This window comes from Leifsonia stereocauli (genome assembly GCF_038432415.1).
GTDB lineage: Bacteria > Actinomycetota > Actinomycetes > Actinomycetales > Microbacteriaceae > Orlajensenia > Orlajensenia stereocauli.
On record NZ_JBCAUN010000003.1, the window covers coordinates 54,874 to 112,544 of the forward strand.

General features: G+C 69.8%; 45 protein-coding genes and 1 pseudogene (1 of these 46 running past the window's edge). 30 read left to right on the plus strand and 16 right to left on the minus strand.

Going from position 1 to position 57,671, the window contains the following annotated elements:
* On the plus strand, positions 1-165 hold the final stretch of the coding sequence (locus AADV74_RS14470) for a SixA phosphatase family protein (RefSeq protein ID WP_342115330.1). 363 nt of this gene lie to the left of the window's left edge; only the last 165 of its 528 coding nucleotides appear in the window; its start codon lies beyond the left edge, outside the window; the stop codon is at positions 163-165.
* 155 nt (positions 166-320) lie between these two features.
* Here the strand turns inward: AADV74_RS14470 and AADV74_RS14475 are convergent, their stop codons facing one another.
* A complete protein-coding gene (locus AADV74_RS14475; RefSeq protein ID WP_342115332.1) occupies positions 321-1,550 on the minus strand; it encodes an ROK family protein in 1,230 nt (409 codons plus the stop codon).
* Positions 1,551-1,749: 199 nt separating this feature from the next.
* Here AADV74_RS14475 and AADV74_RS14480 point away from each other — a divergent pair, with 199 nt between their 5' ends.
* From AADV74_RS14480 to AADV74_RS14495, 4 genes are read left to right on the plus strand one after another with little or no spacing between them, the layout of a single operon-like run.
* Complete coding sequence (locus AADV74_RS14480) at positions 1,750-2,961, plus strand: ABC transporter substrate-binding protein (protein WP_342115334.1); 1,212 nt, start codon at positions 1,750-1,752, stop codon at positions 2,959-2,961.
* 24 nt (positions 2,962-2,985) lie between these two features.
* Positions 2,986-3,954 (plus strand): carbohydrate ABC transporter permease, encoded by a 969-nt coding sequence (locus AADV74_RS14485; RefSeq protein ID WP_425287309.1) that lies wholly within the window; start codon positions 2,986-2,988, stop codon positions 3,952-3,954.
* Complete coding sequence (locus AADV74_RS14490; protein ID WP_342115336.1) at positions 3,951-4,868, plus strand: carbohydrate ABC transporter permease; 918 nt, start codon at positions 3,951-3,953, stop codon at positions 4,866-4,868. Before AADV74_RS14485 ends, AADV74_RS14490 begins: the two co-directional genes overlap by 4 nt.
* A 55-nt stretch (positions 4,869-4,923) precedes the next feature.
* Complete coding sequence (locus tag AADV74_RS14495) at positions 4,924-6,591, plus strand: glycoside hydrolase family 13 protein (RefSeq protein WP_342115338.1); 1,668 nt, start codon at positions 4,924-4,926, stop codon at positions 6,589-6,591.
* 89 nt (positions 6,592-6,680) lie between these two features.
* Here AADV74_RS14495 and hutI read toward each other — a convergent pair whose 3' ends face one another.
* The 4 genes from hutI to hutH form a co-directional block, all read right to left on the minus strand.
* Positions 6,681-7,892, minus strand: a complete 1,212-nt coding sequence (gene hutI / locus AADV74_RS14500) for an imidazolonepropionase (protein ID WP_342115340.1) — start codon at positions 7,890-7,892, stop codon at positions 6,681-6,683.
* Positions 7,893-8,004: 112 nt separating this feature from the next.
* The gene (gene hutU / locus AADV74_RS14505) at positions 8,005-9,696 is read right to left on the minus strand and encodes a urocanate hydratase (RefSeq protein ID WP_342115342.1); all 1,692 of its coding nucleotides are present in this window, start codon (positions 9,694-9,696) and stop codon (positions 8,005-8,007) included.
* A gap of 78 nt (positions 9,697-9,774) precedes the next feature.
* The gene (locus AADV74_RS14510) at positions 9,775-11,277 is read right to left on the minus strand and encodes a M23 family metallopeptidase (protein WP_342115344.1); all 1,503 of its coding nucleotides are present in this window, start codon (positions 11,275-11,277) and stop codon (positions 9,775-9,777) included.
* Positions 11,278-11,442: 165 nt separating this feature from the next.
* Positions 11,443-13,032 carry a histidine ammonia-lyase gene (gene hutH, locus AADV74_RS14515; protein ID WP_342115346.1) on the minus strand — a complete coding sequence of 530 codons (1,590 nt, stop codon included), beginning with the start codon at positions 13,030-13,032 and terminating at the stop codon, positions 11,443-11,445.
* Between the two features lie 231 nt (positions 13,033-13,263).
* On the opposite strand from hutH, the gene AADV74_RS14520 reads away from it, so the two are divergent.
* From AADV74_RS14520 to AADV74_RS14580, 13 genes are all read left to right on the plus strand, one after another.
* Positions 13,264-13,770, plus strand: coding sequence for a hypothetical protein (locus AADV74_RS14520; RefSeq protein ID WP_342115348.1), 507 nt, complete (start codon positions 13,264-13,266; stop codon positions 13,768-13,770).
* Positions 13,771-13,782: 12 nt separating this feature from the next.
* On the plus strand, positions 13,783-15,519 hold the full coding sequence (locus AADV74_RS14525) for a protein kinase domain-containing protein (RefSeq protein ID WP_342115350.1): 1,737 nt from the start codon (positions 13,783-13,785) through the stop codon (positions 15,517-15,519).
* 92 nt (positions 15,520-15,611) lie between these two features.
* Entirely contained in the window at positions 15,612-16,601 is a 990-nt protein-coding gene (pstC, locus tag AADV74_RS14530; RefSeq protein ID WP_342115352.1) for a phosphate ABC transporter permease subunit PstC, read from the plus strand.
* Between the two features lie 13 nt (positions 16,602-16,614).
* Positions 16,615-17,946: a phosphate ABC transporter permease PstA gene (gene pstA / locus AADV74_RS14535; protein ID WP_342115353.1), complete on the plus strand. Its 1,332-nt coding sequence runs from the start codon at positions 16,615-16,617 to the stop codon at positions 17,944-17,946.
* A complete protein-coding gene (pstS, locus tag AADV74_RS14540) occupies positions 17,943-19,547 on the plus strand; it encodes a phosphate ABC transporter substrate-binding protein PstS (RefSeq protein ID WP_342115356.1) in 1,605 nt (534 codons plus the stop codon). The genes pstA and pstS overlap by 4 nt, the downstream gene beginning before the upstream one ends.
* A 198-nt stretch (positions 19,548-19,745) precedes the next feature.
* Positions 19,746-22,289, plus strand: coding sequence for a hypothetical protein (locus AADV74_RS14545; RefSeq protein ID WP_342115358.1), 2,544 nt, complete (start codon positions 19,746-19,748; stop codon positions 22,287-22,289).
* A 125-nt stretch (positions 22,290-22,414) separates the two neighbouring features.
* Positions 22,415-23,530 (plus strand): hypothetical protein, encoded by a 1,116-nt coding sequence (locus AADV74_RS14550; RefSeq protein ID WP_342115360.1) that lies wholly within the window; start codon positions 22,415-22,417, stop codon positions 23,528-23,530.
* A gap of 32 nt (positions 23,531-23,562) precedes the next feature.
* Complete coding sequence (locus AADV74_RS14555; protein WP_342115362.1) at positions 23,563-24,630, plus strand: hypothetical protein; 1,068 nt, start codon at positions 23,563-23,565, stop codon at positions 24,628-24,630.
* A 129-nt stretch (positions 24,631-24,759) separates the two neighbouring features.
* Entirely contained in the window at positions 24,760-25,896 is a 1,137-nt protein-coding gene (locus AADV74_RS14560; protein WP_342115364.1) for a COG1361 family protein, read from the plus strand.
* Between the two features lie 3 nt (positions 25,897-25,899).
* Positions 25,900-26,619 carry a hypothetical protein gene (locus AADV74_RS14565; protein ID WP_342115366.1) on the plus strand — a complete coding sequence of 240 codons (720 nt, stop codon included), beginning with the start codon at positions 25,900-25,902 and terminating at the stop codon, positions 26,617-26,619.
* The gene (locus AADV74_RS14570) at positions 26,616-27,620 is read left to right on the plus strand and encodes a sortase (protein ID WP_342115369.1); all 1,005 of its coding nucleotides are present in this window, start codon (positions 26,616-26,618) and stop codon (positions 27,618-27,620) included. Before AADV74_RS14565 ends, AADV74_RS14570 begins: the two co-directional genes overlap by 4 nt.
* Positions 27,621-27,662: 42 nt before the next feature.
* Positions 27,663-28,700: a phosphate ABC transporter ATP-binding protein gene (locus AADV74_RS14575; protein WP_425287310.1), complete on the plus strand. Its 1,038-nt coding sequence runs from the start codon at positions 27,663-27,665 to the stop codon at positions 28,698-28,700.
* A 79-nt stretch (positions 28,701-28,779) separates the two neighbouring features.
* Complete coding sequence (locus AADV74_RS14580) at positions 28,780-29,577, plus strand: IclR family transcriptional regulator (RefSeq protein WP_342115371.1); 798 nt, start codon at positions 28,780-28,782, stop codon at positions 29,575-29,577.
* Between the two features lie 37 nt (positions 29,578-29,614).
* Here AADV74_RS14580 and AADV74_RS14585 read toward each other — a convergent pair whose 3' ends face one another.
* Together AADV74_RS14585 and AADV74_RS14590 are read right to left on the minus strand one after the other, a co-directional pair.
* Positions 29,615-30,673, minus strand: a complete 1,059-nt coding sequence (locus tag AADV74_RS14585) for an alpha/beta hydrolase fold domain-containing protein (protein ID WP_342115373.1) — start codon at positions 30,671-30,673, stop codon at positions 29,615-29,617.
* Positions 30,674-30,766: 93 nt separating this feature from the next.
* Positions 30,767-31,264 carry a GNAT family N-acetyltransferase gene (locus AADV74_RS14590; RefSeq protein ID WP_342115375.1) on the minus strand — a complete coding sequence of 166 codons (498 nt, stop codon included), beginning with the start codon at positions 31,262-31,264 and terminating at the stop codon, positions 30,767-30,769.
* A 262-nt stretch (positions 31,265-31,526) separates the two neighbouring features.
* Between AADV74_RS14590 and AADV74_RS14595 the strand changes: the two genes are divergently transcribed.
* From AADV74_RS14595 to AADV74_RS14605, 3 genes are all read left to right on the plus strand, one after another.
* Entirely contained in the window at positions 31,527-33,776 is a 2,250-nt protein-coding gene (locus tag AADV74_RS14595; RefSeq protein ID WP_342115377.1) for a DEAD/DEAH box helicase, read from the plus strand.
* A 327-nt stretch (positions 33,777-34,103) separates the two neighbouring features.
* A complete protein-coding gene (locus AADV74_RS14600; RefSeq protein WP_342115379.1) occupies positions 34,104-34,844 on the plus strand; it encodes a sulfite exporter TauE/SafE family protein in 741 nt (246 codons plus the stop codon).
* A gap of 241 nt (positions 34,845-35,085) precedes the next feature.
* Positions 35,086-36,540, plus strand: coding sequence for an FAD-binding oxidoreductase (locus AADV74_RS14605; protein ID WP_342115381.1), 1,455 nt, complete (start codon positions 35,086-35,088; stop codon positions 36,538-36,540).
* Between the two features lie 223 nt (positions 36,541-36,763).
* Here the strand turns inward: AADV74_RS14605 and AADV74_RS14610 are convergent, their stop codons facing one another.
* Positions 36,764-37,810 carry an LLM class flavin-dependent oxidoreductase gene (locus tag AADV74_RS14610; protein WP_342115383.1) on the minus strand — a complete coding sequence of 349 codons (1,047 nt, stop codon included), beginning with the start codon at positions 37,808-37,810 and terminating at the stop codon, positions 36,764-36,766.
* A 171-nt stretch (positions 37,811-37,981) separates the two neighbouring features.
* Between AADV74_RS14610 and AADV74_RS14615 the strand changes: the two genes are divergently transcribed.
* From AADV74_RS14615 to AADV74_RS14635, 5 genes are all read left to right on the plus strand, one after another.
* Positions 37,982-38,230, plus strand: coding sequence for a glycine zipper domain-containing protein (locus tag AADV74_RS14615; protein WP_342115385.1), 249 nt, complete (start codon positions 37,982-37,984; stop codon positions 38,228-38,230).
* A gap of 18 nt (positions 38,231-38,248) precedes the next feature.
* Positions 38,249-38,683, plus strand: a complete 435-nt coding sequence (locus AADV74_RS14620; RefSeq protein ID WP_342115387.1) for a YdeI/OmpD-associated family protein — start codon at positions 38,249-38,251, stop codon at positions 38,681-38,683.
* A complete protein-coding gene (locus AADV74_RS14625; protein WP_342115389.1) occupies positions 38,680-39,075 on the plus strand; it encodes a gamma-glutamylcyclotransferase family protein in 396 nt (131 codons plus the stop codon). Before AADV74_RS14620 ends, AADV74_RS14625 begins: the two co-directional genes overlap by 4 nt.
* A gap of 128 nt (positions 39,076-39,203) precedes the next feature.
* Positions 39,204-40,070: a DUF222 domain-containing protein gene (locus tag AADV74_RS14630; RefSeq protein ID WP_342115391.1), complete on the plus strand. Its 867-nt coding sequence runs from the start codon at positions 39,204-39,206 to the stop codon at positions 40,068-40,070.
* Positions 40,045-40,665: a DUF222 domain-containing protein gene (locus tag AADV74_RS14635; RefSeq protein WP_342115393.1), complete on the plus strand. Its 621-nt coding sequence runs from the start codon at positions 40,045-40,047 to the stop codon at positions 40,663-40,665. Before AADV74_RS14630 ends, AADV74_RS14635 begins: the two co-directional genes overlap by 26 nt.
* A 136-nt stretch (positions 40,666-40,801) precedes the next feature.
* Here the strand turns inward: AADV74_RS14635 and AADV74_RS14640 are convergent, their stop codons facing one another.
* Both AADV74_RS14640 and AADV74_RS14645 read right to left on the minus strand, forming a co-directional pair.
* Positions 40,802-41,062, minus strand: a complete 261-nt coding sequence (locus tag AADV74_RS14640; protein WP_342115395.1) for a glutaredoxin family protein — start codon at positions 41,060-41,062, stop codon at positions 40,802-40,804.
* 128 nt (positions 41,063-41,190) lie between these two features.
* Positions 41,191-41,853, minus strand: coding sequence for a TetR/AcrR family transcriptional regulator (locus AADV74_RS14645; RefSeq protein ID WP_342115397.1), 663 nt, complete (start codon positions 41,851-41,853; stop codon positions 41,191-41,193).
* Between the two features lie 108 nt (positions 41,854-41,961).
* Between AADV74_RS14645 and AADV74_RS14650 the strand changes: the two genes are divergently transcribed.
* The 3 genes and pseudogenes from AADV74_RS14650 to AADV74_RS14660 form a co-directional block, all read left to right on the plus strand.
* On the plus strand, positions 41,962-43,539 hold the full coding sequence (locus AADV74_RS14650) for a purine-cytosine permease family protein (protein WP_342115400.1): 1,578 nt from the start codon (positions 41,962-41,964) through the stop codon (positions 43,537-43,539).
* Positions 43,536-44,567: an agmatine deiminase family protein gene (locus AADV74_RS14655; RefSeq protein WP_342115402.1), complete on the plus strand. Its 1,032-nt coding sequence runs from the start codon at positions 43,536-43,538 to the stop codon at positions 44,565-44,567. Before AADV74_RS14650 ends, AADV74_RS14655 begins: the two co-directional genes overlap by 4 nt.
* Positions 44,564-46,318 (plus strand): annotated as a pseudogene (locus tag AADV74_RS14660) (amidase); the annotation flags it as partial. The gene AADV74_RS14655 and the pseudogene AADV74_RS14660, both read left to right, overlap by 4 nt.
* 522 nt (positions 46,319-46,840) lie before the next feature.
* Here the strand turns inward: AADV74_RS14660 and AADV74_RS14665 are convergent.
* From AADV74_RS14665 to AADV74_RS14680, 4 genes are all read right to left on the minus strand, one after another.
* Positions 46,841-48,691: a carbohydrate-binding domain-containing protein gene (locus AADV74_RS14665; protein ID WP_342115404.1), complete on the minus strand. Its 1,851-nt coding sequence runs from the start codon at positions 48,689-48,691 to the stop codon at positions 46,841-46,843.
* A gap of 15 nt (positions 48,692-48,706) precedes the next feature.
* Complete coding sequence (locus AADV74_RS14670) at positions 48,707-49,621, minus strand: polyphosphate polymerase domain-containing protein (protein ID WP_342115406.1); 915 nt, start codon at positions 49,619-49,621, stop codon at positions 48,707-48,709.
* Positions 49,618-50,238, minus strand: a complete 621-nt coding sequence (locus tag AADV74_RS14675) for a DUF4956 domain-containing protein (protein WP_342115408.1) — start codon at positions 50,236-50,238, stop codon at positions 49,618-49,620. Before AADV74_RS14675 ends, AADV74_RS14670 begins: the two co-directional genes overlap by 4 nt.
* 109 nt (positions 50,239-50,347) lie before the next feature.
* On the minus strand, positions 50,348-53,872 hold the full coding sequence (locus AADV74_RS14680; protein WP_342115410.1) for a TM0106 family RecB-like putative nuclease: 3,525 nt from the start codon (positions 53,870-53,872) through the stop codon (positions 50,348-50,350).
* 172 nt (positions 53,873-54,044) lie between these two features.
* On the opposite strand from AADV74_RS14680, the gene AADV74_RS14685 reads away from it, so the two are divergent.
* Positions 54,045-54,653 (plus strand): asparagine synthase, encoded by a 609-nt coding sequence (locus AADV74_RS14685; protein WP_342115412.1) that lies wholly within the window; start codon positions 54,045-54,047, stop codon positions 54,651-54,653.
* Between the two features lie 64 nt (positions 54,654-54,717).
* Here the strand turns inward: AADV74_RS14685 and AADV74_RS14690 are convergent, their stop codons facing one another.
* Positions 54,718-56,175: an MFS transporter gene (locus AADV74_RS14690; protein WP_342115414.1), complete on the minus strand. Its 1,458-nt coding sequence runs from the start codon at positions 56,173-56,175 to the stop codon at positions 54,718-54,720.
* 68 nt (positions 56,176-56,243) lie between these two features.
* Positions 56,244-57,614: a M20/M25/M40 family metallo-hydrolase gene (locus AADV74_RS14695; protein WP_342115416.1), complete on the minus strand. Its 1,371-nt coding sequence runs from the start codon at positions 57,612-57,614 to the stop codon at positions 56,244-56,246.
* Positions 57,615-57,671 lie beyond the last annotated feature (57 nt).

Genomic DNA, 57,671 nt, shown 5'->3' on the forward strand with positions numbered 1-57,671 from the left:
AGCGACCTGGCCGCCCACTTCACGATGGACCGCGGACCCGAGGCCATCGCGGCCATGCCGACTTGCGCCGTCGCGGAGTTCACCTTCGACGCCGATCAGTGGACAGGGCTCGCGGAACGTCGGCCGACGGCAGTGCGGTTCGACTCGCCGGCGCACGCCAACTGAGCCTGCCTCGCTCGCTGAGGCCCGGACGACGTCCGCGGTCGAAGCGCACGGGGCGCTGAGCACAGAGGGGCGTCAGGGCGTCTGGGCGCTTCGGGCGGTCGCTGCGCTCGGCCCTCAGCGAGCGGATCGTGAGCGAGCGGTAGGGACCGACGGGCTCAGCGGGTCGCGGCGGCGGGGGAGGCGAGCGCCAGGTCGAGCGCGCTCTCCCGCACCGCGGTGATGGCGCGGTGCACGGCGCCGAGGCTCACGACGCCGGCACCGAGCCGCGAGCCCACCAACTCGGGCGACGTCGGGTCGTCGTAGCCGTCGATGGCGTCGCGCGCGGCGTCGAGCACGGACTCGAGAGGCTCGGCCATCGCGCCGGCGATGATGATGCGCTGCACGTCGAGCAGTTCACCGAGCACGACGCAGATGCGCGCGAACCTGTCGGCCAGGCGCCGCGTGATCTCGATGGCACCAGCGTCGCCGGTGCCGGCGGCATCGAGCACGTCCCGGGCGTCGAACTCGGGCAGCTCGGCGTGCCGCAGCACGCTCGCCTTCGGCACCGAACCGGCCGCAACGGCCTCCCGCGACCACTCGCGGATCAGTGCGGCGGCACCGTCGGCAGAGCCTACGCCGTCGACGTGGTCAAGCATGCGCATTTCCCCCGCCCCGCCGCGCACGCCACGCAGCAGATGGCCGTCGAGGACGATCCCACCACCGAAGCGCTCGCCCGAGAGCAGGGTGATGAACGAGGCTATGCCGACGCCGTGACCCGCGGGTTCCGCGCTCTCGGCGATCGCGGCCAGGTTGGCGTCGTTGTCGACGACGACGAGACGCCGATCGTCGGCGAGCAGCCCCGCGAAGTCGGGGTTGGAGAGCGACCAGAAGCCGTCAGCGCCGGGTGATGCGCCCGCGGCATCCGCCGGTGCTGGAACCCCGACGCAGATCGCGCGCACACCGTCGCCGTGCACACCCGCGGCAGTGACGGCGTCGTCGATCACGGCCGTCACCATGGCTCGCCGCTCCTCGCCGCTGGCGTCGTCGTCGATGGCCCGCTCGGCAGTTCCGACCACGGCTCCCCGCAGGTCGGCCACGGAGGCCGTGACCCTGTGGCGTCCGGCGTCGACGCCCACGACAGTCGCGGCATCCGCGCGCAGTGAATAGCGACGTGCCGGCCGGCCCTTGCTGTACTCGCCGACACTGCGGGCATCGTCGAGCTCGTGGAGCCAGCCGCGGTCGACCAACTCGTCGCAGACGCCGATGACGGTCGAGCGCGTGAGGCCGGTGTGAGCGATCAGGTCGCTCGCCGTGAAGGCCCGCCCGGTCCATGCGAACCGCAGCACCACGTCGGCATTGCGGCGACGGAGCATGGTGGGGGAGTTCGCCGCTACCGATTCCAGCAAGCCCTTGACCTTTCCTCGAGGATGCTTCAGTATTTCCTACACCAAGTAAATCTACACTCTAAATTTATGCTGGAACGGATTCGGCACGCTGGCGTGCCGTCGACGGACACAGGGAGACAGCGACGTGCCCCACGAAACAGAACGGCAGATGGAACGGCGCCGGTGGCGCCCACGAACGGCGATCACTCTCGCTGTGGCGATGGGTCTCACGCTCGGCCTCGGCGGGTGTGCGGCTGATTCCGGGGGGCCGGCCGACATCACCTTCCACATGAGCAAGCCCGAGGCGATCCCCTACTTCCGGGAGCTGACGAAGAAGTTCAATGCCGAGCAGTCAGACGTGCACGTGACCCTCGACACGGCGTCGAACCTGTCGGCCGGATTCCTCCGCGGCAACCCGCCCGACGTCGGCCTGCTGAACTACAACGAGGAGATGGCGCGCTTCATGGAGCGCGGTGCCCTCTCCGACCTCTCCGACCTTCCGGTGGCGGAGCGCATCCGCCCCGAGGTGCAGGAGCTCGTCGACCAGTACTCCACGTATCCCGGCCGCACGAGCGTGCTCCCGTACTCGGTGGCTGCGGCATCCGTCATCTACAACGTGAAGCTGTTCGAGGAGAACGGCGTCGAGGTGCCGACCACGTGGGATGAGCTCATCGCCGCCTGCGACACCTTCGAGGCGGCGGGGATCACGCCGATCTACAGCACCTTCAAGGAGCCGTGGTCGGTCGGGCAGGGTCTGTTCGACTACACGGTCGGCGGATCGGTCGACGTGGCCGGGTTCTACGAGGAGATGGACGAATTGGGCACAGAGGTCGGACCCGACTCCGAGGTCTCGTTCGAGAAGACCCTGAAGGACCCCGTCGAACGGATGGTCGAGCTCGCCGGGTACTCCAACGACAACGCGGCGAGCCGGAGCTACGGCGACGGGAACGTGGCGATGGCGAAGGGGGAGGCGGCGATGTACATGCAGGGCCCGTGGGCCCTGGGCGAGATCGCGAAGACCGACCCCGACCTGGAGCTCGGAACATTCCCGCTGCCGGTGACCGACGACCCCGACGACCTCAAGGTGCGGGTGAATCTCGATCTCGCCCTGTGGGTTCCCGAGGCGAGCACCGAGAAGGAGGCGGCCAAGACCTTCGTGTCGTACCTGATGGAGCAGGACACCCTCGACGAGTACAACGCCGAGTTCCTGGGCTTCGGAACGACTGTCGACGCGGCGCCGGCCACCGACGAGCGCATCCTCGGGATGCAGGAGTACTACGACGACGGCCGCTTCTACCAGGGCGCGTCGAAGTTCGTACCGCTCAGCATCCCGACGGACAACTACATCCAGTCCATCGCCACGGGCGCAGACATCGACGCGACGCTGCGCCGGCTCGACGCCGACTGGGCGCGACTCGCGCTGCGTGGCTGAGACGACCCGAGAGGACAGCAGACAATGACTACCACCGCATCTCCAGCCGCTTCGACGGGTCGGACGGCCGCATCCGCCGATCGCGCTCCGACGACGACGGCTCCGCCGACATCGGGCCGGAACCCGCGCCGCAGGCAGAGCGTCGACGGGATGTACTACCTGTTCCTCGTTCCGTCGCTCGTGCTGTTCACCCTGGCCATCACGGTTCCGGCGCTGCTCGGCATCTTCTACAGCTTCACCAACTTCATCGGCTTCGGCGATTGGGAGTTCATCGGCATCACCAACTACATCGCCGTGTTCTCCGACCCGGCCATCCTCTCCAGCTACCTCTTCACCTTCGGCTTCGCCATCGTGACGGTGCTGCTGGTGAACGTGGTCGCGTTCCTGCTGGCCGTCGGCCTCACCTCGCAGATCAAGGCGAAGACCGCACTGCGGGCGGTGTTCGTGATTCCGATGGTCATCTCGGGCATCGTCATCGCCTACGTCTTCAACTTCCTGTTCTCGAATTCGCTGCCTGCCTTCGCGACCGCCGTCGGCATCGGACCGCTGGAAGAGTCGATCCTCGCCAACCCCGACCTCGCCTGGGTCTCGATCGTCATCGTCACGGCGTGGCAGTCGATCCCGGGCACACTGCTCATCTACATCGCGGGCCTGCTGTCCATCCCGGGCGAGGTCTACGAGGCTGCGGCGATCGACGGAGCCAAGCCGTTCCGGCAGCTCTGGTCGGTCACCCTGCCCCTCGTGGCCGGCTACGTGGTGATCAACGTGATCCTCGGCTTCAAGAACTACCTGAACGCCTACGAGGTCATCGTCGGCCTCACGAACGGCGGCCCGGGCACATCGACCCGCAGCATCGCGATGACGATCTTCACGGGATTCACCGGCGGTGACTACGCCTATCAGATGGCGAACGCCACCATCTTCTTCGTGATCGCCATCGTCATCTCGCTCCTCCAACTCCGGATCACCCGCGGAAAGGCGGCCATCGCATGACTCAGGCAGCAGCGAGCATCCCACTCGGCGACACGAAGAGGACTGCCCGCGACACGACGGCGACGACCCGCCCGACCCGCGGCCGGGTCGGCCAGGAGCGCACGAACTGGTCGGTGATGATCATCCTCATCCTGTGCGCGGTCACGGTGCTGGTCCCGCTCTACGTGACGGTGTCCATGGCGCTCAAGACCGGCGCCCAGGCCGTGGACGGGAACGCCTTCTCCCTCCCGTCGCCGGTCGACTTCTCGGGCTTCGCGAAGGCGTGGGAGCTGACGAACTTCCCCGTGTCGTTCACGATCTCGGTGCTGATCACGGCGGGGACTGTCATCGGCACGGTGCTGCTCAGCGCCCTCGCCTCGTACGCGATCGCCCGCAACTGGGACCGCCGGTTCTTCCGCTGGTCGTTCTACTACCTGCTCGCGGCTCTGTTCCTGCCGTTCACTGTCGTCGCGCTCCCGCAGATCCAGTTGACCGGACTGCTGGGCCTCGCCAATCCCGTGGGCGTGACGATCCTCCACATCATGTTCCAGCTCTCGTTCAGCATCCTGCTGTTCACGGCCTTCCTCAGGTCGATTCCCCTCGAGCTGGAGGAGAGCGCGCGCATCGACGGCGCCACCACCTGGCAGACCTTCTGGAGGCTGATCTTCCCGCTGCTCGCGCCGATGAGCGCCACGGTCGCGATCTTCGCGTTCCTGGCGTCGTGGAACGACTTCATGATGCCGTCGCTCATCATCGCCGACTCCTCGCAGCAGACTCTGCCGGTGATCCAGAACATCTTCCAGACGCAGTTCAGCACGAACTACAACGTCTCCTTCGCGTCGTACCTCATGGCCATGGCGCCAGCCATCATCGTCTACCTGTTCACCCAGCGCTGGGTGATGGAAGGCGTCACGCAGGGGGCCGTGAAAGGATGACCGCTCCTCTCGCCCAGCTCACGCACCACCCAACCGGAAGGAACCCCACCCGCCCATGACCGACGTGCTCGAGACCACTGTCACGACCCCTCTCGCCGATGACGCCACCTGGTGGCGCCAGGCCGCCGTCTATCAGATCTACCCCCGCAGTTTCGCCGACGCGAACGCCGACGGCATCGGCGACCTGCCCGGGATCACGGCGCGCGTTCCGTACCTGCGCGATCTCGGCATCGATGCGGTCTGGCTGAGCCCGTTCTACCCGTCGGCGCTGGCCGACGGCGGCTACGACGTCGACGACTACCGAGACGTCGACCCGAGGCTCGGTACGCTGGCCGACTTCGACGCGATGGTGGATGCACTGCACGGGGCCGGCATCCGGATCATCGTCGACATCGTTCCGAATCACACCTCGGATCGGCACGAGTGGTTCGTCGAGGCTCTCGCCTCGCCAGCCGGATCGGCGGCGCGGGCGCGCTACATCTTCCGCGACGGCCTCGGCCCGAACGGCTCTATGCCCCCTGCCGACTGGACCAGCGCCTTCGGCGGACCGGCGTGGGAGCCCGTCGGCGACGGCCAGTGGTACCTGCACTACTTCGCCACGGAGCAGCCCGACCTCAACTGGGACAACCCCGAGGTGCACGAGGACTTCGTGAAGACGCTGAGGTTCTGGTCGGACCGCGGGGTCGACGGCTTCCGCATCGACGTGGCGCACGGCCTCGCCAAGAGGCTGGACGCCGAGCTGCCGACGCAGGCCGAGATGGACGCCATGCCCAAGGACGGCGGTCACCCGCTCTGGGACCGCGACGAGGTGCACGAGATCTACGCCGAGTGGCGCCGGGTGTTCGACAGCTACACGCCTCCCCGCACCGCCGTCGCCGAGGCCTGGGTGGATTCGTCGCGGCGTCCCCGCTACGCCAGCCCCGACGGGCTCGGCCAGGCCTTCAACTTCGACCTGCTCGAGTCGGAGTTCGACGCGGCCGAGTTCCGCTCGATCGTGACGGCGAACCTGGCCCTGGCCGCGGCATCCGGATCATCGACGACGTGGGTGCTCTCGAACCACGACGTCGTGCGCCACGCGACACGCTACGGCCTGCCGCCGCGCTCCGGAATCGACGAGAAACATGGCTCGCAGTGGCTGCTCTCCGGCGGAAAGACCCCTGTGCTCGATCGGGCGCAGGGCCTGCGACGGGCACGGGCGGCCTCGCTGTTCATGCTCGCGCTGCCAGGCTCCGCCTACGTCTATCAGGGCGAGGAGCTCGGCCTGCACGAGGTCGCCGACATTCCGGCGGCCGAGCGCCAGGACCCGGCGTTCTTCCGCAACCCGGGCATCGACATCGGGCGTGACGGATGCCGCGTGCCACTGCCGTGGACCCGCGACGGCGACTCCTTCGGGTTCGGAGACCAGTCGGCGCACCTGCCCCAGCCCTCCTGGTTCGGCGACTCGTCGGTCGAGGCCGAAGCTGCAGACCCGGCATCGACGCTCTCGCTGTATCGCGACGCCTTGGCCCTGCGCCACGCGTTGCAGGGAGCCGAGGAGCTCGAGTGGGTCTCCACGGATCGTGCCGACGTTCTGCACTTCCGCCGCCCGAACGGCTGGGAGATCGTGCTGAACTTCGGTACCGAGCCGGTCGCGCTGCCCGCGGGCGAGGTGCTCATCGCGAGCGCCCCACTCGTCGGAGGCCGACTGGCCGGTGAGTCGGCGGTGTGGTTGCGCGCGGCGTGACCACCCGCTGACTTCCCGCTCGCTGAGGACCGGACGAAGTCCGCGTTCGAAACGCCCCCCGGGTGCTTCGGGCGCGGCTTCGCCGGGCCTCAGCGAGCGAGCACTCCGTCCTTCCAGACGGCTGCGATCTGCGGAACGCCCGGGCGGTACGCGAGGTGCACGTGGCTCGGCGCGCTCAGCTGCACGAGGTCTGCGCGCGCGCCGGGCCTGAGGACCCCCACGTCGTCGCGGCGGAGTGCCGCAGCACCGCCGGCCGTCGCCGCCCACAGGGCCTCGCCAGGCGTCATGCCCATGTCGCGCACGGCCACGGCGATGCAGAACGGCAGCGAGCTCGTGAAGCTCGATCCCGGGTTGCAGTCGCTCGCGAGTGCCACCGTCACGCCGGCATCGAGGAGGCGGCGCGCGTCTGGATAGGGCTGGCGCGTCGAGAACTCCACGCCCGGCAGCAACGTCGCGACCGTTCCCGATCCGGCGGCGCCCGATTCCGCCAGAGCCGCGATGTCGCCGTCGGTGAGGTAGGTGCAGTGGTCGACGGATGCTGCTCCCAGCTCCACGGCGAGCTTCACGCCGTCGCCCTCGCCCAGCTGGCTGGCGTGCACCCGGGGGAGCAGGCCGGCCGCGATGCCGGCCTCGAGCACTCGCCGTGACTCGGCGATGGTGAAGGCCCCGGTCTCGCAGAACACGTCGATCCAGCGGGAGTGCGGCGCGCAGGCCGTGAGCATGTCGCCCACCACGAGGTCGACGTAGGCCCCGCGATCGTCGGCATACTCGGCCGGAACCACGTGCGCCCCGAGGAAGGTGACCTCCCCGGTCACCTCACGGGCGAGGCGCACAGCCCGCTCCTCGTCGGCGACGCTCAGCCCGTAGCCGCTCTTGATCTCGACCGTCGTGGTGCCTTGGGCCCGCATCTCGTCGAGGAAGCCGGCCAGCCGCATCCGCAGTTCGTCGTCCGTTGCGGCACGAGTGGCTGCGACGGTGGAACGGATGCCGCCGGCCTCGTAGCGCCTGCCGGCCATGCGCGCCTCGAATTCGACGGCGCGATCGCCGCCGAACACGAGGTGGGCGTGCGAGTCGACGAACCCCGGAATGACGGCGAGCCCGCCGGCGTCGACGACCTGGGCGCTGCTGACGCTGCTCTCGGCAGCTCGATCTGGCAATTCGGCAGCGCGTCCCACCCAAGCCACGCGGCCGTCCTCGATCAGCACCGCGGCGTCCCGGATGATGCCGAGCTTTCCGCCATCGCGCCCCGGGGCCGGGTCGTTCGTGACGAGCTCGCCGATGTTTCCGATCGTCGTCCCCACGCTCAGCCCCTCCCGTCGAGTCGCCCGAATCCGTCGCCACGACGGGGTTCGGACGGCGGCATGGCGACGAAGACGGGCGACTCGTGGAGTGGGCCGGGTGGGCGAGGGGTCATCACTCCTCCATCGGGATGCGCAGGCCACGCTCGTGCGCGACCTCGCGGGCGCGGTCGTAGCCGGCGTCGACGTGGCGCATCACTCCGGTGCCGGGGTCGTTCACCAGCACGCGCTCGATCTTCTCGGCGGCGAGAGGCGTGCCGTCGGCGACGATCGCCTGGCCGGCGTGGATGGAGCGGCCGATGCCGACTCCCCCGCCGTGGTGGATCGAGACCCAGGTCGCGCCCGACGCGGTGTTCAGCAGGGCGTTCAGCAGTGGCCAGTCGGCGATGGCGTCCGAGCCGTCGGCCATCGCCTCGGTCTCGCGGTACGGCGATGCCACCGAGCCCGAGTCGAGGTGGTCGCGGCCGATGACGACAGGTGCCGACAGTTCGCCCGACGCCACCATCTCGTTGAACTTCAATCCGGCGAGGTGGCGCTCCTTGTAGCCGAGCCAGCAGATGCGGGCGGGCAACCCCTCGAAGTGCACCTTCTCGCCGGCCTTCGTGATCCAGCGTCGCAGGTGCTCGTCTTCGGGGAACAGCTCGAGGATGGCGCGGTCGGTGGCGGCGATGTCGGCCGGGTCTCCCGAGAGCGCGGCCCAGCGGAACGGCCCCTTGCCCTCGGCGAACAGCGGGCGGATGTAGGCGGGCACGAAGCCCGGGAACTCGAACGCCCGCTCGTAGCCGCCCAGTTCAGCCTCGCGACGGATCGAGTTGCCGTAGTCGAAGACCTCGGCTCCGGCATCCTGGAATCCGACCATGGCGGCGACCTGCTTCGCCATCGACGCCCGCGAGCGTTCGGTGAAGGCCTCGGGGTCGGATGCCGCGAGCTCATGCCACTCCTCGACGGTGACGCCTTCCGGGAGGTAGTGCAGCGGGTCGTGTGCGCTCGTCTGGTCCGTCACGATGTCGATCGGCACGCCGCGCTCGAGCAGTTCGGTGAACACCGTCGCCGCGTTGCCGACGACGCCGACGGACAGCGGCGTGCGAGAGGCCTTCGCGGCGAGCACTCTCTCGACGGCTGCATCGAGGTCTGCCGTGTACTCGTCGAGGTAGCCGTGCTCGACGCGGCGGGCGAGGCGCGACTCGTCGACGTCGACGATGAGCACGACGCCGTCGTTCATCGTCACGGCGAGGGGCTGCGCTCCGCCCATACCGCCGCATCCGCCGGTCAGGGTCAGCGTGCCGGCGAGGGTCCCGTCGCCGTGCTCGCACGTCGCACCCGTGGCGGCGAACTTGCGCGCCACGGCCCCGAAGGTCTCGTAGGTGCCCTGCAGGATGCCCTGGGTGCCGATGTAGATCCAGGATCCCGCGGTCATCTGGCCGTACATCGTGAGGCCGAGCGCCTCGAGCCTGCGGAACTCCGGCCACGTCGCCCAGTCGCCGACGAGGTTCGAGTTGGCGATGAGCACCCGCGGCGCCCACTCGTGAGTGCGGAACACCCCGACGGGCTTGCCCGACTGCACGAGCAGAGTCTCGTCGCTCTCGAGGCCCTCGAGGGTGCGCACGATCGCGTCGTAGGCCTCCCACGAGCGGGCGGCCTTGCCGGTTCCGCCGTAGACGATGAGGTCTTCCGGGCGCTCAGCCACCTCGGGGTCGAGGTTGTTCATGAGCATGCGCAGCGGCGCCTCGGTCTGCCAGCTCTTCGCGGTGAGGGTGGTGCCGCGCGACGCTCGGACTGTGCGCGCGACTGTGGGTGCATCGGTCATGCATCGATCACACAGCACTCGGATGCTGTGGGCAACGGATGCCGGGGCCTCGGTGTCCGGGATCCCAGACGCGGGGCGTCAGCCGCCGAGCGAGACTCCGCGCGCCGCGAAGAAGGGCATCGGGTCTGCGCGCACGCCGTCGAGGCGCACCTCCACGTGCAGGTGGCAGCCCGTCGACGCTCCAGTGCTGCCGACCAGGCCGACGGGATCACCGGCCCCCAGCTTCTCGCCGACCGTCACCACCGTGCCGCCGGTGGCGAGGTGCGCATAGGCTGTTTCGACGCCGCTGCCGTGATCGATGAGCACCCAGTTGCCCAGGGTGCCGAACCAACCGGCGTCGACGACGGTTCCGGCTGTAGCGGCACCGATCCAGGTGCCGCAGGCGGCGGCGACGTCGACTCCGTAGTGGAAGGGCCCGGCTCCGGCGGGCTGCTCGGGGCGTGGCCCGTAGCCGTCGGTGATCGTGCCGATCACGGGGCTGGTCCAGCCGGCCTCGCTCAACTGTCCGCGGTCGACCGCGCTCGGAACGCTGAGGGCCTGGCCTGCCGTCGCCACCTGGAGCTGCACTGTGGCCAGGGCCGCTGTGGCTGTGCCCACGGTGCTGTCGGCGGCGTTCATGGCGAGCTGCATCTCGGTGAGGGGAACGGCTGCGGCCTTCTGAGCGGCATCCGAGGCCTTCTGGCGCAGTTCGTCGGCGCGGGCGGCATCGGCCTTCATGCTGAGGCCGAGTTCAGCAGGGTTCGCCGAGATCCGGTCGAGTTGCTTCACCGCGCCGAGGGAGGCGAGGAGATCGCCGTCGGGAGCGTCGAACAGGGCGTCGAGCGAGCTCGGTCCGCCGCGCGTCCCCGCGGAGTGCGCAACCTGGAGGAGGGCGCGTGCCGAGGTCTCGGCCTGCAGATCGGCGGCATCCGCGAGCGACTCGAGCTTGTCGGCGACACTGCGCGCAGCGTCGACCTCTGCCTGGGCAGACTCGTACGCTCGCGTCGCCTTCGTGTAGCTGGCACGTGCGGCCGCGAGCTTCGTCTTGGCGGCGAGCATGCCAGCCGTTCGAGCCTTGGCCAGCGTCGAGAGCGTCGTCGAGACGGGCGGGCGTCGCACCGGGATCTGCGCGGCGGCATCGTCGGGTGCCGGTGGCACAGTCGGTGACGCCGTGGGTGGTGTCGCGGGCGTGGGAGTCGACGTCGGGGTCGGCGTGGGCGTGGGCGTCGGCGTCGCTGTGGGATCCGGCGTCTCCGTCGGCTTCGGCGTCGCGGTGGGACTCGGCGTCGGCGTGGGGGTCGGTGTCGGCTCGGTCGTCGGATCCGGCGTGGGCGTCGGCGTCGGCGTCGGTTCAGGGGACGGTGTCGGCTCCGGGGTGGGCGTCGGCGTCGTCACGGTCTCGCACCCGGCATCCGCCGTCGCCTCGGGCGTCGGGGTGGCCGTCGCCTCGGTGATCGTCGAGGGTTCGCATCCATCTGCGAGCGCGGATGCCGGAACGCCGAGGACACCGAGAGTGAAGACGAGAGTGGCAGCGGAGAGCAGGGCGATTCGGCGGACGACCCCCTGCCGTACCGCCGGTCGTGCTTCCGTGTACGTCTGCATATGCTCTGGTTTTCCATCTTCGGGTGATGGATGTCCGGTCGTTCGACCGGAGCAGTTTTCAGTCTGTCACTCGGTCAGCCTGCTGACAATGGATTCCGGGGCCGATCGGGCCGTGGATCGGTGAATTCTGCCCGAACGGGCGCCGAGCTGGAACCGAACGCGCGATCAGCGCGCCTCCACGACGTCGCCGACGGCATCGGCTACCGCTCCAGATGCCACGAGGCCCACGATCGCCTCGATCTCGGGCGAGAGGAAGCGGTCCTGGCCGGGCCCCTCGGCCACCGTGCGCACCAGCTCGACGACGGCCCCGGTTGCAGCCCCGGGACGCAGCGGAGCGCGCAGGTCGAGGCCACGCGCCGCAGTCATGACCTCGATGGCCAGCACGCGCGTGAGGCCGTCGATCGAGCGACGCAGCTTGCGCGCAGCCGCCCAGCCCATCGACACGTGGTCCTCCTGCATCGCCGATGACGGGATCGAGTCGACGGATGCCGGAACGGCGAGCCGCTTCAGCTCGCTCACGATGCCCGCTGCCGTGTACTGCGCGATCATGAGGCCGGAGTCCACGCCGACCTCGTGCGCGAGGAAGGGGGGCAGGCCGTGGCTGCGGGCCTGGTCGAGGAATCTGTCGGTGCGGCGCTCCGACATGCTCGCGACATCCGCCACGGCGATGGCGAGGAAGTCGAGCACGTAGGCGACGGGAGCGCCGTGGAAGTTGCCGTTCGACTCGATGCGTCCATCGAGGGTCAGCACGGGATTGTCGACGGCGCTGGCCAGTTCGCAGTCGGCGACGGATGCCGCGTGGCCGAGGGTGTCTCGCGCCGCGCCGTGTACCTGCGGGGCGCAGCGCAGCGAGTAGGCGTCCTGCACGCGGGTGCACTCCGGCCCCTTGTGGCTGGCGACGATGGGGGAGCCTGCGAGCAGGGCGCGCATGTTCGCGGCCGACACGGCCTGGCCGACCTGCGGGCGCAGGCGGTGGAGTTCGGGGGCGAAGACGGCATCGGTGCCGAGCAGCCCCTCGACGCTCATCGCAGCGCTGATGTCGGCCGTCGTGAGCAGCATCCGCAGGTCGTGGATGGCGAGGGCGAGCATGCCGAGCATGCCGTCGGTGCCATTGATGAGGGCGAGCCCCTCCTTCTCGCCGAGCTGCAGGGGAGTGATGCCGGCCGCGGCGAGGGCGTCGGCTGCCGGATGCAGCTCGCCATCGGTCGTGCGGACCTCGCCCTCGCCCATGGCGACGAGAGCACAGTGCGACAGCGGAGCCAGGTCGCCGGAACAGCCGAGCGAGCCGTACTCGCGCACTATCGGCGTGATGCCGGCATTGAGGATGGCGGCGTAGGTCTCCACGGTGACGCGGCGCACGCCAGTGCGGCCGGTCATCAGGGTCGAGAGGCGCAGCAGCATGAGCGCGCGCACCACCTCGCGCTCCACCTCGGAGCCCGATCCGGCGGCGTGCGAGCGCACGAGGCTGGCCTGCAGCTGGGCGCGGCGGTCGGCGGCGATGAAGGTGGTGGCGAGGGCGCCGAAGCCGGTCGAGATGCCGTAGTGCGGCTCTGGATCCTCGGCGAGGGCGTCGATGATGGCCCGGCTGGTCTCGACCTCGACGAGGGCGCTCTCGTCGAGCACGACGACGGCCTCGCGGCGTGCGACGGCCACGACCTCATCGATGCTCAGGGGTCCGATGCCGACGGCGACGGATGCCGCGCCGGCCCCCGCGGAGGCTGCGCCGGATGCTGGGAGGGAGGTGCTCGTGCTCATGCTCTCGATCCCACTCCAGGCCGGACCCCGAGGCCACAGCGGCAGCGGCATCCGTGTCCGGGATCCCAGACGCATGCGCGCACGACGGCAGTTGATCATCGGAACTTCACCTGACCTTCAGCGGGCTGACGCCCCCACGTCACCTCGTGAAACCACGGTTGCCTCAACGGATGCGTAGCCGCCCGATCCGGGCAGCACGGGAACCGATGACGATCTCGCTCACTTAGGACCATGGCCACCAGTCCCCGCATCGTGTTCTCCACGTTCCGCTCGAGCTCGGACCCCATGCTCGCCGCGTGGGCGCGCTTCAGGGACTCCGTCGCGGCTGCGGCTCCCGATCAGGCGATAGGCACGGGCTCGCTGCGTCGTGCCCCGGGCACCTGGGGCGTCTGGCGCGTGCTCGCCTCGAACAACCGCGAGCTGGCCCGCAGCGCCATGGCCTACTCGAGCTTCGAGAGCGCGCGAGCCCACGCCATCAGCATCCGGGAGCGGGTGAACGAGCTCGACATCGTGCTCGTCACCGGCGCGAGGGCGGGCAACCACGGCTGGTACTTCGCCCTCGACGGGACGGCCGTGCTCACCTGCGGTCGCTGGTACGGCGGATCTGCCGTCGGTCTCGAGGCCGCCCTCGCCACCCTCGACGCGATGCGTTCGGGGATGGTCGGCGATTCTCCGCACGAGCTGAGCGCCAGTCGCCGCACGCTCCGGGTGCCGCTCCGGTCGGAGTCGTCCCCGTGACAGGTTCCGCCGGTGACGGGCGGCGCTGAGCTCCCCGTCGCCGATCGCTTCGACATCGTCGAGCTGCTCGGCTCGGGCGGGTCCGCCGCCGTCTACGCGGCGGTGGATCGTTCGACTGGCGCCAGGGTGGCGCTCAAGGTGCTGCACGGGCACATTGCGACTGACGACGAGGCCAGGGTCGCCTTCCTGGGTGCCGCCGAGAGGACGCTGGGCCTGCGGCATCCCAACGTGGCGGCCGTGATCGATGCCGGGACGGACGAGAGCGGCGACGAACCCGTGGTCTGGATCGCGATGGAGCACGCGGAGGGCGAGACCCTGAACGCTCTCGCAGCGGGTGGTACTCGGCTCACCATCGCCGACGCCCTCTCGGTCGCGAGCGGCCTGCTCGCCGCCCTCGAGGCCGTGCACGCTCACGGCATCGTGCATCGGGACATCACCCCGTCGAACATCATGGTCCGCCTCGACGCGCGTGGACGGGTGCAGCCGGATGCCGTGCGGCTGATCGACTTCGGCCTGGCCGACGTCATCGGCTCTCACGCCCTCGCGGCGACGGATGCCTCCGGCTCGCTGACCGTGCGGGGGAGCGCGGCCTACGTCTCACCCGAGCAGGCCCTGGGGCGCGCCATCGACGAACGGGGCGACCTCTACCAGGTGGGGGCTGTGGTCTACTTCGCTCTCATCGGGAGGCCGCCGTTCCGCCGGCCGACGGTGGACGCCATCGTGCGGGCGCATCTCAGCGCACCGCCCCCGCTGCCCTCGGTGGCGGACCCGGCGATCCCGGCGGAGATCGACCGCCTGGTCGTGCGCGCCCTGCTCAAGAACCCTGCTGCCCGCTACTCCTCGGCGCGCGACATGCTCGAGGACGTGCTCGCCGTCACCGGCCGCGACGACGGCGATAGTGACGACGTCGGACGCACCCGCGTGCTGCCGGCCGGACGAATGCCAGGGGCATCCGACGACGCGACGGCCGTCATCCGGCTCCCCGTCACGACAGACCACGCCGGTACAGCCGAGGTGCGCAGCCCAACGCGGCGCGCACCGTCGCGCCGATCGAAGAAGGCCCGCACCAGCGCCCTGGCACCCTGGACCGTCGCGGCCGCCGTCGCCGTCGGCCTCACGGTGAGCTGGGTCGTCGCGTCGAACGCCGAGCCGGCATCACCCCCTGCCGCGTCGCCGGCCGCTACCTCGGCGGCGCCGTCGGCAACTCCCGTGCCGCCCGATGCAGCGGTGCAGCAGGTGAGCGCCGTGACGGTCCCGGCCCTGGTCGGACTCTCCCTCGGCGAGGCCAGGCAGGCCCTCGTTGATGCGGGACTGCTGCTCGGTGCCGTGACGCCGGCCGATGCGGCGAGCGCCGCCGAGACCGTGCTCGCCGCCTCGACCGGCGAGGGTGCATCCATCGAACGCGACTCTGTGATCGATCTCACCGTCGCGTCGGGGTCGAACGTGGTTCCGGATGTCGCCGGCCGGTCGACCGCCGACGCGACGGCGGCACTGCAGGCGGCGGGATTCGCGCCTGCACCAGGGTCGGATTCCAGTGCCGTGGCGGACGGGACGACACCGGCCGCCGGAGAGAGGCTGCCGCTCGGGACACCCGTCACGATCGTGCCGAGAGAATCGGCTGCACCCTCTCCGACTCCGACAGAGCCCGTCTCCCCGCCCGCGCCTCCGGAGCCGACGAGCTCTCCATCACCGTCCGCAGGGCCGTCGACCCCTCCGATCGCGACACCGGAGCCGACGCCGGCACCCTGACTCATCGGGTGATTCCCGCCGTGCAGCGGCGCGACCCTCCTGCTTCAGCCCGCCGACCCCATCCGTTCACCGATGCCCAGCACAGTGCGGGAATGACCGCAGAACTCCCGCGCATCAGTGCGCGCACAGTGCGGTCGCGCGACTCTTTCTCCGACCGCATCTTCCGCACGGGCAGCTATGCAGCCGGCGGCACGACAGTCGCCATCATGCTCGCCGTCGGCCTCTTCCTCGCGCTTCGCGCCGGCGATGCCCTGCGTGTGGCCGGGCCGTCGTTCCTCGTCGAGCAGCAGTGGTCGCCCGAGACCCAGACCTTCGGAATCGCGGCCGTGCTGTTCGGCACCATCACCATCGCCCTGGTCGCGATGTGCGTCTCGGTGCCGCTCGCGCTCGGCACCGCACTGCTCATCTCCGAGATCGTCTCGCCGAAGGTGCGATCGACCCTGGTCACCCTGGTCGACCTCATGGCGGCGGTGCCGAGCGTGGTCTTCGGCCTCTGGGGAGTCTTCTTCCTGCAGGCCAACGTCATCCCGGTCGCGCAGTGGATCTCGACCTACTTCTCCTGGATCCCGATCTTCGCCGTGACGGATGCCGACGGCAACGCCCTGACCGACGCCAGCGCCTTCACCTCGTCGGCGTTCATCGCAGGCATGGTCGTCGCCCTCATGGTGGTGCCCACGCAGACCTCCGTGATGCGCGAGGCGTTCTCGCAGGCTCCCGCAGGAGAGCGCGAGGGTGCCTATGCCCTCGGCTCGACGCGCTGGGGCATGATCCGCACAGTCGTGCTGCCGTTCGGACGTGGCGGCATCATCGGCGGCACCATGCTCGGCCTCGGCCGGGCCCTGGGCGAGACCATCGCCGTCTACATGATCATCTCGCCCATCTTCACGATCAACACCGAGGTGCTGAAGACGGGCTCGAACTCGGTGTCGGCGCTCATTGCGCTGCGCTACGGCGAGGCATCGAGCTTCGGCCTCTCGGCACTCATGGCGGCGGGCCTCGTGCTCTTCCTCATCACCCTCGCCGTCAACTTCACGGCATCCTCCATCGTCGCCCGCTCGCGCTCCGGCGCGCAGACGGGCTGAGTCGAACGCAGCCATGACCGACACCACAGCGACCCCCACCATCGCAGCGCCGAGCACGGCGGAGCTCGAGCAGGCCTTCGGGCTCGAGGCCGGTCGCCCGCTTCGCCCACGCACCCGCCGCCGCACTGAGATCCCCGACCGCGAGGCCATCACGACGGGGCCGCGTCGCCGCATCCGCGAATCGACTCTCGACGACAGGTTCAACCTGTGGGGTGCCGCCGTCGCCGCGATCGCGATGGCCGCACTGCTGTTCGGCTGGTTCACCCCGCTCACGGGTCAGGTGGGCTGGGCCGTCGTGGCCTTCGTGCTGTTCATCGTGTTCTACGCCCTGCTCGTCAGCCTGCGCTCGAGCGGTCAGGCCGTCGCCGACCGCGTGGTGACGACGTTGCTCTACAGCGCCGGGGTGCTGCTCTTCGGAGCGCTGGTGTTCGTCGTGGTCTACACGATCGTGCGCGGGTGGGAGGCGTTGCCCCACCTCAACTTCTTCACGCAGACGATGGAGTTCGCCGGCCCCCTCGATCCGCTCGACGTCGGCGGCATCGCGCACGCCATCGTCGGCACTCTCATCCAGATCTCCATGGCGCTCGCCATCACGGTGCCGCTCGGCGTCGCGACCGCAGTGTTCCTCAACGAGATCGGCGGACCATTCGCGCGTTTCGTGCGCACCATCGCCGACGCCATGACGGCGTTGCCGTCCATCGTCGCCGGACTGTTCGTCTACGCCGCGATCATCACGATCATCACCCACCAGCGCTCGGGGTTCGCCGCAGCGATGGCGATCACGGTGATGATGCTGCCGATCATCATCAGGGCATCGGATGTCGTCCTCCGCCTGGTCGCCGGCAACCTGCGCGAGGCCTCATACGCCCTCGGCGCCACGAAATGGCGCACGGTGTGGCACGTCGTGCTGCCGACTGCGCGCTCGGGCCTCGTGACGGCGGTCATCCTCGGTACGGCACGCGGCATCGGGGAGACCTCACCTGTGCTGCTGACCTCGGGCGTGACGGCGGTCATGAACACCAACCCGTTCTCCGGGCCGATGATCTCGCTCCCGCTGCAGGTCTTCGACTTCGTGAAGTCCCCCGAGCCCAACATGATCGCCCGCGGGTTCGGGGCCGCCGCCGTGCTGATCCTCGTCGTGCTCACCCTGTTCTTCGTGGCACGCCTGATCGGCGGGCGCGGACCTGGGGAGCTCTCACCGCGGCGGCGACGTGCGCTCGCCGCAGCGTCGCTTCGTGACTCGCAACGCATGCACGCCCGAGCGTCTGCGGCCTTCCTGGTGGCCAACCCCGTCGCCGCATCCGACTCGCCCCAGACCACAGCCACCGAGGAGCCAGCACAGTGAAGATCCAGTCGACGGGGCGTCGCCGCTTCGCAGCAGCTGCCGCAGCCGTGGTCGCCGTGGTGATGCTGCAGCTGGCCGGCGCCGGTGCCTCCGGCGCGAGCGCCGAGTCGTACATCCCGATCACGGGAACCGGTTCCACGTGGTCGCAGAATGCCCTCGACCAGTGGCGCCGCAACGTGGCCACGAACTATGGAATGACGGTCAACTACTCCGGTGTCGGGTCATCGGCCGGCCGACGGGACTTCATCGGGGGCAAGGTCGACTTCGCGGTCAGTGAGATCCCGTTCCAGGCTGCTCCGCCGGACAACGAGGTCGCGACCAACTTCGCCTACATGCCGATCGTGGCCGGCGGCACCTCGTTCATGTACAACCTGAAGATCGGCGGCAAGCGGGTCACCAACCTGCGGCTGTCCGGATCCGTCATCACCAAGATCTTCACCGGCGCCATAGCCAACTGGAACGACGCCGCCATCCAGTCGGACAATCCCGGTCTCAAGATGCCGGACAAGGCGATTGTGCCCGTCGTCAGGTCGGACGGATCGGGCTCGTCGGCGCAGTTCACGCTCTGGATGTCGAAGCAGCACGGCGATCTCTGGACCGCCGGCATGACCTCCCAGTTCCCGACCCCACCCAACGGCAAGGCCCAGAGCGGCTCGCTCGGCGTCGCCGGCTACGTGGGCCAGGACTACGGCGAGGGTGCGATCACGTACGTCGAGTACTCCTACGCGCTCAAGTCGGGGTTCCCCGTGGCCAAGGTGCTGAATGCGAAGGGCTACTACGTGGAGCCGACGGCATCGTCGGTCGCCGTCGCCCTCATGCAGGCGCAGATCGCGCCGGACCTCACGCAGATCCTCGACGGCGTCTACAACAACGGCGACCCGCGCACGTATCCGCTCTCGAGCTACTCGTACATGATCATTCCGACGGCGGTGGGAGGGATCTTCACCACCGACAAGGGCAAGACCCTCGGCACCTTCGCCAACTACATGCTCTGCGAAGGGCAGCAGCAGGCGGCGCAGCTCGGCTACTCTCCCCTGCCGATGAACCTGGTCCTGGCCGGCTTCGACCAGATCAAGCGGATCCCCGGTGCCGACGTCTCCGGCGTCGACATCAATGCGTGCAACAACCCGACCTTCAAGCCCGGCGACTCCCCGAGCAGCAACCAGCTCGCCGTGACGGCGCCGCAGCCGGCCGAGTGCGACAAACAGGGGCCCGACCAGTGCACGACGGGCACAGCCGGCGCCCCGGCCGAGACGCCGATCACCGGCACAGGCGGCGGCGGCTCGGCCTCAGGCGGTCCTGCTGCAGCAGGGGGCGGGACTGCCGCCGCCGGGGCCGGCGCAGGCAGCGGGACGGCATCAGCCACCGACGCCACCTACGACGCCAATGGCGATCTGGTCTCCGGATCGGCGAGCGTGGCGGGGGCTGCGGTGTCAGCACCCTTCACCGTCGACGACAGCGGATGGGGTACCCCGCAGATCCTCATGAGCGTCGCCGCAGCGCTGCTGCTCGCCGCCACCCTGCTGCCTCCCCTGCTGTCACGGCGACTTCGTCGCAGCGGGCCGCAGAACGCGCCCGAAACGACTGCGTCCCCTCGCTGACGAAACGGGGGACAACGGCGTGGGCACCATTGCCGCTCCGCAACTCGATGGCGCCTAAAATCCCGGTCAGTCGACGTTTCCATCGGGCGCGACATTCCGCCATTGCCGAGGTGGGCGTCGTTGTCTGAGCGTTCATCCGGGCGTCACAGAGCACTCATAACTTGAGCGCCGTCGGCAGGGGAACTGCCGAGAATCCGCTTGGAGAAGTCTGTGCCCGAGGCCCGCCGCCGCCCCCGATCGACGTGGATCACATCCGGTTCAACCGGGCTGATCACGGGTCTCATCGTCTTCGGCGTCGTCGCCCTCTCGGGCATCGTCGTCGCTCCCTCGGCCCAGGCCGACGACAGCACGGCCGTGACGGTGTCTGCGGCCGATCAGGACCCCGACGTCGCGAACGCGCCGTTCCCGAAACTGAAACTGACGGTGTCGCAGACCACGGGACTGCAGTCGCAGGGCATCGAGCTCAGCTGGACCGGCGGCAAGCTCTCCACTGTGCCCAGCCAGCAGACCGGCGGCACGAACTTCCTCCAGTTCGCCCAGTGCTGGGGCGACGACCCCGAGAACCCGGGACAGCCCGACCGCACCACCTGCCAGTACGGCGCCTACGTCAGCCCCGGCGCGACCCGCGACGGCAACAGGGCCGAGGGCAGCATCGCCGATGAGGACTTGACCTACACGGCTCCGGCGGCGGGGTTCGCCACGCCGCCTTACACGTCGATCCCGTTCCGCTCCGCGACCGGCGAGACCGTGGCATCCGTCGTCGACTCGGTCAAGGTTCCCAACGCCCCCGACGTCAACACCAACCAGTTCTTCACCCAGCTCACCTCGAACGAGGTGAGCTGGGCCGGCTCCGCGGCCAACGGGAAGGGCAGTACCAAGTTCGAGGTGCAGACCGTCGTGCAGTCGCCCGGGCTCGGCTGCGGCTCCAGGGTCACCGCGGCCGACGGCTCCGTGACGGGCAGCTCGTGCTGGCTGGTCGCGATCCCGCGCGGCACTGTCGATCATGGCGAGGGGTCCATCTCGCAATCAGGACTCTTCTACGACGCCTGGAAGCACAAGGTGGCAGTGCGGCTCGATTTCCGCCCCGTCGGAATCAACTGCGCGATCGGTTCGGCCGAGCGCCAGCTCGCCGGCAGCGAGCTGCTCGCCGGGGCTGTCGCCTCCTGGCAGCCCACGCTGTGCGGCGCCGAGGGCGGCGACGCCTATACGATCCTCACCGGCAGCGAGGGAGACGCCGTGCTGGCGGCCAACTCGCCCACGCCCGGCCCGCTGGCGCTGACCTCGCGTCCGCTTTCGCCCGACCTCGACATCGAGGATGACCTCGCCTACGCGCCCGTCGGGTTGACGGGCCTCGCGATCTCGTTCGCCATCGACCGAGAGCCGAAGGCCGACGAATCGGTGCCAGACGCCGCCGCCGCGCGAGTGCGGGTGCCGTTCACCTCGATGAACCTCACCCCGCGCCTCCTCGCCAAGCTGCTCACCTCCTCGTACCTCGACGGACTGCCGTACGAGTCGGACCGCAGCCACCTCACACACGAGGTCGACGGTGAACCTGTCGCCAACCCGCGCAACATCCTGCTCGACCCCGACTTCCTCGCGGTGAACGACCCGGAGTGGGCGTACCAGGCCATCGTGGCCCCGTCGGTGTCCGACCTTCTCGTGCCGCAGGGGCGGTCGGATGGCGCCTACGCGCTGTGGAGCTACATCGCGGCAGACGCCGACGCCATGGCCTTCCTCAAGGGCGAACCTGATCCCTACGGAATGACGGTGAACCCGTGGAGCTCGACGGACGCCGCTGTCAACGGCAACGGCGTTCCGTTCCAGCTCCCCAGGGACAACTTCCCGAAATCCGACCCGACGGAGCAGGCGGGTGAGGAGGGTGGTCAGACGGCGATCAACCTCGTCACCTGGCGCCCGTACACGAACGACCTCGACCAGTCCGGATACCTCACACTGCGCGGAGACGGCCAGATCCTCGGCGGGTGGGACCCTGCGGCGACGCCTCCTAAGTACGCCAAGTCGGCCCGCAGCCTGCCCGGAGTGCAACGTGTGATCGGCGTCACCGACACGGCATCAGCGTCGAAGTACCAGGTCGTGACAGCCGCACTGCGAAACCCCGCCGGAGAGTTCGTGCAGCCGACGTCCGAGAGCCTCACCGCGGCATCCGCCGCCATGACAGTGAACGCCGCCCAAGCACAGGTCTACAGCTTCGACTTCGCGTCGGAGCAAGCGACCGGAGCGAAGTCGGCCTACCCGCTCGCCATGCCCGTCTACGCCGCCGTCAATCCCGCGATGACGGATGCCGCGCTGCGGAAGAGCTACGCCACTTTCATCCGCTACGCCGCCACCGACGGCCAGGAACCGGGCGTCGAGCTGGGCCAGCTGCCCGACGGCTACGCGCCACTCCCCGAAGGCTGGCGCGCGCAGGCTCTCACCGCGGCAGGCACCATCGAGACGGGCGATGTCGCGACGCCGCCGACGTCGGCCCCGGCTCCGCCGCCTGCGGCTGCACCCGCCGCGGTCGTCGCCCCGTCGCAGAACGCTCCCGTCGCTGCAGCCACGCCTCCCGTGGCCACGGACCCGAAGGCCACGGGCGCCTCGGCCGCGCCCCTCGTCGGCGGCGAGACCCCCGACGATCCGAAGATCGGCGTCGTCGCATCCGCGCTCCCCGTGAGTTTCCTCGCCGGCCTCGCCGGCGCGGCCGCAGTCCCGCTCATTCCCCGATTCCGCCGTCGACTCTGACGCCACCCGACCTCTCCGACCGCTCGACTGCACCACCGCCCCACCCGCACCACCGCTACACCGCACGAAAACCGCCCCATCGCAACACCCGCTCCACTCCTTCCAATTCACAGAACAGGAACCCCATGAAGTTCAAGAAGGTCGTCGCGCTCGGCGCGGCTGTCGGCGTCGCTCTCTCGGGCATCGCCCTCGCTTCACCCGCCTACGCGGACCCAGTGTCGAACTCGTACTCGATCGTCGGCTCCGACACCCTCGACAGCGTGACCAACGCTCTCGTCAACGGAACCAGCGTCACAGGACCGACCGTGCGGATCACCTCGGCCGGCGCCTCGATCGGCTCCTATGACGCGTTCGGTTCGCCGCTGATCCAGACGAAGGCGAATGGGGTGTACTTCGGTCGTCCCGCGGGCTCGAGTGCTGGACGAGACGCCCTCCGCCGATCGATGGATGGCGCGCCCTACGCCCCCGGCGGATCGAACCCCACGCCTGCCAAGGTCATCACTGGTCAGGTCGACATCGCGCGATCCTCGAGCGGCCCCGGCTCGGGAAACATCAGCGCTGCCGGCAAACTCCTCTACGTGCCGTTCGCCCGCGACGCCGTGAGCTACGCCTACAAGGGCGGAACCGCCGCCTGGGCGACCCTCACCCCGTCGCAGCTCAAGCAGATCTTCGACGGCACCCTCACCTCGGTCGATGGCGTCGCGGTGAACCCGCGTCTGCCCCAGACCGGATCGGGCACCCGCACCTTCTGGCTCGGCGCGCTCGGCTACACCGGCACGACGGCTCCGGGCGTCTCCGACGTCGGAAACGTCACGCCTGAGAACGACGCCAGCGTGCTCGCCGCCGGCGACATCATCCCGTTCTCAGTCGCCAACTGGGTCGCCCAGGCCAACAACGTGACCAGCTCGAACACCACCACGGTCGCGGGCGTCGCCCTCGGCTCCCCGGTGTCGGGTGAGCCGGGCTTCAGCGGAACGGGTTCAGCACTCGTTCCGAACGCGGACTTCTACGCCAACACCACTTTCGGCCGCGACACCTACCTGATCGTGGAGCGCGCTCGGGTGACCGTCGGTGATTCCAAGTACGACGCCAAGCTCGCCAACCTCGTCGACACCACGAAGGCCACTGGACTCACAAGCTTCGCCTCGCTCATTGCTACACAGCCCGGTTCCATCAAGAAGAAGTTCGGCTTCGTCGCCCCGCTCAGCTCCACCCCCATCTCGGCCTTCGCAGCCGGTTGATCACTCACAACGAAAAGGGAAGTACAGACATCATGAAGATCTCCATTAAGACCCGAGGCGTCGTCGTCGGCATCCTCAGCCTCGCCTTTATCGGGGCATCCGCGACGGCCGCGTCGGCCGCAACCCCGTCCGGCTCCGAAGACCCGATCTACTTCATCAACGGAGACACCGCAGAGACGATCGCTGAAGGTGCGACCATTCCGTGGGAGCTCGGGGTCATCGCGTCGCCGACTACGAGTCCCGACGATAGGTTCCAGGGCTCCGACGATGCCGATCAGGTCAAGGTGTTCCTCGCACCCCAAGGCTCTGAGCGAGACATCAGCGCCTGGATTGCTTGGGGCGACAGCGGATTCGTCTCCGGCACAAAGCAGGTCTGGCTGCCCCAGCTGAGCCCCGCCTCGTTGACCGCCGGTAACTCGGCGAGCGCGAAGGCGAGCGGCGGTCCCTTCTCACTCGGCTTCGCATATACGAAGAACAACGGAGTGACCATCGCGGACGGAGGCGTCGTCTTCACCCACATCCAGATCACCGCAGGCACCGGCGACTTCAAATACGACTATGCCTCGGGCACCGTCACCCCGCCGGTCGATCCCTGCGCTGCCGACCCCGCAGCCTGCCTCACCGGTGAGATCGCCCTCGAGGCGACCACGATCGCCGCCCAGGATGGCGCACTCGCGCTCTCCGTTCCGGCCGGCTCGAAGGCGACGTTCGGTGCTGCAGTCCTGGTGAACCAGCTGTCGACCTCGACCACGACTCTCCCCGAGTTCACGGTCAGCGACTCGCGCATCGTCTCGAAGAAGGGCTGGACTCTCACGAGCACCGTCGCCGACTTCGTCTCGGGCACGAACACCATCGAGGCCAAGAACCTCGGCGTCGCACCCAAGGTCGTCGCAGCAGGTACCACCTCCACCGGAGTCACCACCGGTACCGCCCAGGTGGCCGGTTCCGCCACCACCACTGCCGCCCCCTTCGCTGAGGCTGCAGCCGGAGCGGGCCTCGGTGACACCAAGCTGAGCGCCGACCTCAAGCTCGTCGCCCCGGCGACGGCTGCTGCCGGCACCTACACCTCGAAGATGACGCTCACGCTCGTCTCGAAGTAGCGGTCGACCTGAGGGGGCGGTGCTTCGGCGCCGCCCCCTCTCCCGTTCCACGCTCGCTCGCCCAGCAGCGTTCACGTCTGGTTCAGCGCCGGTACGCCCGTCGTACAAGGCGCTTTGGAGAAATGTACTGTGCATCGAATCCCCCTCAGCGCGCGCCCGATTCCGCGCCTCGCCCTGGCCGGCGTCCTCGCCGTCTCGGCTCTCCTCGGCCTCGTCGTGGCACCGGCATCCGTCTCGTTCGCCGATGACACCATCGGCATGGCCGGAGCCCCCATCACCGAGGCCGGCACCAACGGACGCACCAGGTTCAGCTACCAGATGACCCCTGGTCAGCAGGTCGACGACGCCTACGTCGTGACGAACACCGGCACGGTGGCGCAGACCTTCACGGTGTTCGCCACCGACGCGTTCAACAGTGAGGACGGCGGCTACGGACTGCTCGACACCGGAGTGACGCCGACGGATGCTGGAAGCTGGGTGAGGTTCGGAGGCGCTGCAGCACCGCAGAGCATCCCGCTCGAGCCCGGCGCATCCCAGACCGTCCCGTTCAGCGTCATCGCCCCGGCCGACGCCGCGCCGGGCGACCACGCCGCCGGCCTCGTGGTCTCGGCGGTCTCGCCTGACGGACAGGTCGTCGTCGACCGCCGTGTCGGCACCCGCCTCTACGTGCGCGTTCCCGGCGAGCTGCAGCCGAACCTCACGATCTCGAGCATCACCTCGTCATACGCGCCGAGCCTGAATCCGCTCGACGGTGAGACCACCGTCACCTTCACGGTCAAGAACGCGGGAAACGTCGCGCTCGGCGCCAACATGGTCATCGGCGTCAAGGCGCTGTTCGGGATCGGCACCGGAGACCTGGTGCGCGAGGAACTGGCCGAGATGCTTCCCCGCAGCACACGCACGGTGTCCGTCGTCGTGCCAGGCGTCGGTCAGTGGGGCTACCTCAACCCCTACGTCTCGATGGCTCCGACTGTCGATCCCGAGGCGCTGGATCCCGGACCACTCACCGTGGTCAACCGCGACACCGTGCTCATCGCCGTGCCGTGGATCCTCGTCATCCTCATCCTGCTCGGTCTCGCGGTCTGGCTGTGGATGCGGTTCAGCCGTCGCCGTGACGAGAAGAACGCGAAGGCCTGGATCGAGTTCACCGAGGCCGAGGCCCGCCGCAAGGCTGCCGGCGGCGAGGAGCTCGTGGATGCCGGTGCCGGTGCGGGTGCTGGAGCTTCTGCCGGCTCGTCGGCGCCTCCCGGCGCGGGGGGACGGTAGGCCGTGGCACCTGCACGGGTACACGGCCGTCTCGCACGCATCGTCGGAGTCGTGGTGATCGGAGGCGCCATGCTGGTCGGCATCGCCAGCGGTGCCGCATCGGGAGCGGTGGCCGACGACGGAGGCGGCATCGACCTCTCGTTCACGGTTCCGGCAGCGTCGGGCGTGCCCGGCGGCTCCTTCGGCAACGGTCCGGCGGTGATCCGGCCGGCGACTGCGGCCGTCACGCCGAGCGCCCAGCCCGTCAAGCCCACGGCCGAGGAGTTCGACCTCGGCGGCATCGTCTACGTCGGCGGTCTCACCACGAACTACGTGCCTTCGCTGAATCCGACAGCCGGTGCCGTCGAGTTGTCCCTGCCCGTGCGCAACGTCTCCGAGACCACGTTCGACTCCACCGCCACGTTCTGGATCGAGGGGCCGTTCGGCAATCGCCTGGGCTCCATCGGCGCCGTGGAGATCGCCGACCTCAAGCCGGGCGAACTGCGCGTGATCTCGGCCGAGGTTCCCGGAACCGGTCAGTGGGCGCTGGTGAACACCCACGTCACGTTCACGCCGCCGAAGTCCGTGGAGGACACCGCCCTCACCCCGGTCACCCGTGACTCCTTCGTCTTCGCGACCCCGTGGCATGTCCTCGTCGGGTTGCTGGTCGGCATCGGCGCCGTCTTCGCCGTACGCGCCGGCCGGTCCCTGCTCTCAGCCCGATTGGTCGGCGAGGCGGCGTGACGCTCTTCGACGAGGAGGTCGACACGGCGTCGCCGCCTGGCGCGAAGCCCCCGAATCCGCCGAAGGCCAAGCCGCCCAAGCCGCCCAAGCCGCCGCGGGGCACGCCGCGTCCGCCCAAGCGACCACCGCGTCCTCCGGTCGAGCGCGAGGCCATGACGCCGGGCCAGCTCCTCGCCCGCAGCTCGGCGGCCGTGCTCGCGGCCCTGCTGCTGATGTTCAGCATCGATCTGCTGCTGCTCAGCCATGTGCAGCATCTCGTCACGCAGCAACGGCTCTCCGACACGTTCCGGGCCGAGCTCGCGGCGGGCACGGCCCCCGTGAGCGAGGGCGACTTCAACGACGTGCTCCTCGCCGACGGCGACCCCGTGGCGATCCTCGAGATCCCGACCATCGGTGTGAACGAGATCGTCGCGGAGGGCACATCGTCGGGCGTGCTCACGGGTGGGCCGGGCCACCGGCGGGACACTGTGCTTCCTGGTCAGGCCGGCGTGAGTGTGCTCTTCGGGCGTGCGGCAGCCTATGGCGGGCCGTTCTCCCGCATCCAGCAGCTGGCGCCCGGTGACGAGTTCACCGTTCGCACCGGGCAGGGCTTGGCGAAGTTCGAGGTGATGGGGCTCCGCTACGCCGGCGACCCGACGCCTCCGGCACCGACCCGTGGCGAGAGCCGGCTGATCCTGCAGACGGCTCGGGGCCCGGCATTCGTGCCCACGGGCATCGCCTACGTCGACGCGACTCTCGTCGGCGACGCCGAACCGGCCGGCGCCCGGCAGACATCGAGCCAGAGCCTGGCGCCGGCGCAGCGGGCGCTCGCCACCGACACTTCGACTGTGTGGGCTCTCGTGTTCGCGCTGCAGTTCCTCATCGTCGCCGAGTTCGCATCGGTCTGGGCATTCCGACGCCTCGGCGCCCAGAAGACCTGGATCGTCTTCGTTCCGGTGCTCCTGCTCGGCGGACTGTACGTCGGCGACCAGGTCGTCCGGCTCCTCCCGAACCTGCTGTGACCGCATCCGTCACCCGATCCCGACCCGCCAGAGAGACTCCCGATGACAGACCTGTCCCCGATCGACACCCCGCCGGCGCCATCGCGCACCTCGGAGCGAACCGATGTGTTGCCCGTGCCGGCACTCCCCGGGCGAGCGCGGCGCGATGAGGCGCCAGTCTCCCCGCCGCGACGCCCGTGGACACTGCGGCGGCGGCCTGAGCCATCGGCGCGCTCGGAGGCTCCAGCGTCGTCCGCGTCGGGGGATGCCGCACCCGGTGCCGTCTCAGACCCGTCGACGCTCTTCCTCCCGTCGGAGCCCGGCCTCCTCGCCGAACTCGACGCCAGGGCCATCTCGGCGTGGTTCGGCGACCACCTCGTGCTCGATCGCGTCTCGCTCACCATGCCGGCGGGAGTCGTGACGTCGTTGATCGGACCCTCCGGATGCGGCAAGTCGACCTTCCTGCGCATCCTGAACCGCATGCACGAGCTCATCCCGTCGGCGAGCCTCGCCGGTGAGGTGCTCATCGACGGCGAGGACATCTACGACAGCGCGCGGCCGCTCATCGAGGCACGCAAGAGCATCGGCATGGTGTTCCAGAAGCCCAACCCGTTCCCGGCGATGTCGATCTACGACAACGTCATCTCGGGGCTGAAGCTCACAGGCACCCGCGTGCACCGCGACACGCGCGACGAGCTCGTGGAGTCCAGCCTGATCAAGGCCGGGCTGTGGAAGGAGGTGCGCGACCGCCTGCGTGCACCCGGCGGCGGTCTCTCGGGCGGACAGCAGCAGCGCCTGTGCATCGCCCGTTCCCTCGCGGTCAAGCCGCGCGTGCTCCTCATGGACGAGCCGTGCTCCGCGCTCGACCCCACCTCGACCCGCGTGATCGAGGAGACCATGCTCGAGCTGGTCAACGAGGTGACCATCGTCATCGTCACGCACAACATGCAGCAGGCGCAGCGCGTCTCGCAGCAGTGCGCCTTCTTCCTCGCCGGCCAGGGCCAGCCCGGCCACATCGTGGAGCACGGGGACACGGAGGCGATGTTCTCCGACCCGATCGATCCGCGCACGGCCGACTACGTGAACGGCCGGTTCGGGTAAGGATCCCCGGGCTCAGGCGTCGGATGCGGCATCCGCTCGCACGGTGCGTCCGATGCGTCTGGGATGCCAGACTGAGCGCATGCCCGGCCCGAAGGTTCCCGCCGCCGACCAGACCCTCGCGATCCTGTCGCACCTGGCCGCCCAGCGCGGTCCGGTGCCGGCGTCGACGATCGCGGGTGCACTCGGCCTGCCGCGTTCGACCGTCTACCACCTGCTCGGAGTGATGCAGGAGCGCGGTTTCGTCGTGCATCTGCCCGAGGCGCGCCGCTACGGCCTCGGCGTGGCCGCGTTCGAGCTCAGCAGCGGGTTCTCGCGCCAGCAACCGCTGTCGCTGCTGGGTCGTCCGCTGGTGGCCACCCTCGTCGACCGCACGGGTGAGAGCGCGCACCTCGCGGTGCTGCACGGGCGTGACGTGCTCTACATCGTCGAGGAGCGCGCCCGGCGGCGGCCCTCCCTGGTGACGGATGTCGGGGTGCGCCTTCCCGCGCACCTCACCGCGAGTGGTCGCGCCCTTCTCGCGGCGCTGCCGTTCGCCCAGGTCCGGGCGTTGTATCCGGATGCCGCAGCCTTCGTGGCGCGCAGCGACGACGTCGAGGCCACGGGCCCGCGCACCCTCAAGGAGCTGCGCGGTGTGCTCGACCGGGTGCGCGCCGACGGGTTCGCGGTCGAGGATGGGGAGATCACGGCGGGGTTCGCATCAGTCGCAGTCGCAGTGCTAGACCACGCCGGGTGGCCTGCAGCCGGCATCGCGAGCACCTTCCCGCGCGAGAACGTGGCGCCCTCGGATCGCGCCGCCCTCGCCGCCGAGATCACGCGCACGGCCACGGAGCTGAGTCGCCGCATCCGTGGGGCTACGACGCTGCTCCCCGCTCGCTGAGAGCCGAGCAGAGCGACCGCCCGAAGCGTCGGAGCAATCAGCCAGCTGCGAGCGGGGCCGGCGTGGCCGCGACCTGAGCAACGGCATCCCCCACCACCGGCGCCGTGAGCGTCGCCCTGAAGAAGTCCGCGACCTTGGCGCGCATGCTCTCGTCGAGGATTCCGATGGAGTGTCCGACGCCCGGGACGACCTGCATCGTGTTGGCGATCCCGGCGTCGCTGAGCGCCTCGGAGAACGACGTCGACTGTCGCAGCGGGATGAACTCGCTCTCGGAGTGACCGATGAAGACCGGCGGATCGCTCGGATCGATGAAGGACGTCGCCGAGGCATCCGCTGCCTGCTGGCAATCGGCCAGGCGGTCGCAGCCCAGGTAGTTGAGGGCGATGCGCTCCACCAGTTCGCCGGCACCGGTCGCCCGCATGCCGGCATCCGTGAGGTCGATGGGTCCGCTGAGCTCGGCGACGGCGGCGACTCGCGAGCCGGTGTCGAGGGCGCCCTCGCCTCGGGTGCCGAGGAGCGCGGCGAGGTTTCCGCCGGCTGAACCGCCGAAGGCGCCGATGCGCGCGGCATCGATCCCGTAGTCGGCGGCGTGCGCGCGCACCCACTCGACGGCCAGGCCGACGTCGTCGATGGCCGCGGGGAAGTGCACGGCCGGAACCAGGCGATAGTTGACCGAGAATGCGACGAAGCCCTCCGAGGCGAGCCACTGGCAGACGTGCCGCCAGTCGTCGTTCGACTTGTCGCCGCGCGCCCAGCTGCCGCCGTGGATCGAGACGATGCCGACGCGGGTCTCGCCGGGAGCGGGGTCGGATGCTGGGGAGCAGACATCCAGGTCGAGACGGGTGCCGTCCTCCCGGGTGCCGTAGGTGATGTCGGGCTCCACGGTGATGCCGGTTGTCACGGTCCAGGTGCGGATGCCGATGCGTTCGGTGGTGGTCAACTCACTGGCGCGGTCGGAGCCCGCCGGATCGATGTCGTGGAGTTCTGCGTGGAAGCCGGAGAGCACGACGGCGCCCATGAGAGCGGTCGCCGAGGCGGCGAGCGCGATGAGCGCTCGACGGCGGGGTCGTCCCTGGGCGGGTCGGGAGAACTTCACGGATGCTCCGGTCGTGCGGCGTGGTTCGGGCTCCACGTGCCGAGACCGGTCGACTGAGCGTGAGATGAGGATAGATCCGAACGGGCCCGATTGCTAATCTCCCGTTCGCGGGAGTGCCTTCGCGAAGCAGACGCTGTGGGCCTCGCCGACGTACTGCCCGAACTGCGGAATGAGCACGTAACCGGCGTGACGATAGAGCGCCTGCGCCGCGTCGTGCAGATCGCCGGTCTCGAGCACGATGCGACGGATGCCGCTGGCTGCAGCATCCGTTTCGATGCGATCGAGCAGCCGGCTGGCCACGCGCCGACCTCGCGCCTCTGCGCTCACGAACATGCGCTTGAGCTCGGCGGACGTCGGCTCGGTGGGCTCGTTGGCGTCGGTGGCATCGACGACGAGCGCGGCGCATCCGAGCGCAGCGCCCTCCGCGTCGCGAGCGACGTAGAAGGTGACGCCCGGGTGCTCGAGCGATTCGATGTCCAGGAGGAAGTTGCTCTCAGGCGGATACAACGCCATCGCGTAGGCGCTCGACTGGAGCAGCAGCTCCTCGATCTCGGGCTGGCGGGGCGGTTCTACGGCGATGCTGATTGACACGCGAATCATGCTAAACCGGGCATATTTCATCGACGTTTCCCAGCTTGGTCCGCTAGGCTCTCTCAGTCGGCTCTTGACACCGCACTGTGTGCGGATGGGTTTGTAAGTCTGTTGGGCCGGTTTCGCAGCAATTCTGCTGGCGAAAATCACACTGTATGTGAACGGCCCCGGGCGACGAAGATTCCGGGTTCTCAGTTGCGCTGCGCTGATCTGTGCGCACCGCTGTTCTGCCATGTACGCGAGAACAACCCAGGAATGAGCTATGCCCAACAACAAGAAGCCCGCCGGCGGTCGACCCGCCAAGAACTTCGATCCCTACGCCCGGAGCGGCAAGAGCGGACCCAAGTCCGGCTCGCGCAGCCCCGGACACCGCGGCTACAAGCCGGAGTCGGAAGCCCCCGCCAAGAAGGCGCGCTGGAACGCCGACGAGCGCGCCGAGCGTGCGGCATCCGGTGGCGGCGACCGTCGCTCCTACGGCAACGACCGCCCCTCCTACGGCAACGACCGCCCCTCCTACGGCAACGACCGCCCGCAGCGCGGAGAGCGCAGCGAGCGCCCCGCGTACGGCCAGCGCTCAGAGCGCCCTGCCTACGGTGACCGCAACGACCGCGCTCCCCGCGGCGACCGCACCGAGCGTCCCGCCTACGGCGACCGTGCTCCTCGCGGCGACCGACCCTCCTACAACAACGACCGCCCGCAGCGCGGAGAGCGCAGCGAGCGCCCCGCGTACGGCCAGCGCTCAGAGCGCCCTGCCTACGGTGACCGCAACGACCGCGGTGCTCGCTCCGACCGTCCCGCGTACGGCCAGCGCTCCGAGCGCCCTGCCTACGGTGACCGCAACGACCGCGGTGCTCGGTCCGAGCGTCCCGCGTACGGTGACCGCAACGCGCGCACCGAGCGGCCCGCCTCCGGCGACCGCAACGCCCGTCCGTCCTACGGAAACGACCGTCCCTCGTACAACAGCGACCGACCGCAGCGCGGCGACCGCCCCGCCTACGGCAAGCGCGAGTCCGGCTACGGCGACCGCCCCCGCGAGGAGCGCGCACCGCGCGCCGACCGCAGCGACCGCCCTGCCTACAACGACCGCGCCCAGCGCTCGGATCGCCCCGCATACAACGCCAGCGAGCGTCCCCCGCGTCGCGACGACCGTGGCGGCTCCTACGAGCGTCCCGGCTTCAAGGCATCGGACCGCAGCGACAGCAAGTTCTACCCGTCGCGCGAGCACAAGGGCGCAGGCCGCGTCCACGGCGACCAGAAGGGGCACTTCACCCCCGAGGACGACGTCGTGCTCGAGCGTCTCGAGGCCCAGGCCATCGAGGCGACGGATGTGGACGGCGTGAGCTTCGGCGACCTGGGCCTCGGCGGCAACATCGTCGCAGCCCTTACCGCTCTCGGCGCTGCCAGCCCGTTCCCGATCCAGGCCGCGACCATCCCGGTCGTGCTCGAGGGGCGCGACGTTCTCGGCCGTGGCAAGACCGGCTCCGGAAAGACCATCGCCTTCGCGGCTCCCACCGTCGAGCTGCTCATGAAGCAGTGGGCGCAGAGCGGCAAGTCCGGCGGAAAGCGCCAGATCGGCCGTAAGCCCCGCGCACTCATCCTCGCCCCGACGCGTGAGCTCGCCCTGCAGATCGACCGCACGGTCCAGCCCATCGCCCAGAGCGTCGGCCTGTTCACCACGCAGATCTACGGCGGCGTGCCGCAGTACAAGCAGGTCGGTGCCCTCCAGCGCGGCGTCGACATCGTGATCGGCACCCCCGGTCGCATCGAGGATCTGATCGAGCAGGGTCGTCTCGACCTCAGCGAGGTCGCCATCACGGTTCTCGACGAGGCCGACCACATGTGCGACCTCGGCTTCCTCGAGCCCGTGCAGCGCATCCTCCGTCACACCAAGGACGGCGGCCAGAAGCTGCTGTTCTCGGCCACCCTCGACAAGGGCGTCGCCACGCTCGTCAACGAGTTCCTCGTGAACCCGGCCGTGCACGAGGTCGCCGGTGAAGACCAGGCCTCCTCGACGATCGACCACCGCGTTCTCGTCATCGAGCACCGCGACAAGGCCGCCATCATCGAGCAGCTCGCCGACCGCAACGGCAAGACCCTGGTCTTCGCCCGCACCCGCGCCTTCGCCGAGCAGCTCGCCGACCTCCTCGACGACGCCGGCATCCCCGCCGTCTCGCTGCACGGTGACCTCAACCAGGGCCGCCGCACGCGCAACCTGGCCCAGCTCACCTCAGGTCGCGTCAGCGTTCTCGTTGCGACGGATGTCGCAGCCCGCGGCATCCACGTCGACGACATCGACCTGGTCATCCAGGCCGACGCGCCCGACGAGTACAAGACGTATCTGCACCGCTCCGGCCGCACCGGCCGCGCCGGCAAGCAGGGCACCGTCGTCACGCTCATCCCGCGTCAGCGTCAGCGTCGCATGAGCGAGTTGCTCGAGCGCGCCGAGATCTCGGCCGACTTCGTCGACACGCGCCCCGGCGACGAGCTGCTCCGCGAGCTCGCCGCTCTGTAAGCACAGCCCGCGACGTCCGCAGCACGAGACAGCCCCCATCCGGTTCGCCGGGCGGGGGCTTTCCTCATCTCTGCCGGGCGCACGATTCAGGCGGGATCGGCGTGCCCACGGCGTGTTCGTCACGAAACGCCGCGCGAAGGCCGATCCTGCCTGAATTGTGCGCCAGATGCGCCAGATGCGCCGATGCGCCGATGCGCCGATGCGCCGATGCGCCGATGCGCCGATGCGCCGATGCGCCGATGCGCCGATGCGCCGATGCGCCGATGCGCCGATTCGGCGCGAACGGATGCCGCGGGTTACGCTCGTCCGTCCCCTCCGCTCGACCGAATGCCCACCACCATGTCTGCCATCGTCGTCACCGTGCTGACCTGTGCGTCCGTGCTCGTCGGAGCAGCGGCCCAGCGCATCACCGGGCTGGGCTTCGCGCTCGTGGCCGCACCGCTCCTGGTGGCATCCGTCGGCCCAGTCGCCGGAGTCTCAATGGGCAACGTGCTCTCGGCTGTGCTCTGCGTCGTGGTGCTTGCGAGCGCCTGGCGTTTCGTCGACTGGAAGCGGGCGCTGCTGCTCACGCTGCCGGCTCTGGTGGCGATTCCGGTCGGCGTCGCCGTGACCCGGGTGGTCCCGACGGCGCCGCTCATGATCCTGGTCGGATCGATCGCGCTGCTCGCCATAGCCACCGTGGCGTTCAGCCAGTCGGCACGGGTGCTGCCGGGCCGCCGAGGAGCCGTCGTCGCTGGCGGACTCTCGGGCTTCATGAGCGCGACGGCCGGCGTCGGCGGACCGGCCCTCGCCGTGCACGCGTTCAGCGACCGCTGGCCCCGCCAGGTGTTCCTCGGCACCGGACAGGCATTCCTGCTCGTGACCAATCTCGTTGCCGTCGGTGTGAAGGGTGTTCCGGCGATAGACGGATGGCTCTGGCTGGCGGCAGTGATCTCCCTCGGGGTCGGCATCCTCATCGGTCAGGTACTGGCGCCGCGGGTGAGCGACGGCCTCGGCCGCACGCTGGTCATCGGGTTGGCCGCCGTCGGCAGCGCGGCCGCGATCGTGCGCGGCATCCTGCTGCTGTAGGCGGGGTGGGCTGGTCGGGCGCGGCGACGATCAGGCAGCCGATGCGGTACGCGATCTGCGGGCATGCCCCGACGAGAGTGCCGGGTGCGCTCCGATGGGCGCTCGACGCCGCGGGTGTTCGATGGAGCTCGCGCCTCGTGCGGCGGACGAGGGGCCTCAGGCCCCGCCGATCGTGTTGAGGCATCCGCTCCGTGATGGAGCAGCTCCACCCGAGGAGCACCTCACCCGAAAGGAAACATCAGTGAACACCCCTGCGCCCACCGCGATCGCCACGAACGCCGGCACCATCCCCGTCGCCGAGTCGATCGCCGCGCCCGTCGCATCCACCAGCCCGGTCCGGGAACTCCTCGCCCTGCGCGACGCCCTCGACGGCTCGCTGCACCTCCCGGCGGATGCCGACTGGGATGCCGCTCGCACGGCGTGGAACCTCGCCGTCGACCAGCGTCCAGCCGCTGTCGTCATCGCCGGCAGCGCCCACGACGTCGTGCTGACGATCAACGCCGCGCGCGAGCTCGGCCTGAGTGTCGCGCCGCAGAGCACCGGGCACAATGCCGCGCCGCTGGGCGGTCCCGACGGACTCGCCGGCACCGTCCTGCTGCGCACCAGCTCGCTCCGCGGCGTGAGCATCGTGCCGGAGTCCCGCATCGCGCGCTGCGAATCCGGCGCCCTCTGGGCCGACGTCACAACGCCGGCCGCGGCCTTCGGGCTCGCCGCTCTCGCCGGGTCGAGCCCCGACGTCGGCATTGCCGGCTACCTGCTCGGCGGCGGCGTGAGCTGGCTCGCCCGCTCGCACGGCCTCGCCGTCAACTCCATCACCGCCATCGAGATCGTGACGGCCGATGGCCTGCTGCGCCGCATCGACGCCGACCACGAGCCCGAGCTGTTCTGGGCCGTGCGGGGCGGAAGCGGCAACTTCGGCATCGTCTCGGCGATCGAGATCCGCCTGTTCCCGATGACCGAGGTCTACGCCGGAACGCTCTTCTTCCCGCTCGCCGAGGCGAGCCGGGTGCTCCAGGCCTGGCGTGAGTGGACAGCCGACGTGCCAGAGCAGGTCACCAGCGTCGGCCGCATCCTGCAGTTCCCGCCACTGCCCGAGCTCCCGGACTTCCTGCGCGGGCAGAGCTACGTCGTCATCGAGGCCGCTCTGCAGGCACCCCCGGTCGACGCCGATGCCGTGCTCGCACCGCTGCGCGACCTCGACCCGGTGATCGACACGTTCCACCCCACCCCGATGTCGGAGCTGGACCAGTTGCACATGGACCCGCAGGGTCCGGTTCCCGGAGTCGGCGACGGCTTCGCGCTGGCCGAGCTCACGGCCGGCGCTGTCGAGGCGTTCGTCGCTGCGGCCGGAGCCGGATCGGGCTCGGCGCTGCTGTCGGCCGAGATCCGTCACGTGGGTGGGGCGGCGGGCAGGTCTCCGCTGGGAGCCGGTGCCGTATCGCACCTCGACTCCGAGTTCCTCGTGTTCGGTGCGGGCATCGCCGCGACGCCGGAGATGGGAGCTGCAGCGGCTGCATCCGTCGACCGTCTGGCGGCGGCGCTCCTTCCCTGGCGCTCCGCGGTGCTCTACCAGAACTTCGCCGAGGGGGCCCAGGAGCCCCGGGCCATCTGGGGAGCCGACGTCGACCGGCTGCGCGCCATCAAGGTGGTCTACGACCCGAGCAACACCATCCGCTCGAATCACCCGGTGCTGTAGCGGGGCTCGAGAGCGACGCAGGTCGGCATGCGTCGCCGAAACCGCGGAAGCTGCGGGTCAGGGAAGGTCCTGACCCGCAGCTTCCGCGTTTGGGCGGGCCGGTCGCTGACCTGGCGGGGTTCAGGTGCTTCGGCGGGTGCAGGAACCTCCGCCAGAGCATCCAGACCCCGCCGAGTGGTTCGGCGGACGAAGCGCGTGGGTCTCAGCGAGCGGGGGACCTGCGCTACAGCAGCTCGCCCGCCAGCAGCTCCAAGGTCTGCGCGCGGCCCGGCGTCGCGTCGAGGGGGTCGCTCGCGAAGGCGCCGCTGATGGGCGACACCATGACCTCGTCGACTCCGTAGCGCGATGCGAGCTGCCGGATGGCCTGGCCTGCGGCATCCGGAGCCCCGATGACCCAGCGCTTCTCCATGGCGGCGACGAGCTCGTCGGTCGCCGTGTCGCGACCGGAGTTCTCCGAGTCCTCGACGGTCTCGAGCACGCTGAGCGGGCGGCCTGTGCGCAGCCGGGCCATCGCGCGCATCTGCGGCAGCGCGCGGCGGCGGGCCTCCTCGGCGGTCGGGGCGACAGAGACGTTGAGCGTGAGGAAGGTCTGCGGCTCCGGATGCTCGGCGCTCGGCGTGTAGTTGCTGCGGTAGAGCTCGAGGGCGGCCTCGATGCCGTCGCCCGAGAAGTGGTACGCGAACACGTACGGCAGGCCGTGGCTCGCGGCGAGGCGGGCCGAGTAGTCGCTCGAGCCGAGCAGCCAGATGGTGGGTACGCTGGCGGCTGCAGGCGTCGCGTGCACCGTGTACTCGCTCCCGCTCGTCATGCGGAGGGCGGCTCCACCGGGGTGGATGAGCGCCTGGATGTCGGCGATGTGATCGGGGAAGCGGTCGACGTCTGCCGTGGGGCCGCTGATGCGCAGCAGCTGCGTGATGACGGGGTCGCTGCCGGGGGCGCGCCCGATGCCGAGGTCGATGCGTCCGGGGGCGAGCGCCTCGAGCGCTGCGAACTGCTCCGCGACGACGAGAGGAGCGTGGTTGGGCAGCATGACGCCGCCCGATCCCACCCGGATGCGCTCGGTCTTCGCCGCCGTCGCCGCGATGAGCACGGGCGGGGTCGTCGAGGCCACCGAGGGCATGTTGTGGTGCTCTGCGTACCAGTAGCGCGTGTAGCCGAGGGTGTCGGCGAGCTGGGCGAGGCCGACCGAGGCTGTCATCGCCTGGGAGCTGGTCTGCCCGCTGCGCACGGGAATGAGGTCGAGAACCGAGAGGCGGAGTGGTGCAGTCATCTCCAATGCCAACCGGCGTCGGTGCGCCGCTATTCCGCGCGATGCGATGCGATGCGATGCGAGGCGATGTGATGCGAGGCGATCGCCGAGCCGAGGACTCCACCTCGTGGGGGAGCGAGTTCGCCCGGTCGACGGATGCATCGCCGTGCGGCATCCGCCTACCGTGAAGGTATGGCTGACACGAAGAAGGCTGCGTTCGACTCGAAGGATCCGACCACGCGCGGCTGGGCGCTGGGGATCGCCATCGGGATCGCCCTGGGGGCAGGCCTCGGAGTCGCCATGGGGAACGTGGGGATCGGGATCGCGATCGGCATCGGGATCGGAACCGCACTCGCCGTCTCATTCGCCGAGATGTACAAGAAGGAAGACGCAGCGAAGGCCGCGGCGGATGACGACGAGGCCTCGCCGCCGACGACCTGACGCGACCATAATCGAGGCATGCATTTCTCGACGAACATGTCCCAGGTCGGCAACAACACGGGCATCCCGGTACCGGAAGAGGTCATCGAGGCTCTGGGTGGCGGCAAGCGCCCGCCGGTGAACGTGACGGTGAACGGCTACCAGTACCGCAGCACCGTTGCGCCGATGGGCGGGAAGTACCTCATCGCTTTCAGCTCCGACAAGCGCGCGGCGACGGGCATCCAGGGCGGCGACCCGATCGAGGTGGAGCTCACCCTCGACACCGAGCCGCGCATCACCGAGGTGCCCGACGACCTGGCGGCGGCGCTCGCCGCATCCGCCGAGGTGCAGGCCGCCTTCGACAAGCTGTCGCCGAGCGCCAAGAAGGCGCACGTGGTGAACGTCGAGTCGGCGAAGACGGATGCCACCCGCCAGCGTCGCATCGAGACCATCGTGGCGAAGCTCGGCGCGTGAGCTCGAGCGGCGGATCGCCCGCGGACTCCGCCCGGGGCTCGGCGAGCGAGAGGGTGGAGCGCCTGTTCTCCTACGGGACGCTGCGGCTCGCCTCGGTGCAGCGCGGCACATTCGGCGCCGAGCTGCCGACGCGCGACGACTCGCTGCCGGGGTTCCGACTCGGGATGGTGAAGATCACGGACCCACACGTCATCGCCCTGAGCGGCTCCGACGAGCATCCGATCCTGGAGCGTACGGATGACCCCGCTGACAGCGTGGCCGGTTCGGTGCTGGAGCTCACGTCAGAGCAGCTCGCGGCGGCTGATGCCTACGAGGTGGCCGACTACGTGCGGGTCGCGGTGACGTTGGCGTCGGGGACGCAGGCGTGGGTGTACGTGGGGGTTGAGGGCTGAGGGGATTTCGGCACTCCTCCCCAGCTCGCTGTCGTGTCTTCTTTCTCCACATGAAATTCTGTAAAAGATCCTGATCAACCGGTGAAAAACTCGCGTTCAGTGTCGGTGGGTGCTGCGAGTATCAGGGTATGGAATTCCCGGCTCCGTTGGCCCCGTTGCAACAGGATGTTGCAGCGCTGGCCGCCGTGTGGGCGGCGGCGCTTCCCGAGTTCGGTGTGCTGCCGTTCGGTGCTCAGGGCGAGATCGAGCTGATGAGCGATCCAGGGTTGGTCTCGGTGACGGATGCCGTCGCCCGACTCCGACGCGATGCCGACGCGCTCCTGGTGCGGGTGGCTGCGGAGGTCGGCCGGCGCTCGGGTCCCGAGTTCGGCACCGAAGGGTTGGCGAAGAAGAACGGCTTCTCCACGCCGACGCGTCTGCTCGCTTCGTCGACCGGGGGCAGTGCGGGCGAGGCCGCCCGGTTACTCGCCGTGGGTGCGGCGACGGCATCCCGCCAGGACTTCAGCGGCGCCAGCCGGCCGGCTCGGTATTCACACGTCGCCGCCGCGCTGGAGGCCGGCGTGATCAGTGTCGATGCGGCCGGAGCGATCACCGCGATGCTCGACCGGGTGGCACCGCGAGCGGACGCCGCCCTCGCCGAGGGCATCGAGAAGATCCTCGCCGAGCGGGCCGCCGACCTGCCGTTGAGCCTGCTCCTGCGGGTCATCAAGCAGGCGGAGGCGCGTCTCGACCCTGACGGTGCCGAACCGCGGGATGAGGAGCGCTGGCAGGGTCGATCGCTCACCATCCGAGAGAACCGCAACGGCATGACCGAGCTCACCGCTCACCTCGACCCGGAATCGGCGGCGCTTGTGAAGGCAGCCATCGAGGCTCTGGTGTCCGACGGACTGCGCTCGAAGGGCACCGGCACCGGCACCGGCACTGGCACCGGCACCGATGGTTCCACCGGATCGTCGGAGGCTGCAGCCGGTGTCGAGCCCCACCACCGACCCTGAACGGTGGTCGACGACGACCGCACCATCCCGCAGCGTCAGGCCGACGCGCTGGTCGAGATCGTGCGTCACGTGCTCGGCTGCACCCACACCCTCGCTCGCCTCAGTCACCACGATCACCCGCATCGACCTTGACGCTCTGCGCACCGGGCTCGGGCTGGGCAGCATCGACGGCATCGACCAGCCCGTCTCAGCCGGAACCATCCGGCGCATGGCCGCATCCGCCGACCTCATCCCGATGGTCCTCGGCACCGACAGCATCCCGCTCGACGTCGGCCGCACAGCACGACTGTTCAGCAAGGCGCAACGGCTCGCCCTGCACGAACGGGACGGCGGCTGTGCCAGCTGCGGGCAGAACATCAGCTACACCCACGCCCACCACATCCGCTGGTGGAGACGACATCACGGCCGGACCGACATCACCAACGGGGTACTGCTGTGCAGCTTCTGCCACCACATGATCCACCGCGACGGCTGGCGCATCCGCGGCACCCCGACGGAGGTGTGGTTCATCCCACCACCCCATGTCGACCCCCAGCAGGTGCCGCGGCTCGGCGGCAAGGCGAGGTTCAGCCTGCCGGAATCGGCCGCCGCGTGAGGGCGGGCAAGTGAGGTCAAGACTCGGTGATCGCTGAGGGCAGCGCGGACCTGCCGCCTGAGGCGCCTCGCCCGGCGCCTCGGCCGGAGACCGCGGCGGCGCTCAGGGGGTGGGCCCTGCAACGCGGCGGGTGGACCTACGCGGCGACTGTCTCGAGCTTGGAGCGCAGAGCGGCATCCGTCGGCTCCACGTAGTGATCGCCGTCGGGGAAGACGACCACGGGAATCTGGGTGCGCCCGCTGATGGCCTTGGCGCGGTCGGCGCCGTCTTCGACGGTCTCGAGATCGACGTAGTCGTACTGCACGCCGAGGCCGTCAAGGAGGCGCTTGGAACGACGGCAGTCGCTGCACCACTCAGCGCCGAACACGGTGATGCGGTCGAAGGTCTCAGAAGTCATTGATCAAGCCTAAGCTCGCGCCGCTGAACATCCGCTGGCCGCCTGCTTCGAGGCTCATCTGCAGGACCCAGGCGGTTTCGATGCGTGGGAGGGGTCGAAATCGTGCTCATCCTGCATCTGTACGACCGTCAGGGGGCTGGCGCGGGCGTTGGCGCAGGCGCTGACTCGGGCGACGCGAGCGCCCCCGCCGGCAGCCCCAGCGCGTGCTCGAGGGCGTCGGTGATGAGGCGTCCGCGGGCAGCCGGATCGCGGTACGACACCAGGCCCTGCGCGCTCAGGCCGTCCACCATGCCGAGCAGGTGCCAGGCGACGGTCTGGGGGTCGGATGCCGTGAACTCGCCCGTGGAGCACCCGGCCTCGACGACGCCGAGCACGAGGTGCTGCCATGCGTCCATCTGGCCGCGCACGGCCGTGGCCAGCGGTGCACTACGCCGACCGAGGCTCCAGCCGTCGAGCCAGACCGCCGTCACGTCGTCGCGGCCGGTCTCGACAAGTGTGTGGATGAGGGCGGCGAGTCGATCCGTGGGGGAGGAGTAGGGCTCGATGATGCCGGCGACCTCCGCCATCTCGGCGGCGACGACGGCGGTGAAGGTGTCTGCGACCAGCACTTCCATGTTCGGCTGGTAGTGGGCGACGAGCGCCGGCGTCACCCCGACGCGAGCGGCGACGCTGCGCAGGGTCACCGCCCAGAGCCCGCCCTCGAGGGCGACGTCGTGGGCGCCCGCGCGGATCTCGGCCGCACGCTCCTCGGGGCTCTTGCGCGCCGCCCGTGGTCGAACTGCTCTTGACATCGTCGCCTCCGGCTCTGTAGCGTCTCCCCCAATCTTATTGATCGCACGATCAATAGCAAGAGGCCCTTCCTGTTCGGAAGGGCAGCAGCTTCTCGAGAGGCACGACCCATGAGCATCGACGCTTCCCCCCGGTCCGCGGATGCCGCCCCCACGGCAGACGCCGCAGACGACGCGCGCCTCGGATCGGCATCCACCGCGGCGTCCGTCACGGCATCCGTCACCCCGCTCGCCGAGGTCGACTCCGCCGGCGTCATCGAGACCCGCGGCACCGACTTCATCCCCGAGAACGAGCGCCATGGCAAGCCCCGCGAGCTGTTCTGGGTGTGGATGAGCGCCAACGTGGTCTATCTCTACTTCGTCATCGGCGGCGTGCTCATGCTGCTCGGCCTCGGCATCTGGGAGTCGCTCGCCGTCGTCGTGCTCGGCAACCTGTGGTGGATCGCCGTGGGCTGGCTCGCGATCAGCGGACCGGCGTCCGGAACCCCGAGCGTCACCGTGATGCGCTCGATGTTCGGCGTGCGCGGCAACAGGGTGTTCGGGGCAGGGCTCGGCGTGGCCATCGGGATCTTCTTCGAGATCATCAACATCGCCTTCGCGACGCTCGCCTCGCTGGCGCTGCTCGACCACCTCGACATCCCGCTGCCCGCCGGCGCCGAGTGGGGAGTTCTCGCCGCGGTGGCGGTGCTCAGCTTCGGCATCAGCGTCTACGGGCACGCCACGATCATCCGCCTCAGCCCCATCTTCACCGCTGCGCTCGCGGTGTGCTTCGTGCTGCTCGCGGTGTTCGTGTTCGGTGCGGCGGACTACGGCTACGAGCCGGCCCCGCTGCCGACCGCCGACCACTGGGGCCTGCTCGTGCTCGGTTTCGCGATCGTCGCCGCCAACCCGCTGTCGTGGGGAACCGGCGCGGACTATGCGCGCTACCTGCCGGCGTCGGTGTCGAAGAAGGCAGTCATGGGCTGGACCGCCCTCGGCGGCTTCGTCCCGGCCGTCGCCATCGCCGTGCTCGGCGTCTTCGCGGGATCCGTGGTCGACATGACCGACCCGCAGATCTCCATCGCGGCCATCGTTCCGGCCTGGTTCTACCCCATCTTCCTGTTCGTCATCGTGCTCGGCAGCATCACGAACAACGTGCTCTGCGCCTACTCGACCGGCCTGTACTTCCAAGCCCTGGGCGGGCGCCTCGGCCGCATCCCGCGCGCCTGGACCGTCGTGATCACCGGAGTCATCGCCACGGCCATCACGGCCTACCCACTGTTCATCGCGCCCGACTTCCTCGACACCTTCAGCGCGGCCCTCGAGCTGAGCGTCACCGTGCTCGGTCCGCTGGTCGCCGTCTACGCCGTCGACATCATCGTGCGTCGCAACCGCTACGACGGTCGGGCGCTCAACGACGAGAGTCGCACCAGTCCGTTCTGGTACAGCCACGGAGTGTTCTGGCCCGGCGCCATCTCGATGGTCGTCGCCACCACGATCGCCGTGCTGATGGCGAACACCACCCTCTACGTAGGCCCCATCGCCGCAGCTCTCGCCGGCGCTGACTTCTCAGCCATCGCCGGACCCCTTGTGGCGGGCGGCCTCTATGCGGTGCTCTGGTATCGCACGAATCCGTATCGCGACGCTAGCCGTCGTCCCGTGGCTGCAGCATCCGTTGCCCCCGCCCTGACCGAGGAGACCGTCGCATGACCTGGTTGATGCCCCCCGAGACCGCCCCGCACGACCGCCTCTGGATGGCCTTCCCCGTGGCCGGGCTCACCATCGGCGAGTCCGAGGAGGAGCGCGAGGCGGCCCGTGCCGCCTGGGCCTCCGTCGCCCACGCCGTGCTCGAGTTCGAGCCCGTGACGATGGTCGTCGACCCGTCGGCCGTCGAGGATGCCCGACGGCACCTGAAGCCCGAGGTCGAGATCGTCGTCGCCCCGCTCGACGACTTCTGGATGCGCGACTTCGGTCCCACCTTCGTGTTCGACGAACAGGGCGAACCCGGTGCCGTCGACTGGATCTTCAACGGATGGGGCGCCCCCGCCTGGGCGACCTGGGGGAAGGACCGCGAGATCGCGCGCTTCATCGCGGCTGAGACATCCGTACCGGTCATCTCGTCGATGCTGGTGAACGAGGGCGGCGCCATCCACGTCGACGGCGAGGGCACCGTCATCATCACCGAGACCGTTCAGCTCGATCCCGGTCGCAACCCCTACGCCGACAAGGCGCGCGTCGAGGAGGAGCTGGCCCGCACCATCGGCGCGACCAAGGTCATCTGGCTGCCTCGCGGCCTCACCCGCGACTACGAGGACTTCGGCACCCGCGGCCACGTCGACATGATCGCCACGATGCCGTCGCCGGGAACGATCCTGCTGCACCAGCAGCCGAACCCCGCGCACCCCGACCACGAGGTGATGCGCGAACTGCGCGCCTTCCTCGAGACGACGACGGATGCCGCGGGCCGGTCGTGGACCATCATCGATCTGCCTGCGCCGGCCCAACTGGAGGACGAGGAGGGATTCGTCGACTACAACTACGTGAACCACGTGGTGGTCAACGGCGGCGTGATCGCCTGCGGCTTCGGTGACGACGAGGCCGACTCCCGCGCCCGGTCGCTCCTCGAGGGCGCCTACCCGGGCCGCCGCGTCGTCACCGTCGACGCCCGCGAGATCTTCGCGCGCGGCGGCGGCATCCACTGCATCACCCAGCAGCAGCCCGTCGGTGTCGCGCGATGACCTCGGGTGCTGCGCGGGTGCCGTTCGACGTCGTCGAGGCGTCGATCGGCCAGCTCGGTGCCGCTCTGTCTTCTGGCGCCGTCACGAGTGTCGAACTCGTGGCCGCGTACCTCGAGCGCATCGCCGCCTACGACAGGCAGGGCATCAGGTTGAACGCCGTTCCGGTGCTGAACCCCGAGGCCTTCGCCGACGCTCGGGCTTCGGATGAGCGCCGCGCGCGCGGCGAGGCGCTCGGCCCTCTCGACGGCATCCCCTACACGGCTAAGGACTCCTACAAGGCGCGCGGGCTCACCGTGGCAGCCGGCTCCCCGGCGTTCGAGAACCTCGTGGCGACCGATGACGCTTTCACGATCGCTCAGCTGCGGGCGGCGGGCGCCGTGCTGCTCGGCCTGACGAACATGCCGCCGATGGCCAACGGCGGCATGCAGCGCGGCGTGTACGGCCGGGCCGAGAGCCCGTACAACCCCGAGTTCCTGACCGCGGCCTTCGCCTCGGGCTCCTCGAACGGATCGGGCACGGCCACTGCCGCGAGCTTCGGAGCCTTCGGGCTCGGCGAGGAGACCTGGTCGAGCGGCCGGGCGCCCGCCTCCAACAACGCCCTCGTGGCCTACACGCCCTCGCGCGGCGTCATCTCGGTGCGCGGCAACTGGCCGCTCGTTCCCACGATGGACGTCGTCGTTCCCCACACCCGCACGATGGCCGACCTCCTTGCGGTGCTCGACGTGATCGTGGCCGACGATGCCGAGCCGCGCGGCGACTTCTGGCGTGCGCAGCCGTGGGTCGCCATTCCGGCGTCGTCCGAGGTGAGGCCGGAGTCGTACGTCGGGCTGGTCGGGGGAACGGATGCCGCTCCATCGTCATCGCCTGCCGCCGCCCTCGCCGGCACCCGCCTCGGCATCCCCCGCATGTACATCAATGCCGACCCGGAGGCCGGTACCGCCGAGGCCGGCGGGATCGGAGGCCCGACGGGCCAGCGCATCGAGACCCGCGCATCCGTCATCACCCTCTGGGAGGCCGCCCGTCGCGACCTCGAGGCCGCCGGGGCCGAGGTCGTCGAGGTGGACTTCCCGGTGGTGTCGAACTACGAGGGCGACAGGCCGGGAGCACCCACCATCGCCACGCGCGGACTCGTGAGCGCCGAGTACCTGAAACGCGAGATCGTCGACCTGTCGGTCTGGGCGTGGGACGACTTCCTGGCGGCCAACGGCGACCCTGTGATCGGCGGCGTCGCCGACGTCGACGGCGCGCGCATCTTCCCCCAGCCGCCGGGAGCCGTTCCCGATCGCTACACGGGCTTCGACGACGACATCGCCGAGTACCCCGACTTCGCGCGGGAGCACCCGTCGGGGGAGCTCACCGACATCCCGCTGCTCGAGGGCGGCATCCGCGGCCTCGAAGAGACCCGGCGCATCGACCTCGAGGAGTGGATGGCCGGGCTCGGCCTCGACGCCGTGGTGTTCCCGGCCGTCGCCGACGTGGGCCCGGCCGACATGGACGTGAACGAGCCATCTGCCGATCTCGGCTGGCGCAACGGCACCTGGGTGGCCAACGGCAACCTGGTTCCGCGGCACCTCGGCATCCCGACGGTGACGGTGCCGATGGGCATCATGGCCGACATCGGCATGCCCGTCGGCCTGACCTTCGCCGGAGCCGCGTACTCGGACACAGCATTGCTCCGGCTCGCGGCCGCGTTCGAGGCGACGGGTGCGCCAGGTTCGCGACGGGTGGCGCCGGGGCGGACGCCCGCGCTGGCAGGTCGTGCTGCCGATTCGGTGACGGATGCCGGGTCTCGTGCAGCTGCGCCTGTCGCTGAGGCGGATGCCGGAGCGGCCGGTGCCCCGAGCCTCGTGCTCGAGGCCGAGGCGCGGCCTCCCGAGGATGGACGCATCGAGATCGTCGTGCGCGGATCGTTCGCGGCGCCGGCCGGCCTCGCGGCGCTTTCGATCTCGGTGGACGGAGCGCCGGTGGGCGTCGCCGTCGATGGCGCCGGATTCGTCGCCCGCGTCTTGGTTGACGAGGAGTCGCACCGTGTGCGGCACAGCGTGTGGCGCGAGCCCTACGGATCGATGGTCGTCGCGGTGCTGCGCGACGCGGCGGGTGCCGCGGTGGGGGCTGCCGTGAGCGTGGGCGGGATCTAGCCGCTGCCGCCCGAGTACCCGCTCTCGCTGAGGACCGAGCGGAGCGACCGCCCGAAGCGCAGCCGGGCCCAACGCGGCCGTGGTGCGCTTCGACCGCGGACTCCGTCCGGGCCTCAGCGAGCGGGGCAGGGGAGATCAGCGGGATGGCGGGGTTCCTCCACCGCCCATCCCGCCACCCATCTCGCTCGTCTGCTCTCCGGCCACCGCAGTGCCGGCCGCTGAGCCGTCGACGGTCACCGTGTACGTCTGCCCGTTCACGATGTCGGCCGAGGAGGAGACCACCGAGGCGAACTCCTTCGTGGCGGTGAAGCTCGCGACCACAGTGCCGTCGTCCGCCGTCACTGTCACGGCGCTGCCGGCGGCGTGGCTCGAGTCGAGGGTGGCCGAGATCGAGGCCTGGTCGGCGTCGGCATCCGGAGCCACGATCATGCCGGCACTGCCGACGGCCAGCAGCGATCCGCCGCTGATGTCGAAGCCGCTGTCGACGTCGAGAGCGCCGTTTCCGCTGCCCGTCGGGCCGTTCACGACGACGGTGCCTCCGGTCATCGACGCGGAGCCGTTGGAGTCGAGGCCGTCGCCCTCGGAGTTCACAGTGAGGGTTCCGCCCGAGATCGTGAGGGTCATGTCGCCCGTCGCAGCGGTGTCGGCCGAGTCCGTCGCGGCGGCGTCATCGGCCGCTGCGTCTGCGGCGTCCTCGGCTGCGGCATCCGCTGCCTGGTCGGGTCCGCCGCCCATGGGTGCGCCGCCGCCCATCTCGCTGCCGCCGCTGCCGTCGGAGACGTTCACGCCGTCGTCGCTCGCCGTCACCGAGGTGGTGCCGCCGGCGACCGAGATCTCGGAGCTCTCGAGCCCTTCGTAGGCCTGCGAGATGGTGAGGGTGCCGTCGGAGACGAGGAGCGCATCGTCGGCGTGCACGCCGTCGTCGCCCGTGGCGAGACTGACGACGCCGTCGGCGATGTGCACGGCATTGTCGGAGTGCACGGCGTCGTCGGCTGCATCGACGGAGACGTCTCCGCCGCCGAGCACGATGATGGCACCGGCCTTGATGCCCTTCGCCGAGGCGTCGTCGGCCACGGTCTGGTCGGCACCGCCACCTGACGTCACATCGAGCGAGCCGGCGGTGGTCACGACGTCGGTCGTGGCCGAGATGCCGTCGCCCGTCGCATCGACGGTGACGGCCCCGCCCTCGATGGCGATGTAGCCGCGTGCGGCATCCTCGTCGTTGTCGCTCTTCAGGCCGTCGCCGCCAGCGGTGACGCTGATCGTGCCGTCGAGGATCACGAGGTAGTCCTTGCCCCGGATGCCGTCGTCCTGTGCGTCCACGGTGATGTCGCCGCCGGCGATCACGAGGCCGTCCTTCGACGATATGCCGTCATTGCTGCTGCCGGTCACGTCGAGCGCCCCGGTGCCGGTGATGGTGAGGTCGGCGGCGCTGGACAGGGCTGCGACGGGAGTGTCTGCGTCGGCGTCGGCATAGCTCGCGGCATCCGTCAGCGTGTTCGTCGAACCATCGGCGAGGATGACGGCGGCCTCGTCGGCGGCCACGATGCTGATCGCCGAGCCCGTCGAACTGGTGATGTCGACACCGTCGAGCACGAGCTTCACCTGGCCGTCGCCGGTACTGTTCACCACGACCTGGCCATCGCTGAGCGTTCCGGTGAGGTGGTAGGTGCCGGCCTCGGAGATGGTGACGGTGCCGCTCTCGTCGTCGAGGTCGATGGCGGTGGAGTCGGCCTCGCTCCACGCGGCGTCGTCGGCGCTGTCGTCTGCAGTCGTGTGGGTCTTCTGGTTGGCGGCGAGCACCTCGGCTGCAGTCTGCGTGACGTCGACGGATGCCGTGGGCACGAGGTCGGCGGTGGTCTCGCTGCTGCTGCTCGAGCTGGTCTCGCTGCCGCTGCCGCTGTCGGTCGACGTGACGGCGCAGCCCGCGAGCACGAGGCCCCCGGCGAGGATGGGGACGAGGAGGTAGTACTTGGGGGATCGCATGATGGCTCCTGGAGCTCAGGCCGCGTCGGACGCGGAGGTGGGGATGGTCTGAATGGTCTGAAGAGTCGGGTTCTGGTCATGCGGGGCTGCCGCGGTGAAATGCCGGCGCAGCACACGCGTCCACTTGTTCGACGGCAGGTCGGGGCGGAGGGCGGCGAGCCCGGTGCCGAACTTCGACACGGTGGCCGGCCTGTGCCCGTGCCGCCAGAGTGCGCGGTCGAGGCTGCCGGTGGCGCGCCCCGACTTGGTCTCGACGATGACTGAAGCCGGTGTGCGCAGCCGACGCGGGAAGAGGCCGGCGCCCTCGTCGATCCACTCGAGGTCGACGTCGATGGTGGCGCGGCTTTCATCGCGACCGGCTCGTGCAGGAAGCAGCAGCGTGGTGCGGCGGTAGCGCGTGATGAGCGTCGGGGTGAGCGTCGCCCACTCGCCCTCGGCGACGCCGGACTCGCTGAGCACGCAGCTCGTGTAGGCGAGGCCCTCGGCGGTGAGCCTGTCGTGGTCGGCTGGATCGTATTCGAGGCGGTCCTTCACTGTGAGGCTGCGGCCACCGCGGGTCTTCACCTCGAGGAAGGTGGCGCCCGAGTCCAGGTAGGAGCGGGTGCGCACCTTGAACCGGCGGCGGCGTCCGCGCGCTGCGAGGTGGAAGGCCACGAGGCCAGGGGTGTCGAAGTACACCGATTCGTAGGCGGCTGACCGGATGCCGGAGGGTATGCCAATCGCGGTATGCGTCTCGTGCGGCTCAGCAGCGACGGCCTCGAGCTCCAACACACGGGTGTCGTCATCGAGGTCGGTGAGCACCTCGGCGAGGTCGGCGAGAGGCAGCATGTACTTGCGGTCGACGCGGGTCTGCAGCTCGGCGCGCTCGTTGAGCTCATCGAGGGTGACGGGCGGGAGGGCGGTGATGGTGGCGAGGGCCGTGCCGGTCATCGGGTCACCACCAGCTCGTCGCGACGGGCTCCGGTCGAGCCTGCGGCATCCGTCGTCGTCGCCGTCGCCGTCGCCGACGCACGCAGCTGGTAGCGCACGTTGACGGACGTGGTGTCGTTCACCAGATCGAGCTCCTCGACCTTCACGCCGTGCACCTTCGCGTCGAGCAGCTGCTCGAGGTGGGCGATGAGCGCCGGCTCCGAGGCGATGGCCCGGTCGAGCACGACGAGCTCCTGGCGGTAACGGGCGAACAGCCGGGGGTGGTCGCCGATGAAGAGCACGACCATGACGAGGCCCATGAGGGCGAAGGTGAGCCAGTCGAAGTTGATGCTGAGGCCGGCGATGAGGCCGAGCGCGAGGGAGGCGAAGTAGTAGGCGACCTCGTGCTGCTCGATCTCGCGCGAGCGCAACCTGATGATCGACAGCACGCCGAACAGGCCGAGGCCGAGGCCGGCGCCGATGGCCGTCGAGCCGAGGATCATCGAGACGGCGAGCACGCCCACGTTCACACCGAGGAACGCGACGACGAGGTCGCGGCGACGGTGGCGGGGGAAGTAGATGCCGAAGGTCAGGACGCCGATGGCGATCAGGTCGATGGCGATGGTGATGGCTTGCATGCGGATGCTCCAGGGGGTCTCGGTGTTGTCCGAGTTCCATCAAGCCCGATGCGCCTATGGCGACCCTTGCCGCCGCGGACGGAGCCCCTGTGCGTTCGCTATGCGGTCTCTATGAGCGCTGGTCCTCCACCAGCCTGATGAACGCGCTCAGTTCGGTGACTCCCTGCGGCGTCAGCGGCAGGTACTCGGTGAGCTCGGGCGAGTAGACCAGGTAGGCCGCCCACTGCGCCCGCGAGACGGCCACGTTGAGGCGGTTCTTCATGAAGAGAAACTCCATGCCGCGAGGAACGTCGGCCGCAGACGATGCGGCGAGCGACACCACCGCGATGACGGCCTCCTGGCCCTGGAACTTGTCGACGGTGCCGACCCGCACCTGGGGCAGCTCGGCCCGATCGAGCACCTCCCGCACCAGGGCGAGCTGGGCGTTGTACGGCGTCACCACGATGAAGTCGGCCTGCTCGAGCGGTCGCGCCGCAGCGTGCCGGCTCGATCGCCACGGCGTTCCGAGCAGTGATTGCACCAGCTGCACGACGACGGCCGCCTCCTCGGGCGATTCAGTCGCGTTGCCCGAGTGCACGACGGGAACAGTGTGGAGCCCGGGTTCGGTCTCGAGGAGCAGGCGGTCGGCGGCATCGAGGTGCGAACGCAGCTCGCCCTCGTAGGAGAGCCTCGACACGGGCTCCGCGACCGCCGGATGCATCCGTCTGCTCTCGGCGAGGAAGTAGCCGAACTCCTTCGGCAGTACGTCGTGGCCCGCGGCCACCCAGCCGAGGGCGGAGCTGTCGATGGGCTCGGGGTGGGTGCCCTGGCTCACCTGCGGAAGCTGCTGGGGATCGCCGAGGAGCAGCAGGTTGCGGGCGCTGACGCTCGTGGCGAGCGTCGACGCGAGCGAGAACTGGCCGGCCTCGTCGACCACGAGCAGGTCGAGGCCGCGCCGCGGGAAGCGTGCGGGGTTGGCGAAGTCCCACGCCGTGCCGCCGACGACGAAGCCCGTCTTACCGTGTGCCTGCGCGAAGAGCAGGGCGGCATTCTTGTCGGCGAACAGGGTGTAGTCGTGGGCGGTCTCATCCCCCGACTTGGGTGCCTTGCCCACGAGGGCTGGGTCGAGTCCGGCGTCGGCGAGCCGATCGAGCAGGTTCTCGACGACGGAGTGCGACTGGGCGACGACGCCGATCTTCCAGTGGTGGTCGTTCACCAGCCGGGCGATGACATGCGAGGCGAGGTACGTCTTGCCGGTGCCGGGTGGTCCCTGCACGGCGAGATAGGAGGAGTCGAGGTCGACCAGGCTGGCGACGACGGCGTCTTCGTAGGCGCCAGTGGTCACGGGCACGAGCTCGCCGCGCCTCGACCTCGGCGGGGTGCGCCGGAGGATGTCGGTCAGGGGATCGCGCGGCCAGGTCGGATGCTCCCGCACGAGGGCTGCGCCCCACTCGCTGATCGCGTTCTCCAGCGCTGTCGTGCGCAGCGGCCAGCCGGGCGCGACTGCCATGGGCGCCTGACGGTGCCGCGCGGCACCGACGGGCAGAGCCTCCTCGACCACCAGCCCGTCGTCGAGCACATCGAGCACCGTCACGTCGCGCCTGATGCGCTGACCGGGGTCGGCATCGTCGTCGACCACGGCCCCGTCGGGCTCGTACAGGGCGAAGAGCCCGGCGCCGGGCGAGATCCTGGAGCCCGGGCCGAAGCGCCCGTGCAGCCGCAGCGTGCGCCGCTCCTTCTGGCTCCGGCCTTCCGGAAGATGCCAGTCGATCTCGACGCGCGACCTCGCAGCGTCGACGACGAGCACGTCGCGCGTGTCCTCCCACTCGCGCACGGGCTGGTCGAGGCGGAAGAAGTGCGCCCACCAGAAACTCTTGCGCTCGCGCGGGTAGTAGTCGATGGCGGCGGATGCCAGGGCCAGCGCGGTCTGGTCTGGCGTGCGGTGGTCGATGGAGGCGTCGCCGGAGCCTGCCAGGTGCGACAGGGCGATGGCGAGCTCGGACTGCACGTACTGCTCGCCCTCCCGAGGCGAGCGGGGAGCCGGTCGGATGCCCACCTCGGCGGCGCGTTCGAGGAGCCACTCGCTCAGGCGCAGGGTGGACAGCACGTCGTAGCGGTTGTAGCGGGCGATGTCGTCGAGGATGGCCTGCGACTCGGCGACCTCTCCAGCCGCTGCGAGATCCATCGCCCGCTGGTACTCCACGATCGAGTCGGCGGCGTTCGTCACGCCCTCGCGCTCCTCGTCGCCCATGTAGAGCGGCTCGAGCTTCTTGATGGAGTACGAGCGGCTGCCGACGAGCATGCCGCGGCGCACGATCGGGTAGAGGTCGATGAGCACCCCGTCGCTGAGCAGCTGGTCGACGCGGGCCTCGCAGGTGCCGTGGCGGGCGGCGATGGAGAGCAGGTGGGTGCGCTCGTAGCTGGCGTAGTGATAGATGTGCAGGCCCGGGTGGGCCGCCCGGCGCCCGTCGACGAAGTCGAGGAAGCGCTCGAGCGCGACCTTCTCCTCGGCGAAGCTGTGCGCCCAGAACGTCGTGAACTCGTCACCCCGGTCGAGCACGCCGAACAGGTAGTCGATGCCCCAGCTGATGCCGGCGCCCTCGGTGTAGAGCGGATCGCCCTCGAAATCGAAGAACAGGTCGCCGGGATCCGGTTCGGGCACGGCGGCCAGGGCTTGCGCGTCGCGCACGGCGACGGGCGGCGCAAGGTGCACCTGCTCGGGGTCTGCGCCCGCCGCGATCGCGTCGACGCGAGCGGCATCCGTCGCCCGATCGGCCTCGACCTGCAGGGCCGCCTGCACGCTGAACGACTCGAGGGTGCTGCGCGCCATGCCCTCGACCGGCGACTCCCCGTCGGGGCGCAGGTCGATGGCCGCCAGCTCGTCGATGGTGGTGATGCCCGCGGAGCGCAGGGCGTCGCGCTGCGAGATGCGCATGCCGGCGACGAGAAGCACGTCGCGGCTCGCGTCGACCTCGGCCGCGCACGTCGCGCAGCGGCCGCAGACCGTGTAGCGCGGGTCGCCCCACGCGACCGGTGCGTCGGCATCCACGCGTTCGTCGACGATCTGCAGCAGCCTGGCCCGACGCTTGCGGTAGACGGGCAGGATGTCGTCGACCCGGTGCACGCTCACGCTGCCATCGCCGAGAAGCAGCTCGACGGTGTCGGCGCGGGGCACCCTGAGCGCGTCGAGCTGGTCGGCGTAGGCGGCCAGCTGCAGCAGTGCCGTCACCCGCGCGCGACGGGCGAGCTTGGTGTCCTGCACCAGGTAGACGCCGCCGGGTCGGCGCACGATGAAGTCGGCGAAGCCGAGGAACGCGCCGTCGAAGAAGGTGGCCTGGAAGACCACATCGGCTCCGGATGCGAAGGCCGAGCCCGTGGCATCCGTCGCGTACTGCAGGGTCTCGGTCGTGAGCTCCGGTGGACGCGCCACCTCGACCACTCCGTCGCCGAAGCGCTCGCGGTAGTCGGCGAGCACCCGGTTCTCGTGCTTGTCGCCGAGCACTGCCGTACGGGCGAGCATGGCGTCTTCCGCATCGGGAACGGCGTCGATCCTGCCGAGCTTGGCGTCGAGCTTGCGGAGGAAGGCGAACTCGCACTTCGACGCACTGGTGAGGTCGCTCGCACTCGTCACCACAGTGCCGTCGAGCAGGAACATGCCACCTCCGCCGCAGTCGTCGCGTCCGTCGCGCCGCCTGCCTGCACGATAGCGCGACCCGACGACAGGACGGGGGCGTCGCATCGTTCAGCCGGACGCTGCCGTCGTGTCACGGGCCGCCGGTATTCTCGAGAGTGGTGCGTCGACGATCGACGCCCGGAGCGGGAGTGCGATGTGGTTCAGTCGGTGGCGCAGGAGGAAGCCGCCGCCGTTCGACTTCTCCACACTGCCGTGGGCTGAGCCTCCTGAGGAGGCCGACGCCCGCGAGGAGGGCGTGATGCTCGCCGAGTACTCCAGCCGCATGGTGCTGAAGAACCGCATCCTGGTGAGCGTGCTGGGCGAGAGCATCGACTTCGACGTCGACTCCTTCCTGCCCGATGCCCGCGATGCGCTCGCCGGGCTGGCCGCCGAGATGCGCGGGGCAGCCGAGAGGGTGGCCCAGGAGAGCGCGGCCGCGGCGACGCTGCACGGCAATCCGCAGGACATGCACGACTACAGGTCGAAGGACCTCGTGAATCTGGGGCTGCGCGAGCGGGTGAACCTCGCCGTGGCGGCGGAGCTCGAGAAGCGCGCGGCCGACGACGAGTACCTGCGCACCTTCATCACGGCGGCGCGCGACGACGCCTGGGACGACGTGGCCGGCGCCATCGGGATGCGTCTCGACCTGGAGCGCCCGCAGAGCGCCGTCGACGCCAACTACAAGCGCACCCGCAAGGAGCGCATGCGCATGGTGCGCAACGTCGACCTGGCGCGGCTCGAGATCGAGAAGCTCGACTACTGACCGTCCGCTTGACGGCCGGGGCCGCTTCGACCGCGACTCCGTCCGGGCCTCAGCGGGCGGAGGGTCAGCGCACGACGGGCTCCGTCGCCACCTCGGCCGCAGCGGCATCCGAGAAGGCCAACTTCGGCACGAAGACCAGCAGCACGGCGGCCACCACGGCAGTCAGGCCGCAGACCAGCCACACGGTGATGTAGCCGCTCAGCGATCCGGCCGTGCCCTCGGTCGCGGCTCCTCCGACGTGGCTGAGCAGGGCGATTCCGAAGACGCAGGATGCGATGGCCCCGCCGACGGTCTTGACCGAGTTGGTGAGACCCGTGGCCACACCGGTCTGGCTCCGTGGAGCCGCAGCGGCTGCCGCGGCCGGCAGCGCTGCGACGAGGGCGCCCGATCCGATGCCGGCGATGATCATGTTCGACAGCACGTTCACGTAGCCGTCGTGGAACGGCAGGAACAGGAGGTAGCCGATCGCCACCAGGGAGCTGGCTCCGATCAGCGCTATGCGGGGCGTGACGAATCGGGTGGCGACGGGGAACAGCATGGCCCCGACGATCATCGACAGCACGTACGCCCCGATGAGGATGGAGGTCTGGCCGCTGGTGGCCGAGAGACCGTAGCCGTAGGTCGCGGCGTCAGTTCTGGCGAAGGTGGAGAGGGGAGCCTGCGCTCCGAGCACGCTCACGCCGAACAGGCCGGCGGTGAGGAAGATCGGGCCGAGCGCCGGCGAGCGGAACAGGCGCACGTCGATGAGCGGATCCTTCTGGCGCAGCTCGTAGCGGGCGAACGGGATGACGAGCAGCACGCCGAGCAGCACGACCGCCCAGGAGAGCAGGTCGCCGGGGCCGGCGAGACGCAGCAGGCTGAGGCCGCCGGTGAGGGCGAGCAGGGCGAGCGAGATGAGGATGAGACCGCCGGTGTCGAACTTTCCGCCCGTGAGGTCCGGCGACTCCTTCACTCCGAAGAGCACGACGAAGAAGCAGATGGCCACGGCGATGCCAGGGATGAGCAGGGTGGTCTGCAGCGGGAGGACGTCGGCCAGGGCGCCGGCCGTGAGGGCACCGGCGATGGCGCCGAGCTCGAGTGCCGCCACCAGCAGGCCGGCCGCACGGCGGGTGATGGCGGCGGGGGAGCCGAGCGAGCGACTGCGCGACCAGACCAGCGCGATCTCGAGCGGCAGCCAGACCACGTAGAAGCCCTGCAGCGCCCAGGCCACGAGGAACACCCAGAACACGTCGGTGAACGGCAGGGCGAGCGAGGCGACGGCCGTGACAGCTGTCGAGATGAGCAGCATCCGCCGGTGTCCGACCATGTCGCCGAGTTTGGCCATGGCCGGCACGACCAGGGCCGAGAGCATGAGCTGCGTGCCCTCGAGCCAGTTGACGTCGGCGTCGTGGATGCCGAGGTTGCGCGCGATCTCGGTGAGCAGGGGCGTGTAGTACCCCTGCAGTATGCCGCTCGTGAACTCCACGAAGGCGAGGAAGCCGACGACGCCGGCCACCGATCCGAGTTTCACTGCGCGCGACATCGCGGCTCCTTTGGCAAGAGGACGGCCCGTCGATCCGGGCCGAGTCACACTCTAGGCAGACGAATGTTTCAGGCAGGCAACGAACGCAGCAGAGCGGTGTAGAAACGCTCCCCCCGTTCGAGGCTGTCGATCGAGACGTGCTCGTCGACGCCGTGGATCGAGGCGCGCTGAACCCCCGTCATCATGAGCGGTGCGAAGCGGTAGGTCGCGGGCGAGAAGCGGTGGAAGTGCCGCCCGTCCGTGGCCGACATCTGCACGTATGGAGCGGTGACGGCCTCGGGGTAGGCCACGCCCACAGCGTCGCGGATCAGCGCGAACTGGGCGTTCTCGGTCGACGACTCGGGCGACGGGTCATCCCCCTCGAGCACCGTCACCGTGATGTCGAGTCCGCGGACCAGGTGACGGATGCGGGCGACGGAAGTGGCGACGGTCTCACCGACGGCGATCCTGATGTTGAGGGTGGCCGCGGCCTGCGACGGCAGCACATTCGCGGCGGTTCCCCCGTCGAGCATGGTGACGGCGACCGTCGTGCGCACCATGGCTCCGGCATCTCCGGCGAGCCTGGCGAACAGGCGGGCGGTCAGCGGGGGCACGGCCAGCAGCGCCGACACGATGGCGCGCGGCCGACCCGTCGTGTTCTCACGGAACACCCGGAACATCGTGCGCGCCGCCCTCGGGAAGTGCGGCCTGAAGCCGTGCCTGTTGATGCGGCGCACGGCGAGGGCGAGGCGCGTCGTCGCGGTCTCGCGCGGGGGAGCCGACGCGTGGCCCGGCTCGCCACGGGCGTCGAGGCGCACGGTGAGGGCGCCCTTCTCGGCCACGCCGACGACGGCCGTGACCAACGGGATGAAGGGGAGCGGGGCATCCGTCACGGCACCACCCTCGTCGAGCACGAGCCACGGACGGATGCCGCGACCCTTCAGCGTGCTCGCGATGGTCCTGGCGGCGTCGCCGAAGGTCTCCTCGTTGCCGCCGAAGGAGAGGTAGACGTCGCGCGCCGGCGTGAAGCCGGCGGCGAGGAGGTTCTCGACGGCGTCGAGGATGAGCACGAGCTCGCCCTTGTCGTCGAGGGTGCCGCGACCCCAGACGTACCCGCCGGCGACGGTGCCGTCGAAGGGCGGGTAGGTCCACGCGTCGCTCTCGTCGACCGGAACCACGTCGTAGTGGGCCATGAGGATGAGGGGCTCGTTCGCGCTGCCGGCACCGGGGCCTCCGCTGCCGGCCCAGCGGTACAGCAGCCCGAAAGCGGTGATCTTCTCGAAGGCGAGGTGCTCGTGCACGAGCGGGTACAACTCGCGGATGAGGGCCTCGACGGCCTCGAACGGCGCGTTCCCGCGGGTCTCGAGCTCGGCCGAGACCGTGGGCAGCTGCACCAGGCGGGAGAGCCTGTCGGCGATGCCGGGACGGGGAGATGCGGCGGGGGAGTCTGCGGCTGGCACGGGTTCCACCCTAGGCGGCAGCGCTCGGCGGTCGGGAACCCGAATCAGGCGGGAGTC

Excerpts from the sequence above, each read along its gene's own strand:
- AADV74_RS14480 (WP_342115334.1), top strand. The coding sequence starts at position 1,750 with ATGGGTCTCACGCTCGGCCTCGGCGGGTGTGCGGCTGATTCCGGGGGG.
- AADV74_RS14485 (WP_425287309.1), top strand. The coding sequence starts at position 2,986 with ATGACTACCACCGCATCTCCAGCCGCTTCGACGGGTCGGACGGCCGCA.
- AADV74_RS14490 (WP_342115336.1), top strand. The coding sequence starts at position 3,951 with ATGACTCAGGCAGCAGCGAGCATCCCACTCGGCGACACGAAGAGGACT.
- AADV74_RS14495 (WP_342115338.1), top strand. The coding sequence starts at position 4,924 with ATGACCGACGTGCTCGAGACCACTGTCACGACCCCTCTCGCCGATGAC.
- hutU (WP_342115342.1), bottom strand. The coding sequence starts at position 9,696 with ATGACCGATGCACCCACAGTCGCGCGCACAGTCCGAGCGTCGCGCGGC.
- AADV74_RS14510 (WP_342115344.1), bottom strand. The coding sequence starts at position 11,277 with ATGCAGACGTACACGGAAGCACGACCGGCGGTACGGCAGGGGGTCGTC.
- hutH (WP_342115346.1), bottom strand. The coding sequence starts at position 13,032 with ATGAGCACGAGCACCTCCCTCCCAGCATCCGGCGCAGCCTCCGCGGGG.
- AADV74_RS14520 (WP_342115348.1), top strand. The coding sequence starts at position 13,264 with ATGGCCACCAGTCCCCGCATCGTGTTCTCCACGTTCCGCTCGAGCTCG.
- pstC (WP_342115352.1), top strand. The coding sequence starts at position 15,612 with ATGACCGCAGAACTCCCGCGCATCAGTGCGCGCACAGTGCGGTCGCGC.
- pstA (WP_342115353.1), top strand. The coding sequence starts at position 16,615 with ATGACCGACACCACAGCGACCCCCACCATCGCAGCGCCGAGCACGGCG.
- AADV74_RS14550 (WP_342115360.1), top strand. The coding sequence starts at position 22,415 with ATGAAGTTCAAGAAGGTCGTCGCGCTCGGCGCGGCTGTCGGCGTCGCT.
- AADV74_RS14555 (WP_342115362.1), top strand. The coding sequence starts at position 23,563 with ATGAAGATCTCCATTAAGACCCGAGGCGTCGTCGTCGGCATCCTCAGC.
- AADV74_RS14575 (WP_425287310.1), top strand. The coding sequence starts at position 27,663 with ATGACAGACCTGTCCCCGATCGACACCCCGCCGGCGCCATCGCGCACC.
- AADV74_RS14580 (WP_342115371.1), top strand. The coding sequence starts at position 28,780 with ATGCCCGGCCCGAAGGTTCCCGCCGCCGACCAGACCCTCGCGATCCTG.
- AADV74_RS14595 (WP_342115377.1), top strand. The coding sequence starts at position 31,527 with ATGCCCAACAACAAGAAGCCCGCCGGCGGTCGACCCGCCAAGAACTTC.
- AADV74_RS14600 (WP_342115379.1), top strand. The coding sequence starts at position 34,104 with ATGCCCACCACCATGTCTGCCATCGTCGTCACCGTGCTGACCTGTGCG.
- AADV74_RS14610 (WP_342115383.1), bottom strand. The coding sequence starts at position 37,810 with ATGACTGCACCACTCCGCCTCTCGGTTCTCGACCTCATTCCCGTGCGC.
- AADV74_RS14615 (WP_342115385.1), top strand. The coding sequence starts at position 37,982 with ATGGCTGACACGAAGAAGGCTGCGTTCGACTCGAAGGATCCGACCACG.
- AADV74_RS14620 (WP_342115387.1), top strand. The coding sequence starts at position 38,249 with ATGCATTTCTCGACGAACATGTCCCAGGTCGGCAACAACACGGGCATC.
- AADV74_RS14630 (WP_342115391.1), top strand. The coding sequence starts at position 39,204 with ATGGAATTCCCGGCTCCGTTGGCCCCGTTGCAACAGGATGTTGCAGCG.
- AADV74_RS14640 (WP_342115395.1), bottom strand. The coding sequence starts at position 41,062 with ATGACTTCTGAGACCTTCGACCGCATCACCGTGTTCGGCGCTGAGTGG.
- AADV74_RS14645 (WP_342115397.1), bottom strand. The coding sequence starts at position 41,853 with ATGTCAAGAGCAGTTCGACCACGGGCGGCGCGCAAGAGCCCCGAGGAG.
- AADV74_RS14650 (WP_342115400.1), top strand. The coding sequence starts at position 41,962 with ATGAGCATCGACGCTTCCCCCCGGTCCGCGGATGCCGCCCCCACGGCA.
- AADV74_RS14655 (WP_342115402.1), top strand. The coding sequence starts at position 43,536 with ATGACCTGGTTGATGCCCCCCGAGACCGCCCCGCACGACCGCCTCTGG.
- AADV74_RS14665 (WP_342115404.1), bottom strand. The coding sequence starts at position 48,691 with ATGCGATCCCCCAAGTACTACCTCCTCGTCCCCATCCTCGCCGGGGGC.
- AADV74_RS14670 (WP_342115406.1), bottom strand. The coding sequence starts at position 49,621 with ATGACCGGCACGGCCCTCGCCACCATCACCGCCCTCCCGCCCGTCACC.
- AADV74_RS14675 (WP_342115408.1), bottom strand. The coding sequence starts at position 50,238 with ATGCAAGCCATCACCATCGCCATCGACCTGATCGCCATCGGCGTCCTG.
- AADV74_RS14680 (WP_342115410.1), bottom strand. The coding sequence starts at position 53,872 with ATGTTCCTGCTCGACGGCACTGTGGTGACGAGTGCGAGCGACCTCACC.
- AADV74_RS14685 (WP_342115412.1), top strand. The coding sequence starts at position 54,045 with ATGTGGTTCAGTCGGTGGCGCAGGAGGAAGCCGCCGCCGTTCGACTTC.
- AADV74_RS14690 (WP_342115414.1), bottom strand. The coding sequence starts at position 56,175 with ATGTCGCGCGCAGTGAAACTCGGATCGGTGGCCGGCGTCGTCGGCTTC.